Below are 56,035 nucleotides of genomic sequence, written 5' to 3' on the forward strand. Positions count from 1 at the left end.
TTTTTTTTTTAATAATACCCGGGGGGGGGTCCCCGGGGGGGGGGCCGGGGGGGCTGGGGGGGGGGGGGGGGGTAACGGGTTTCGGGGGGGGGGGGGGGGGGGGGGGGGGCCCCCCGCCCCGGGGCGCCCTCCTGTTTCCCCCGTACTCCCCGTACGGTCCTTCCCGGTCCCCGTGGACGGTCGGTCCACGGGCCCCCGTGCCTCGCTTCCGCCGACGGATCGGCGGAAGGAGCGGCAGGCGGGCGGGCGCCGTTCCGCCGCCCCGTGTCGGCGGTGCCGGGCCGCGCCCCTTGCCGTGCCTCCACTCTCCCGCCCGGGCGCCCTCCGGCCCATCCGCGCGGCTACTCATCTCGCCGTCTAGGTACGGATACTCAGCCCTCCGCACGCGAACCCGCCCCCCAGAGCCGCGCGCTGGCTACCATCGCCTCCGTGTCCGTACTCCCCCTGGTCTTCACCAGCGGCTGGGCCAGCGGCGTCAACGCCTACGCGGTGGTGCTGCTCCTCGGCCTGTTCGGCCTGACCGGGGTGAGCGACGACGTCCCGCAGACCCTGCAGCGCCCCGAGGTGCTCATCGCGGCGGGTGTGCTGTTCCTCCTTGAGACGGTCGCCGACAAGATCCCGTACGTGGACTCGGTGTGGGACTCCGCGCACACGGTGATCCGTCCGCTCGCGGGCGCCTGGGTCGGGGCGCTGCTCGCCGGGCACAGCGGTTCGCTCTCCGACGTCGCCGCCGGGCTGGTCGGCGGTTCGACGGCGCTGGCCAGCCATGCCGTGAAGGCCGGGACGCGGATGGCGGTCAACACCTCCCCCGAGCCGGTCAGCAACATCGTGCTGAGCCTGGCCGAGGATCTCGGGGTGGGCGGGATCGTGTCGTTCGCGATGTTCCATCCGGAGGCGGCGGCGATCATCTGCGCGGTGCTGCTGGTCTCCGGGCTTGTCGTGATGGTCTTCCTCGTCTCCCGCATCCGCCGCTTCCTGCGCCGCCGCGCCCAGCGCCGCGAGGAACGCAGGCTCGCCTCGCGGATGGACGGACCGCCCTAGGACCTCTCCGACGGCGTTGTCGGTGGGGGTCGGTAAAGTCGCGGTCATGGCACGGATTGTGGTGATCGGCGCCGGGATGGGCGCGATGGCGTGCGCCGCCCGGCTGGCCGTCGCGGGCCACCGGGTGACGGTGTACGAGCGGGACGAGACGTACGGCGGCGCGGTGCGCCGTTTCGAGCGGGACGGGTTCGCCTTCGACACCGGTCCGGGGCTGCTGCCGCTGCCCGCCGTCTACCGCGATCTGTTCCTGAAGACCGGCAAGGAGCCGCTGGAGGACCTGGTCGAGCTGGTCCAGGTGGACCCCGCCGCCCGGCACGTCTTCGCGGACGGCACCCGTGTCGACCTGCCCAACGCCTCGCGCGCCGGGGTCGTCGCGGCTCTGGACGGGACGCTGGGCGCCGGAGCCGGGCAGCGCTGGGGCGACTTCCTGGTCCGGGCGCGTGAAGCCTGGGACCGCACCCGCCGCCCGCTCCTCGAAGAACCCCTGTGGCCCAACTGGCGGGTGCTGGCGGACCGCGAGCCCTACCCGTCGGTCCCGCACAAGAAGCTGCTGCGCACCCGCCGCGCCTCGACACTCGCCGAGGTCGGCGCCTGGGAGCTGCGCGACGAGCGCCTCCAGGAACTCCTGTCGAGCCACGCCCTCGCCTACGGTCTCGACGCGCGCACCGCCCCCGCGAGCGCGGCCGTGCTGCCGTACATGGAGCACGCCTTCGGCACCTGGTACGTACGCGGCGGGATGCGCGAGCTGGCCCGCGCGGTGTACGAGCGGTGTGTGCGGCGCCGGGTGGAGTTCGTCTTCGGCGCCGAGGTGACCCGGGTGGTGGAGAAGGACGGCCGGGCGGCGGGCGTGGAACTGGCCGACGGTTCGGCGGTCGAGGCGGACACGGTCGTCGCGGGTGTGGACCCGGTGCTGCTCGGCTCCCTGACGGACCGTGCGCTGGACGGCGAGGGCGATGTCGCGTCCGGGCACGCCCCCTCGGACGCCGCCCGGTTCACCGTGCTGCTGGCGCTGCGCGGTGCCCGGGAGGAGGGCGCCCCCCACCGCACGGTGGTGCACTCCCCGGAGGACCAGGCGGAGTTGGACTTCCTGACATCCCCCGGCGGCGACCTGCCGCCGCGCCCCACGGTGACCGTGTTCCGCCCCGGCGACCCCGCGCTGCGCCCCGACGACGCCCACGAGTCGGCCGTGCTCTGCGCGACCGTCCCGGTGGACGGGGGCTGGGAGGACCCGGAGAAGGTCGCCCACGCCACCGAGTTGATGCTCGACGCCGCGAGCGCGGCGATACCCGACCTGCGCGAACGCCTGCTCTGGCACGAGGTGGTGACGCCGGACCGGACCGGTGCCGTGCCCGCGCCCTCGCTCGCCGCGGGCGGCGGTCGGTTCCTGCATCCCGCCAACTCCACGCGGCTGCCCGGGCTTTACCGGGTCGGCGGCTGGTCCCACCCCGGCGGCGGGCTGCCGCACGCGGGCATGTCGGGCGCGCTGGTGGCCGGACTCGTCGTGGAGGGACCGGAGTTCCGCGGCTCGACGTGAGCCGCGGACGCGCTCAGTAGCGGTACTGCTCGTCGTACCCGGCGTTCGGCTGCTGCTGCGCCTGCCCCTGGTAGGGGTACGGCTGCTCCTGCGGGAGTTCGCCGCCGTACTCGTCGGTGCGCTGCTGCGGCACCCAGACTCCGCCGGCCGGGGTCTGGCCGTCGCCGTAGCCGCCGGTGCCGTAGGCGGTGTCCTGCCCGTAGGTCTGCTGTGTCTGCTGGGCGTACTGCTGCTGGCCGTAGCCGGAGGTGTCGTAGCCGCTGTAGTCCTGCGTCTGGGTGGCGGCGTACGGGTCCTGGTAGGTGCCGTAGCCCTGGGCGCCGTTGGTGGCGTCGTAGCCGTAGGACTGCTGCTGGGTCTGGTCGTAGCCCGAGTAGTCGTAGGCGTATGCCTGTTCGCCGGTGGGCTGCTGCTGGGGGGCGCTCTGGGTCTGGTCGCCGTAGACACCGTAGGAGCCGGTGTCGTCGGGCATCGGCTGGGGCTCGTAGACGGTGGTCGCCTCGGCGCCGGGCTCGGGCGTGCGGACCGGGGTGAACACGTCGTCCCGGTCGTAGGCGTCGTCGTCGAAGTCGGCGCCCTCGCGGGCGTAGGCGGGCGGCTCGTAGGCGGCGGGCTCGGTGTCGCCTTCGGTGCCACCGGCGCCGAACACCGGGTCCTGGTGCTCACCCCGGCGGCCACGGCGCTTGGCGGGCGCCGCCTCTTCCCCGTCAACGGGCCGCTTGACCGCCCAGCCCGCCGCGAAGCCCTTGCGGAACGAGAGCGTGACGTAGGTCTGGCCGACCGCGAAGGCGATCGCGCCTATGCCGATGACGATCACGGACGGCAGCAGCACGCCGACCACGACGCCGAGGAAGCCGGTGAACGCGAGCAACCGCCAGCGCAGCCGCGCCTTGTACTGCAGCAGCACTTCGCCGAGCAACCACAGCGCGACGATGCCGAACGCGATGTAGAGGACCGTCCAGCCCATGTACGCCCCTCTCCCAGTGACCGTTACGCAGTGTGTCGTACGCCGGTGCGGCCGGTCTAGGCCCGCGGGGGGTGATGCAGGCCCAGGTTCTCGTAGATTTCCAGTGTCGCCGTGGAGTTGTTGAGCGTGATGAAGTGCAGTCCGGGCACTCCTTCTGCGAGCAGGCGCGCGCAGAACTCCGTGGCGAAGTCGATGCCAAGGGAGCGTACAGCCGCCGGGTCGTCCTTCGCTGTGAGGATCCGCTCTTTCAGCTCGGACGGGAAGACGGCGTTGCTGAGTTGTGGCAGTCGTTCCAGCATCCGCACACTCGTGACCGGCAGGATCTCGGGGATCACCGGGGTCTCGCAGCCCGCCGCGGCGACCCGGTCGCGCAGCCGGAGATACGACTCGGGCTGGAAGAACATCTGGGTGATCGCGTAGTCGGCGCCCGCGCGGCACTTGTCCACGAAGTGGGACACGTCGGTGTCCCAGTCGCTGGAGCGCGGGTGCATCTCGGGGAAGGCGGCGACGCCGACGCAGAAGTCGCCCGACTCCTTGATGAGCTGGACGAGTTCGGCGGCGTAGGTCAGTCCCCGGGGGTGCGCGACCCAGTCGCCCATGGGGTCGCCGGGCGGGTCGCCGCGCACGGCGAGCATGTTGCGGATGCCCGCGTCGGCGTACTGCCCGATGATGTTGCGCAGTTCGGCGACCGAGTGGTCCACGGCGGTGAGATGGGCGACCGGGGTGAGCGTCGTGTCCACGACGATCTGCTGGGTCTCCTTGACCGTGGTGGCGCGGGTCGAGCCGCCCGCGCCGTAGGTGACGGAGACGAAGTCGGGGGCCACCGCCTCGACCCGGCGCAGCGCGTTCCACAGGTTCCGCTCGCCGGTCGGGGTTTTCGGCGCGTAGAACTCGAAGGAGTACGCCGTCTTGCCGGTGGCGAGGATGTCCCGGACGGTCCGGGCGCGATCAGTCCTGGTGGATGCGGTTCCGAGGGCCATACCCGCAGGTTAGCCAGGGGTCGCCGGTCCCCCAACCGGGAACCGGCGATATGGCCGAATTGCCGGACGCTTGTCCATCCCTTGGACAGGAACGGCGCGATCCAGGGGGCTGTCAGACCTCGCGCAGCCGCTTGGCGAACTCCGCCGCCGCCGCGCCCGGGTCGTCCGCCTCGGTGAGCGCGCGGACCACGACCGCCCGGCGGGCGCCCGCCTCCAGCACCTCGTCGAGGTTGCCGAGGTCGATGCCGCCGATGGCGAACCAGGGGCGCTCGGTGCCGAGCCGGGCGGTGTACCGGACGAGGTCCAGTCCGGGGGCGGGGCGTCCGGGCTTGGTCGGGGTGGGCCAGCAGGGACCGGTGCAGAAGTAGTCCACGCCGTCCTGGACGGCGGCAGCGGCGGCTTCCGCCCCGCTGTGGGTGGAGCGGCCGATCAGCACGTCGTCGCCGAGGATCGCGCGCGCTGCCGGGACCGGCAGGTCGCCCTGGCCGAGGTGGAGCACGTCGGCGCGGGCGGCGTGGGCGACGTCGGCGCGGTCGTTGACCGCGAGCAGCTTGCCGTGGCGGGCGCAGGCGTCGGCGAAGACCTCCAGGTGCGCCAGCTCCTCGGCGGCTTCCAGACCCTTGTCGCGCAACTGCACGATGTCGACGCCGCCCGCGAGGACCGCGTCCAGGAACTCGGCGAGGTCGCCCTGCCGGGTGCGGGCGTCCGTGCAGAGGTAGAGCCGGGCGTCGGCGAGGCGGGTGCGGGCGGTGTCGGACATGCGGTGGTCCCCCGGGTGTTCGGTGGTGCGGTGCGGGTCGGACGGCGTGCGGGCGTCGGCCGGTGACCGTCCGGTGCCCCGGCGGACGGGACGAACGCCGCCCGCCGGGGCTCTGGTGCGGTGGGTCAGACGGCCAGCGCCTGGGCCCGGCGCTTCACCTCCGTGCCGCGATTCTCGCTCAGCGCCTGGGCGGGGGTGCCCGGCAGGGAGGGGTCGGGAGTGAACAGCCACTCGATCATTTCTTCGACCGTGAAGCCGTCGTCCCGCAGGAGCGTCAAGGTGCCGACCAGGCCCTTGACGACCTTGTCCCCGTCGATGAAGGCGGCGGGGACGTGCAGCGCCCGGTTCTCACCACGGCGTACGGCGATGAGCTGGCCCTCCTTGACCAACTGCCGCACACGCGTCACCTCGACACCGAACTGTTCGGCGATGTCGGGGAGGGTGAGCCAGGCGGGGACGAGAGCATCGATCTTTGCGTCAATCTCGGTCACACGACCAAGCCTGCCATCCTCTGCCGACGGGAGGAAACCAGGACGGTCCGCCCGGGTCGCCCCAAAGCCCGTCCCGAGCCACCGCGAGCCGCCCCGGACCGTCCCGGCAGCCGCCCGACCGTGGCCGGGACCAGGGCCTGTCCGGCGGATCTTCGTGGAGCAGCCCGCGGCGTCTGGTGCGTGCTCTCGGCGTGCGCCCGGATCCCCCTCGTACTGGACGTACTCGGGTGATTCGGGCGTGCGGCGAGAGTGCGTGCCAGGCGTCGCGGGCCCACGAAGATCCGCCGGACAGGCCCTAGCCCGCCACCGCCTCCTTCAGCGGGCGCGCCGGGTCCGCGAGGACGCCCGCGTCCAGCGTGCGCCCCGACTCGATCAGCCGCCGTCCCTGGGCGAGATCGCGCGGTCGGCCGACGGCCAGCAGGGCGACCAGGCGGTCCTCGCGCAGCCAGCACAGGGTCCAGGCCGCCTCCTCGGGCGCGCCGCGCCAGACCGTGCGGTCGGCGGCAGCGTGGTGACCGGCGTACTGCACGAAGCGCCCGAACTGCTCCGACCAGAAGTACGGCACCGGGTCGTAGGGCGCGGTGCCCGCCTCCAGGATGTCGGCGGCGACCGTGCGGGGACCCTGGAGGGCGTTGTCCCAGTGGTGGACGAGCAGCCGGTCGCCGTAGCGGGCCGAGGGGAAGGAGACGCAGTCGCCGACCGCGTACACGTCCTCGGCGGAGGTGCGCAGCCGGTCGTCGGCCAGGACCTCGCCGTGCTTGCCCAGCTCGATGCCCGAACCGGCGAGCCAGGCGGTGGCGGGGCGGGCGCCGATGCCGACCACGACGGCACCGGCGGGCAGCCGGGTGCCGTCGGAGAGCACGACGGCGCCGGGCTCGACGCGCTCCACGCGGGCGCCGGTGCGCAGCTCGACGCCCGCCGCCTCGTACCAGTCGGCCATCGGCGCGGCGGCCTCCTCGGGCAGCGCCTCGGCCAGCGGCCGGTCGGCTGCCTCGACGACGGTGACCGCGCAGCCCGCCTCGCGGGCGGCGGTGGCGAACTCGGCGCCGATCCAGCCCGCGCCCACCACGACGACGTCGTGCTGTCCGGCGAGGACCGGGCGCAGCCGTTCGGCGTCGTCCAGGGTGCGCAGCAGGTGCACGCCGGGCGCGTCGTCCGTGCCGGGCAGCCGGACGGGTGCGGCGCCGGTGGCCAGGACCAGCGCGTCGTACGGGACGGGACCCGCCTCGGTGTCCAGCTCGTGGTCGGCGGGGCGGACGCCGAGGGCGGCGACACCGAGTCTGAGGTCGATGCCGAGCGAGGCGAAGTCCACGTCGAAGGCGGAGTCCTCGGTCTTGCCGAGGAGGAGTGCCTTGGACAGCGGCGGCCGGTCGTACGGCTGGTGCGGCTCGTCGCCGATCAGGGTGATGGTCCCGGCGAAGCCCTGCTCGCGCAGGGCGACCGCGGTCTGCACCCCGGCCATGCCCGCCCCCGCGACGACCACGCGCCGCCCGCCCGCCCCGCTCTCCCGCGGTGTCTGCTCGCTCACCCGGCCACCATAGACGGCCGCGCGATCACTGACGCCTCCTCAGCCCGCGTCCGGGGGCCGAGATACCGGGGACATGCGCCGAGGACTAGGGTGGCCACCGTAGAAAGCACTCGCGGGAGCCCGGACGCACCGGGCTGAGAGGGAGGCTGGCGGCCTCCGACCGTACGAACCTGATCCGGGTCATGCCGGCGAAGGGAGGGGCTGAACGCCCATGCACGCAGGTATGCCGGAGAACCCCGTGTCCGGGAAACCCGTGTCCGGAAAACCCGCGGCGGGCACGAGCGACGTGCTCGTGATCGGCGGCGGGATCATCGGTCTGGCCACGGCGTGGCGGACCGCGCGGCGCGGACTCGCCGTCACGGTGGTGGACCCCGAGCCCGGCGGCGGCGCCGCGCGGGTCGCGGCGGGGATGCTCGCCGCCGTCACCGAACTGCACTACGGCGAGGAGGCGCTGCTCGCCCTCAACCTGGAGTCCGCCCGCCGCTACCCGGACTTCGCCGCCGAGCTGACCGAGGCGACCGGGCTCGGGCTCGGCTACCGCCGCTGCGGCACCCTCGCGGTCGCGCTCGACGCCGACGACCGCGCCCACCTGCGCGAACTGCACGCGCTCCAGCTCCGCTCCGGTCTGGAGTCGGAGTGGCTGACCGGGCGCGAGTGCCGCCGCCTTGAGCCGATGCTGGCGCCGGGCGTGCGCGGCGGACTCCGGGTGGACGGGGACCACCAGATCGACCCGAGACGGCTCGCCACGGCCCTCGTGCTGGCCTGCGAGCGGGCCGGGGTGGTGTTCCACCGGGCGTGGGCCGCGCGGCTCGACACGGCCGGTGGGCGCGCCGTCGGCGTCACCGGCGAGGACGGCACCGTGCTGCGCGCGCCCCGGGTGGTCCTCGCGGGTGGCAGCACCAGCGGACGGCTCACCGGGGTCCCCGAGGACGTGCTGCCGCCGGTGCGCCCGGTCAAGGGCCAGGTGCTGCGGCTGACCGTGCCGCCCCGGTACGCGCCGTTCCTCAGCCGGACCGTACGGGCCGTGGTGCGCGGCGGGCAGGTCTATCTGGTGCCCCGCGAGAACGGCGAGCTGGTCGTCGGCGCCACCACCGAGGAGCAGGGCTGGGACACCACGGTGACCGCGGGCGGGGTGTACGAGCTGCTGCGCGACGCCCACGAACTGGTGCCCGGGATCACCGAGCTGCCGCTGACCGAGACCGGCGCCGGACTGCGCCCCGGCTCCCCCGACAACGCTCCGCTGCTCGGCGCCTCCGGTCTGGAGGGGCTGCTGCTCGCCACCGGCCATTACCGCAACGGCGTCCTGCTCACGCCCGTCACCGGCGACGTCATGGCGGACCTGCTGACCGGCGCCGAGCCCCCGGAAGCCGCGCGCCCGTTCACCCCGGCCCGGTTCGCCGCCCCCGCGTCCACGCCCGCCCCCGCGCCCGCAGCCGCCGTATCCACCCCCCTGGAGCACTCCGCATGAACATCTCCGTCAACGGGGAGCCCCGCGAGGTGGCTCCCGGCACCGCCCTCGACGCCCTGGTGCGGACCCTGACCCCGGCGCCCTCCGGAGTGGCCGCCGCTCTCAACGAGACCGTCGTCCCGCGCACCCGCTGGGCGGAGACCGGTCTGACCGAGGGCGACCGGGTCGAGGTGCTGACCGCCGTGCAGGGAGGCTGAGCCATGAGCGACGACCCGCTGGTCATCGGCGACCTGACCCTGGACTCCCGGCTGATCATGGGCACCGGCGGCGCCCCCAGCCTCGACGTCCTGGAGCGCGCCCTGACCGCCTCCGGCACCGAGCTGACCACGGTCGCGATGCGCCGCGTCGACCCGGGCACCCACGGCTCGGTCCTCTCGGTCCTGGAGAAGCTGAACGTACGGGTGCTGCCGAACACGGCGGGCTGCTACACCGCGGGCGAGGCGGTGCTCACCGCCCGCCTGGCCCGCGAGGCGCTCGGCACCGACCTGGTGAAGCTGGAGGTCATCGCGGACGAGCGGACCCTGCTGCCGGACCCGGTGGAGACCCTGGAGGCGGCGGAGACGCTGGTGGACGACGGCTTCACCGTGCTGCCGTACACCAACGACGATCCCGTTCTCGCCCGGAAACTGGAGGACGTGGGCTGCGCGGCCGTCATGCCGCTGGGCTCGCCCATCGGCTCGGGGCTCGGCATCCGCAACCCGCACAACTTCCAGTTGATCACCGAGCACGCGCGCGTGCCGGTGATCCTGGACGCGGGCGCGGGCACCGCCTCGGACGTGGCGCTGGCGATGGAGCTGGGGTGCGCAGGCGTGATGCTCGCCTCCGCCGTCACCCGGGCGCAGGAACCGGAGACCATGGCCGCCGCGATGCGGCACGCGGTGCTGGCGGGACGCCTGGCTCGGCTGGCCGGACGCATCCCGCGCAGGCACTTCGCCGAGGCGTCCTCGCCCGTGGAGGGGCGCGCGCACCTGGACCCCGAGCGCCCCGCGTTCGGCTGAGCGCCTCGTCACAGCTCTGCCGCAATCCGTCCCGGCGGCCCCTTCCGGGACGGGAGTGCCGGTCGTCCCTCGTAGACTCCTTCGCGTGGATGCAACGCTTCAGGACCCTCTTGTCGGGCAGGTGCTCGACGGCCGCTATCGCGTCGACGCGCGGATCGCCGTCGGCGGGATGGCCACGGTCTACCGGGCCCTGGACATGCGCCTGGACCGGGTGCTCGCCGTCAAGGTGATGCACCCGGCGCTGGCCGCCGACGGGGCGTTCGTGGAGCGCTTCATCCGGGAGGCGAAGTCGGTCGCCCGGCTCTCCCACCCCAACGTGGTGCAGGTCTTCGACCAGGGCACCGACCGCTCGTACGTCTATCTGGCGATGGAGTACGTCGCCGGGTGCACCCTGCGCGACGTGCTGCGCGAGCGCGGGGCGCTCAGGCCGCGGGCTGCCCTCGACATCCTGGAGCCGGTGCTCGCCGCGCTCGGTGCCGCGCACCGGGCCGGGTTCGTGCACCGGGACATGAAGCCCGAGAACGTGCTGATAGGGGACGACGGCCGGGTCAAGGTCGCCGACTTCGGTCTGGTGCGCTCGGTGGACACCGTGACCAGCACGACCGGCGCCGTCCTCGGCACCGTCTCCTACCTCGCCCCGGAGCAGATCGAGCGGGGCGCCGCCGATCCGCGCGTGGACGTGTACGCGTGCGGTGTCGTGCTCTACGAGATGCTGACCGGCGCCAAGCCGCACTCCGGGGACTCCCCCGCGCAGGTGATCTACCGGCATCTGAACGAGGACGTACCCCCGCCGTCGGCGCTGGTCCCCGGGCTCGCGCCCGCGCTGGACGCGCTGGTGGCCGCCGCGACCGCGCGCACGGCCGCCGAGCGCCCCGCCGACGCGGCGGCGCTGCTCGGCGAGGTGCTGCGGGTGCGTTCCGCGCTCACCGGGGAGCAGCTCGACGCCGAACCGCCGGGCGCGCTCACGGCCGGGCACGACAACGCCGAGGACCGTACGAGCGTGATCCCGCGCTCGCTGACCGTGCCGCGCCCGCTGCCGGTGGGCGAGCCGGACGGCACCCCCGGCGGTGACGTGCAGTACACGGCCCGTCTTGAAGCCGACGCCCTGCCGCCCCGGCGCTCCGCCGCCCGTCCCCGGCGCGGGCTGCTCGCGCTGGTCGCCGCCCTGGTGGTGCTGTTCCTCGGCGTGGGCGTCTGGTATGTCAACGCCGGTCAGTTCACCAAGGTCCCGCCGCTGCTGTCGCGCACCGAGGCGCAGGCGAAGAAGCGGCTGGAGTCGGCCGGTCTGAACGTGGGCAAGGTGCGCCACGCCTACAGCGACGCCGTGGAGCGGGGCCAGGTCATCGGCTCCGACCCGTCGGTGGGCGCCCGGATCCGCGACCACGGTTCGGTGGGGCTGACGGTCTCGCTGGGTCCGCGGACGGTGAAGGTGCCGGACCTGACCGGCCGCACCCTGGCCTCGGCGCGGGAGCGGCTGAAGTCGTCCGGTCTGGAGCCGGGCATGGTGACCCGGGAGTTCAGCGACGACGTCGAGCGCGGCTCGGTGATCTCCACGACCCCCGACGCGGGCACCGAGCGGCACGCGGGCTCCGCGGTCGCGCTGGTCGTCAGCAAGGGGCGTCAGGTGGACGTCCCGGACGTCACCGGCGAGGACGTGGACGACGCCACCCAGGACCTGACCGACGCGGGGCTGAAGGTGAAGATCGCCCCCGAGCGGGTGCACTCCTCCGACGTCGACAAGGACGAGGTGGTCCGCCAGACCCCCGCCGAGGGCACCGCCGCCGAGGGCGACACGGTGACGCTGACCCTGTCCAAGGGACCCGAGATGGTCGTGGTCCCGGACGTGACCGGGCAGGACGTGGACACCGCGACCAAGGTGCTGGAGGCGGCCGGGTTCGACGTCGACAAGGACCGCGGGCTGCTCGGGCTGTTCGGGGACACCGTCCGCGGGCAGTCCGTGGAGGGCGGCGACAAGGCGCCCAAGGGTTCCACGATCACCCTGACCATCCGCTGACCAGCGGTCCCGCCCGCTGACCGGTCGCCTTCCGGTGACCGGTCTCACCGCCCTCGGCGGTCCGGCGGGCGGGCCCGGCGTGACACCCTGAACGGGTGACGAGCCAGGCCACCTCCCCCGCATCCGCACCCCTGTCCGGCGCCCTGCGCAACCCCGTCGGCGGCCATGTGCCGGTGGCCGGCGGACTGCACGCGACCGGTCTCTCCTACGCCCGTGAGCTGAAGGCGGAGACCGTGCAGGTCTTCGTCGCCAACCCGCGCGGCTGGGCCACGCCCGCCGGGAACCCGAAGCAGGACGAGGCGTTCCGCGCGGCGTGCGCCGAGGAGTCGGTCCCGGCGTACGTGCACGCGCCCTACCTGATCAACTTCGGCTCGCACACCGAGGCCACCGTCGAGAAGTCCGTGGAGTCGCTGCGCCACTCGCTGCGGCGCGGGCGGGAGATCGGCGCGCTCGGGGTCGTCGTGCACACCGGCAGCGCGACCGGCGGGCGAGCCCGTGAGGTGGCGCTGAAGCAGGTGCGCGAGCACCTGCTGCCGCTGCTGGACGAGCTGACCCACGACGACGACCCGTTCCTGCTGCTTGAGTCCACCGCCGGGCAGGGCGCCTCGCTGTGCTCGCGCACCTGGGACTTCGGGCCGTACTTCGAGGCGCTCGACGCCCATCCGAAGCTCGGTGTCTGCCTGGACACCTGTCACATCTTCGCCGCCGGGCACGACCTGACCGGACCCGACGGGATGCGGCAGACCCTGGACCTGCTGGTGGACACCGTGGGCGAGGGGCGGCTGAAGCTGATCCACGCCAACGACTCCAAGGACGTGGCGGGCGCGCACAAGGACCGGCACGAGAACATCGGCGCCGGGCACATCGGCGAGGAGCCGTTCCGCGCCCTGCTGAACCACCCGGCGACGGCGGGCGTGCCGCTGGTCATCGAGACCCCCGGCGGCAAGGAGGGGCACGCGGCGGACGTGGCCCGGCTCAAGCGGCTGCGCGACGGCTGAGAGCCGTACCGGGGGCGCGGCTCAGAGTTCGGGACCGTCCCCCGGCTGCTCCTGGTAGGAGTAGCGCTGCTCGCGCCACGGGTCGCCGATGTTGTGATAGCCGCGCTGCTCCCAGAAGCCGCGCCGGTCGGCGGTCATGTACTCCACACCGCGCACCCACTTGGGACCCTTCCAGGCGTAGATGTGCGGGACGACCAGGCGGGCGGGGAAGCCGTGCTCGGCGGTGAGGAGTTCGCCGTCCTTGTGGGTGGCGAAGACCGACCGGTCGGAGGCGAAGTCCTCAAGGCGCAGATTGGCGCTGAAGCCGTACTCCGCCCACACCATCACATGGGTGACCCCGGGCCCGGGCGGCGCCAGGTCGAGGAGCGCGCGGGCGGGCACCCCGCCCCATTCGGCGCCCAGCATGCTGAACTTGGTGACGCAGTGCAGGTCGGCCACGACCGTGGTGTACGGCAGCGCCGTGAACTCCTCGTGGGACCAGGCGTGCTTGGCGCCGTCGGCGGTGGCGCCGAAGACCTGGAAGTCCCAGCGCTCGGGACGGAACTTCGGCACCGGTCCGTAGTGGGTGACGGGCCAGCCGCGCTGGAGCCGCTGCCCCGGCGGAAGTTCTGCCTCTGCGCGTGCTCCGGACGCACGTTCCACCGGATGACCCATGCCTCCATCCTGACAGACCGGAGAGGGTGCATCCGACCGGCATCACGCCAATGCGGACATAGCTCACTAAGTATGCACTTACTGGACGAGTTGGGGCACCGGTGAAATCATGCGGCACCATCAGCCAGGATTGCCCGGAAGGAGTCCATCCCGATGCAAGGCGACCCCGAGGTCATCGAGCTGCTCAACGAACAGCTCACCGCCGAGCTCACCGCGATCAACCAGTACTTCCTGCACGCCAAGCTCCAGGACCACAAGGGGTGGACGAAGCTCGCCCAGTACACCCGGGCGGAGTCCTTCGACGAGATGCGGCACGCGGAGGTCCTGACCGACCGCATCCTGCTGCTCGACGGACTGCCCAACTACCAGCGGCTCTTCCATGTCTCGGTCGGGCAGACCGCGACGGAGATGTTCCAGGCCGACCGGCAGATCGAGGTCGAGGCCATCGAGCGGCTGCGCCGGGGCGTGGAGATCATGCGCGCCAAGGGCGACATCACGTCGGCGAACGTCTTCGAGGCGATCCTGGCCGACGAGGAGCACCACATCGACTATCTGGAGACCCAGCTCGACCTGATCGACAAGCTGGGCGAGGCGCTGTACTTGTCCACCACGATCGAGCAGAGCCAGCCGGACTCGTCGGGTCCGGGCACGGGCGGCTTCTCCACCCACTGAGAACCGAGGGGTCAGGCGGCGGCAGGGCGCTGCGGCAGAGCCTCGGAGGCGGTCGCGGTGACCAGCACCGGGGGCCGCTGGGCGATCTGCTCGCGGCGCGGGCAGGCGCCCCGCCCGAGCAGTGCCTGGATACGGCGGACACAGCCGCCGCAGTCGGTGCCCGCCTTGCAGGCGGAGGCGATCTGACGCGGGGTGCAGGCGCCGTCCCGGGCGTGCTGCTCGACCTGCTGCTCGGTGATGCCGAAGCAACTGCAGACGTACACCCGGTTCACCTCCGACGAGAACGCCGTTGTGCGCCATCCCGTATCTCGGTGAGGCAAACCTAACCTAACCCAGCGGTCGGGGGTCGGGAAAGCCGTGGGGCGCGGATCGTCTGTGATCCGCGCCCCACTTCACGCTTCAGGCCACTTCCGCCTCACTGGTCGCGGTACATCTCCGCGACGAGGAAGGCGAGGTCCAGCGACTGGCTGCGGTTGAGCCGGGGGTCGCAAGCCGTCTCGTAGCGCTGGTGGAGGTCGTCGACGAAGATCTCGTCGCCGCCGCCGACGCACTCGGTGACGTCGTCGCCGGTCAGCTCCACGTGAATGCCGCCGGGGTGGGTGCCCAGACCCTTGTGGACCTCGAAGAAGCCCTTGACCTCGTCCAGCACGTCGTCGAAGCGGCGGGTCTTGTGCCCGGAAGCCGCCTCGAAGGTGTTGCCGTGCATCGGGTCGGTCACCCAGGCGACCGTCGCGCCGGACGCCGTGACCTTCTCGACCAGCTCGGGCAGCTTGTCGCGGATCTTGTCGGCGCCCATGCGGACGATGAACGTCAGCCGGCCCGGCTCCCGGTCGGGGTCGAGGCGGTCGATGTAGCGCAGCGCGTCCTCGGCCGTGGTGGTCGGGCCGAGCTTGATGCCGATCGGGTTGCGGACCTTGGAGGCGAACTCGATGTGCGCGCCGTCCATCTGCCGGGTGCGCTCACCGATCCACACCATGTGCCCGGAGACGTCGTACAGCTTGCCGGTGCGGGAGTCGACCCGGGTCAGGGCCGTCTCGTAGTCCAGCAGGAGCGCCTCGTGCGAGGAGTAGAACTCGACGGTCTTGAACTCCTCCGGCTCGGCGCCGCAGGCGCGCATGAAGTTCAGCGCCTGGTCGATCTCGCGGGCGAGCTGCTCGTAGCGCTGCCCGGAGGGGGAGGACTTCACGAAGTCCTGGTTCCAGGCGTGCACCTGGCGCAGGTCGGCGTAGCCGCCGGTGGTGAAGGCGCGGACCAGGTTCAGCGTGGAGGCGGAGGCGTGGTACATCCGCTTCAGGCGCTCGGGGTCCGGGTAGCGGCTCTTCTCGGTGAAGTCGAAGCCGTTGACGGAGTCACCCCGGTAGACCGGCAGGGTCACGCCGTCGCGGGTCTCGGTGGGCTTGGAGCGCGGCTTGGAGTACTGGCCCGCGATCCGGCCGACCTTGACCACCGGCACGGACGCCGCGTAGGTCAGGACGGCGCCCATCTGCAGGATCGTCTTGACCTTGGCGCGGATGTCCTCCGCGCCGACGGCTTCGAAGGACTCGGCGCAGTCGCCGCCCTGGAGCAGGAACGCCTCGCCCTTGGCGACGGACGCCAGGCGGGCGCGCAGCAGGTCGCACTCGCCCGCGAAGACGAGGGGCGGATAGCTCGACAACTCCGCGATCACTTCGCGCAGAGCCTCGGCATCCGGGTATTCGGGCTGCTGCGCCGCGGGCAGGTCTCGCCAGGTCGCCTCGGCGGCGACGGCTCGGGAATCAGCGTTCACGGTCACCCTGTAAACATTACGGGGTCGCCACCCGTGCTCCCGGTCCGGCTCGAAAGGTGAGACGAAGTGACTGCCCCGTGGACGCCCCGCCGGTACGGTAGGGTCGTTTCCATGTTCGCGCCGACGATCCAGAACTGGTGGTGGACCGCTTCTCCGGCGGCCCGCTGACTGCGCGTACTGAAAGACTTCGCGAAGGCCGCCCGAGGGGCGGCCTTCGGTGTTTTTCCGGAGCCTCTCCTCGACCGGCGTCCGCCGTCCCGCTTCTCGGACCGACGCAAGAGGACTCCATGAACCCGACCGACCCCACCGGCGCCACCGCCCCCGCTCGTACGACCGATCTCTCCCGCCTCGCCGGTGGCCCGCGCCCCTTCGCCCTGCTGCACCGCCGCACCCCCGGTCGCGAGGAGCCCACGGTGGAGGTGCTGCTCGGACCCGTCACCGCCCGCGACCGCCTGGCCGACCTGCCCGACGAGGGGCTGGCGCTGATCCCGTTCCGCCAGATCCGCGAGCGCGGCTTCGACGTCCGCGACGACGGCACCCCGCTGCTGGTGCTGACCCCCGAGGAGTCGTACGAGGTCCCGCTCGCCCGCGCGCTGGAAACCCTGCCGGACCGCGCGGTGCGGGTCGAGGGCGGCGGGTTCGACGTGGCCGACGAGGAGTACGCGGAGATCGTCGGGCGGGTGCTGCGCGAGGAGATCGGGCGCGGCGAGGGCGCGAACTTCGTGATCAGGCGGACCTACCAGGGCGAGATCCCGGGCTTCTCGCGGACGGACGCGCTGGCGCTGTTCCGGCGGCTGCTCGCCGGTGAGCGGGGCGCGTACTGGACGTTCGTGGTGTTCACCGGGGAGCGCACGCTGGTCGGCGCGAGCCCCGAGGTCCATGTGCGGATGTCCGGGGGCACGGTGGTGATGAACCCGATCAGCGGGACGTACCGCTACCCGGCCGGGGGACCGACCCCGGAGCATCTGCTGGACTTCCTCGCCGACGCCAAGGAGACCGAGGAACTCTCCATGGTGGTCGACGAGGAACTGAAGATGATGTGCACCGTCGGCGACCAGGGCGGGGTCGTGATCGGACCCCGGCTGAAGGAGATGGCGCACCTCGCGCACACCGAGTACGAGCTGCGCGGGAAGACCTCGCTGGACGTGCGGGACGTGCTGCGGGAGACCATGTTCGCGGCGACGGTCACCGGCTCCCCGGTGCAGAACGCGTGCCGGGTGATCGAGCGGTACGAGCCGACCGGGCGCGGCTACTACGCGGGCGCCCTCGCCCTGCTGGGCCGGGACGCGGGCGGTGCGCGCACGCTGGACTCCCCCATCCTGATCCGCACCGCCGACATCGCCGCCGACGGACATCTGAGCGTGCCGGTCGGGGCGACCCTGGTGCGCGGCTCGGACCCGGCGGGCGAGGTCGCCGAGACCCACGCGAAGGCGGCGGGCGTGCTGGCGGCGCTCGGGGTACGGCCCGCCCGTCCGCGTACCGAGCGGGCGCTGCCCCGGCTCGCGGAGGACCCCCGGGTGCGGGCGGCGCTGGACGGGCGGCGCTCGGCGCTGGCGCCGTTCTGGCTGCGGATGCGGGAGCCTGCCGCGCCGGTCGGTGTGCACGCGCTGGTGATCGACGGCGAGGACACCTTCACCTCGATGCTGGCGCACGTGCTGCGCTCGGCGGGGCTTGAGGTGAGCGTGCGCCGCTTCGACGAGCCGGGACTGCGGGCGACCGCGCTCGCGCACGAGGGTCCGCTGGTGCTGGGTCCGGGTCCGGGCGACCCCGGCGATCCGGCGGACCCGAAGATGCGGGTGCTGCGGGAGCTGACGGCGGCGGCGCTGGGCGACCACCGGCACGGGGTGTTCGGGGTGTGCCTGGGACATGAGCTGATCGCGGCGGAGCTGGGGCTGGAGATCGTCCGCAAGAAGGTGCCGTACCAGGGCGCGCAGACCACGGTCGACCTGTTCGGGCGCCCGGAGACGGTCGGCTTCTACAACAGCTTCGTGGCGCGCTGCGACGACGAGACCGCTGCCGAGCTGGCCGCGCACGGCGTGGAGGTGAGCCGGACGGACGACGGCGAGGTGCACGCGCTGCGCGCGGACCGGTTCGTCTCGGTGCAGTTCCATCCCGAGTCGGTGCTGACCCTGAACGGGGCGGCGCTGGTCCGGGACCTGGTGCTGCGGTCCCGGACGGCGACCGCGTAGCCGCACCGGGAGCCGTCAGCCGTCATCCGTCATCCGAAGAACACCCCCGCCTCCTCGTACAGCTCCGGCTTGACCGTCTTCAGCGTGGCGGTGGCCTCCGCGATCGGGACGCGCACGATGTCGGTGCCCTGGAGGGCGACCATCACCCCGAAGTCGCCCTCGTGGACGCAGTCGACGGCGTGCAGCCCGAAGCGGGTGGCCAGCCAGCGGTCGAAGGCGCTCGGGGTGCCCCCGCGCTGGATGTGCCCGAGCACGGTGGTGCGTGCCTCCTTGCCGGTGCGCTTCTCGATCTGCTTGGCCAGCCACTCCCCGACCCCGGAGAGCCGCACGTGCCCGAAGGAGTCCAGCGACTCGTCCTTGAGCACCACCTCGCCGTCCTGGGGCATGGCGCCCTCGGCGATGACGACGATGGGGGCGTACGACGCCTCGAAGCGGGAGGTGATCCAGCCGCACACCTGGTCCACGTCGAAGCGCCGCTCGGGGATGAGGATGACGTTGGCGCCCCCGGCGAGCCCGGAGTGCAGGGCGATCCAGCCCGCGTGCCGTCCCATGACCTCGCAGACGAGGACCCGCATGTGGGACTCGGCGGTGGTGTGCAGCCGGTCGATGGCCTCGGTGGCGATGTTGACCGCTGTGTCGAAGCCGAAGGTGTAGTCGGTGCCGGAGAGGTCGTTGTCGATGGTCTTGGGCACCCCGACGCAGGGCACCCCGTGCTTCTCGTACAGCTCGGCGGCGACCCCGAGGGTGTCCTCGCCGCCGATCGCGATCAGGGCGTCCACGCCCTCCTCGCGCAGGTGCTCCTTGACCCGGCGCACCCCGTCCTCCTCCTTGAGCGGGTTGGTCCGCGAGGAGCCGAGGATGGTGCCGCCCCGGGGCAGGATGCCGCGCACGGCGGGGATGTCGAGCGGCACGGTGCGGCCCTCCAGCGGGCCGCGCCAGCCGTCCTTGAAGCCGGTGAAGTCGTACCCGTACACCTGCACGCCCTTGCGGACGATGCCTCGGATGACGGCGTTGAGACCCGGGCAGTCGCCGCCACCGGTCAGTACTCCGACGCGCATGGAATGTCCCTTCGCCGAGGTGTCCCGACCCAGCCACGTTAATCGTGATACAGCTCACGCACCGAGGTGGGAAGGGCGATTCCGGTGAATCACCGGTCGGCGCGGGGACTCACTCGTCGTCGAGACCGCGTTCGATGGCGTAACGGACCAGTTCGACGCGGTTGTGCAACTGGAGCTTGCCGAGGGTGTTCTGCACGTGGTTCTGGACCGTGCGGTGCGAGATGACCAGGCGTTCGGCGATCTGCTTGTAGCTCAGCCCCTTGGCGACCAGGCGCAGCACCTCGGTCTCCCGGTCGGTGAGCCGGGGCGCGCCGGGGGCGTCGGTGTCGGGCGCGGGGGCGGGCTCGGCGGCCAGGCGGCGGTACTCGCCGAGGACCAGTCCGGCCAGACCGGGGGTGAACACCGGGTCCCCGGCGGCGGTGCGGCGCACGGCGTCGGTCAGTTCCTCGGTGGAGGCGGACTTCAGCAGATAGCCGGTGGCGCCGGACTTCACCGCCTCAAGCACGTCGGCGTGCTCGCCGCTCGCGGACAGTACGAGGACGCGCAGGGCAGGGTCGTGGGCGACGAGTTCCTTGCACACCTGGACGCCGGGCTTGGCGGGCAGGTTCAGGTCGAGCACGAGCACGTCGGGGGCGGCTGCCTTGGCGCGGCGTACCGCCTGGTCGCCGTCGCCCGCCGTGGCGACCACGGCGAAGCCGGACTCGGCCAGGTCGCGGGCGACCGCGTCGCGCCACATGGGGTGGTCGTCCACCACCATGACCTTGATCGGGTCCTGCTCCGTCATCGCTTCTCCGCCTTCCCGCGCGCCCCTTCGGCGCTCTTCGGTACCGTCAGCTCGACCTCCGTGCCCTGGCCCGGCACCGAGATCAGCTCGGCGCTGCCGCCGAGGTCGCGCAGCCGTCCCCGGATCGACTGGGCCACACCGAGCCTGCCCTCGCCCTCCGCCTCGGCGAGCCGGCCCTCGGGGATGCCGGGACCGTCGTCGCGGACGGTGACCACGATCGCCGCGGGCTCGTCCTCGACGAGGATCCAGGCGCGGGCGTTCTCGCCCGCGTGTGCGCGCACGTTGTCCAGGGCTGCCCCGACGGCGGCGGCCAGCTCGCGCGCGGCGGCCGGGGGCAGCGGCACCGGGGCACCCGGCTCGGCCAGGCTCACCCTCGCCCCGGCGTAGGGGGCGAGCAGGGTGCGCAGGTCGAGCGGACCGTGGTCGTCCGGCACCGACTCCTCGCGCGGCTCCCCGTCCAGTGGCGTACGGGAGACCGGCAGCAGCCCGCCGGAGACCAGCGTGCGCAGGGCGATCTCCTGCTCGCCCGCGAGCCGCCCCAGCTCGGCAGCCTCGCCGCCGATGACCGCGCCGCGCCGCTGCACCATCGCGAGCACCTGGAGCACGCTGTCGTGGATGTCGCGGGCCAGCCGCTCGCGTTCCCGGGTGGCCGCCTCGATCTCCAGGGCGCGGGCGAGGGTGCGCTCGGAGGCGCGGGCGACCTCGACGACGTAGCCGATGGCGATGGAGGCGAGCCAGACCAGGATGACGTTGTGCACGGTGTCGCGGGTCGGGGCGCCGCGTTCGATCAGGTTGGCGGCGGCGACGGCGGTGGAGGCGATCGCCGCCCAGCGCCAGCCGCCCTTGAGGGCGAAGGCGAGCACCGCTCCTGCCGTCCATATCGACGGCAGCGTGGGTCCGCCGCCCGCGATGCGCGCGGGGTCGTCGGTGAACGGGGTGAGCAGGATGCCCGTCACGGCGACGGTCAGGTCGGCGGCGAGGAAGCGCCGGGTGCAGCGCTCGGCGCCGGTGACCCGGGGCAGGGTGACGGCCGTCCAGACGACCAGGACCGCGTAGTACGCGACGGCTGCCCAGGGGCGTACGAAGTGGTCGAAGGCGGTGACGCCCAGACCGACGGCGTACAGCGCCGTCAGCACGCGGTACCCGGCGAGCGCGCGCCACAGCGGCAGCTCGACCGACATCCGCAGAACCCGTCCCCGCCCGGCCACGACCGCCCCCGTCTCCCCCGGTACCGCTTCCCCCGCCGCTCCCCCGAGCCGACCGTCCCCGGCTGGTCCCGGGCTACTCCCCGGTGGTGGCCCCGGCCCCCGCCGCGGCCTCCTTGGCGGCCTTCGCCGCCTCCGCGAGCTGCCGCTTGGCGGCGGTCGCGTACATGTCCACGTACTCCTGGCCCGAGAGCTTCATGATCTCGTACATGACCTCGTCGGTCAGCGCGCGCAGCACGAACCGGTCGTGGTCCATGCCCTGGTAGCGGCTGAAGTCGAGCGGCTTGCCTATCCGGATGCCGGGCCGCATCAGCTTCGGCATCACCTTGCCGGGCGGCTGGATCTTCTCGGTGTCGATCATCGCGACCGGGATGACCGGCGCGCCGGTGGCCAGCGCCACGCGTCCCAGACCGCCGGGCTTGCCCCGGTAGAGCCGGCCGTCGGGTGAGCGGGTGCCCTCGGGGTAGATGCCGAACAGCTCGCCGCGCCTGAGCACGTCTATGCCGCTCTTGATCGCCGCCTCGCCCGCGCCGCGCGCGCCGGAGCGGTCCACGGGGAGCTGTCCGACGCCCTTGAAGAAGGCGGCGGTCAGCCTGCCCTTGACGCCCGGGGTGGTGAAGTACTCCGCCTTGGCGATGAAGGTGACCTTGCGGTTCAGCATCGTGGGGAGGAAGAACGAGTCCGAGAAGGACAGGTGATTGCTCGCCAGGATCGCGGGACCCTCGTCCGGGATGTTCTCCAGACCCTCCACCCAGGGCCGGAAGGCGACCTTGAGCGGCCCTCCGATGGCGAGCTTCATCGTGCCGTACAACACCCGTGTTCCTCCTGAGTTCCGTCGAACAGACCTTAACCCGGTCCGCGCCCGATGGACCCGACGACCCTGGTCGGTGTCGGTACGGTCGCGTACGGTGAAGCACATCCGCCGGTTCCGCACGCCGCTTTCCCCGAACCGTCCCGCACGCACCGGAAAAGTCCCCTTCGCCCTTCTTCGAACAGGAGCCCCCAGGTGCCGGTCCTTCCCGGAGCAGAGCCGTACCGCCACGAAGGCGGGGAAGTGGGTGTCCTCCTCTGTCACGGCTTCACCGGCTCGCCCCAGTCGCTGCGCCCCTGGGCGGAGCACCACGCCGCGCACGGCCTGACCGTCTCGCTGCCCCTGCTGCCCGGACACGGCACCCGCTGGCAGGACATGGCGGCCACCACCTGGGCCGACTGGTACGCGACGCTCGACCGCGAGCTGCGGCAGCTCTCCGAGCGCTGCTCCCAGGTGTTCGTGGCCGGTCTGTCCATGGGCGGCGCGCTGTCCCTCGCGCTGGCCGCGCGGCACGGCGACCGGATCGCCGGGGTGGTCGTCGTCAACCCGGCGAACCGGGTGCACGGTCTGTCCGCGTACGCCCTTCCGGTGGCCCGGCATCTGGTGCCCTCCACGAAGGGCATCGCCAGCGACATCGCCAAGGAAGGCGCCGAGGAGCTGGGCTACGACCGGGTGCCGCTGCACGCCGCGCACTCGCTGCGGGAGTCCCTGCGCCGTCTGGACGGCGAGCTGCCCCGGGTCACCCAGCCGTTGCTGCTGCTGCGCAGCGCGCGGGACCATGTGGTTCCGGCGGCCGATTCCGCCCGGGTGCTGAGCCGGGTGTCCTCGACGGACGTAACGGAGATCGTGCTGGAACAGAGTTACCACGTGGCGACGTTGGACCACGACGCGGACCGGATCTTCGAGGAGAGCCTCGCATTTGTCGGCCGGCTCGCACCCCGTGCCGACGAGGAAGGGACGGCCCCAGTTGGCTGAGCACGACTCCGATCGCGAGGACCGCGAGGAGCGCGAGCCGGACGAGCCGGGTACGACGGACGTGCCCTTCGACGAGGACGCCGCCTGGAAGGCGATCGTCGCCGGGTACGGCGCGGAGCCGCCGGACCCGCCGGGTTCGCGCCCGTTCAGACCCGTCGAGGACCTGGCGCTGCCGGAGATGGACCCGGAGCAGCCCGGCGTCACCCCCGGCGCGTCCCCCGGCGTGGACAAGGACGCCAAGAAGGAGACGAAGAAGGACGCGAAGAAGGACACGGACAAGGGCGCGGACAACGGCGGTGACGGGGAGGAGCCGGGCACGCCCCGGACCGCCCGCCCGCTGGGCAGCTCGATCTCGTTCGCGCCCGGCGTCGGACCGCGCCCCGGACCGCGCGACCACCGCGCGCCCGAGCCCTCCGACGACGACTTCGACGGGGACGACGAGGGCCACTTCGTGCCGCCCGAGCCGCCGCCGCTGCCGGTGGCGGACACCACCGCGAAGTTCGCCTGGCTCGGCGTGATCGGCGGTCCGGTGCTGCTCCTGCTTGCGGTGCTGCTCGGCTGGGAGATGACCTGGTGGCTGGCGACCTGCGGGATCGGCGGCTTCGTGGGCGGCTTCATCACGCTGGTGACGCGGATGCGCACGGACGACGAGGACGGCGGCGGCGACGACCCCGGGCGCGGGGCCGTCGTCTGAGCCTCTTCAGGACGCCCGAGCTTCTTCAGGACGCCCGAGCTACTTCAGGACGCCGGGATTCTGAGGGCGGCCAGGACCGGGAGGTGGTCCGAGGCTGCCCTTAGGTGCGCCTCGGTCACTCCGGGCAGGTCCGTCGGCACTCCGCAGGCGAGCACCTCGATGCCCTTGGTGGCGAAGATCGCGTCGATACGGCGCTGGGGCGCGGCGGCCGGGAAGGTGTCCTCCGCGCCCTGCGGGGCGGTGGTCCGGCAGTCCTGGAGTCCGGCGGCGAGGGCGCGGAAGGTGTGGCCGTCGGGGTCCTCGTTGAGGTCGCCGCCCGCGATCGCGTGCTCGGCGCCCATCCCGGCGAGGCGGTCGAGGAGCGCGGCGCCCTGGTCCCGGCGCTCGTCCCGCTGGAGGCTGAGATGGCAGCTCAGGACGCCGAGGCGGGCCCGTCCGAAGCGGACTTCGGCGGTGGCGAAGCCGCGCCGGTGCAGTCCGGGGGTGAGAGGCAGCAGGACGTCCTCGGTGCGGTCGACCGTGGCCCGCAGCGAGCAGAGGATCGCGGGACCTGCGGCGGGGGCTCCGCCGGTGAGGTAGGTCAGACCGGTGGCGTTCGCGAGGCGGGTGAGCTTCTTGCGCCAGCGGAAGAAGCGGGGGGCTTCCTGGAGGAGGACGAGGTCCGGGGCGCAGGCGTTGATGACTCCGGCCAGGGCTTCGGTGTCGTCCTTCAGGGAGCGGACGTTGTAGGTCAGGACCCGGATGACCGCTGAACCGTCTGACTCCGTCTGGGAGTTGGGGAACGGGGTTGCCATGGGGTCAACCTACGCGGTTCTGGTGTCCGAGCGCCCAACGGCCTGGGGCGCGGGGATCGTTTGCGACTGCCGGTACATCGTGGCTTGTCGCGCAGTTCCCCGCGCCCCTGAAAAGCCTCACATCACCGGGTCGGGCTCCCGGGCCAGGTCCGCCGCGCCCACCATGCCCGCCTTGTTGCCGAGCTGGGCGGCGATGACGTCGGCGACCGGGCGCCAGTTGCCGCCCACCAGCCAGCGCTTGTAGGACTTGCGGATCGGGTCGAGGACGAGTTCGCCCTCGTCGGAGAGACCGCCGCCCACGATGAACGCGGACGGGTCGAACAGCGAGGCCAGGTCGGCGAGACCGGCACCCGCCCAGCGGGCCAGCTCGCGGTAGGAGTCGACGGCCACCGGGTCGCCCTGGCGGGCGGCCATGGAGATGTGCTTGCCCTCGATGCCGTCGGGGGTGCCGTCACCGAGACCGAGCAGGACCTCGGCGTTCTCGGGGGTGGCGTTGGCGCGCTGCTTGGCGTACCGCACCAGGGCGCGCCCGGAGGCGTACTGCTCCCAGCAGCCCTGCGAGCCGCAGCCGCACAGCAGACCGTCCGGGACCATCCGGATGTGGCCGAACTCGGCGGCCACGCCGAAGTGACCCCGGCGCAGCTTGTTGCCGATGATGATGCCGCCGCCGAGACCGGTGCCCAGCGTGATGCAGATGACGTTGCGGTGGCCCTTGCCCGCGCCGAACTTGTACTCGCCCCAGGCGGCCGCGTTGGCGTCGTTCTCCACGACCACGGGGAGGCCCACGCGGGCCTCGACCTCGTCCTTGAGCGGCTCCTGGCGCCAGTCGATGTTGGGCGCGAAGTACACGGTGGAGCGCTGGCGGTTCACGTAACCCGCCGCGCCGATGCCCACGCCGACGATGTCGTGTCCGGCACGCGCGCCCTCCACGGCCGAGGCGATGGCGTCCACGATCGCCCCGGGCGTGCTGGGGGTCGGCACCTTGAAGGTCGAGAGGATGTTGCCTTCCTCGTCGACCACGCCGGCCGCGATCTTGGTGCCGCCGATGTCGACGCCGATGGTGAGTCCCATGAATCCCTCAGTTCCGGTCGAGCCCCGCTAGGGCCAACGGTACCCGAGCCCCTGTGGAGGGAGAGCTGTGGGAGCGCTTCAGTCCAGGTCGATGCGCTCTCCGGGACCGGTGCCCGCGGGACCGGGACCGTCGTCGCCGCCGTCGCCGGGGGCGGTCTCGGGACCGGCCGTCCAGCGGCGCTCCTGGGAGGTGACGGCGGAGCGGTAGGCGGCGAGCAGTTCGGCACCGGCGGCGGCGAGATGGTCGAAGACGTCCGGATTGCGCTCGACCACCGGTTCGACGGCGGCCTTGGCCTGCTGGACGACCTGGCGCACCACCTGCTGGGCGGCGGGTCCCGCGACGGCGCCGAGCAGCGGGGACTGGAGACCGGACAGCTTGTCGGCCACGGTGTCCACGAGCCTGCGCAGCTCCTCGGCGGCGGAGCCGGGGGGCGGCGCCTGCTGGGCGCGGCGGCGGGCCTTCTCGGCGGCGAGGTCCTCGGCGGTGGCCGTGGCCCAGGCGTCGGCGTCGGCCGTCCGCTCCCCGGCGGGCGCCCCCTTGGGCTCCGGCTCCGGCGCGTGGGGGTCGGGGGCGGGGTGCTCTTCGCTCATGGCGGACTCCTGACTACGGTTCGCGTTGTCGACGTTACCCGAACGGGGGACCCCGTTCATCGTCCCGTCTCATCGTCCGCTCTCATCGTCCGGTCGTCGGCCACAGGGCGGGGTCGGGGGCGAACCGTACGTCCAGGACGCCCTCGCGCAGCGCGGCACCGGCGACGGTGCAGCGGCGCAGGGCGGACGGCAGCGGGACGATCCGGTGGAACTGCCCGGCGCTGACGACGAGTTCGTCCCCGCGCCGGATGAGGTCCAGGCTCTCGCGCACGGCGCCGGGCAGCGGGAGGCGCCACACCAGGACGCCGTCCTCGGCGAGGCGGTCCGTCACGGACCACTCGACCGGGGCGGGCGCGGGGGTGACGGCGGGTACGGCGAGCGCGGCGAGGTCGTCGGCGCCCTGGGGGTCGCGGCCGAGGTGGCGGACGGGGCGTACGGCGTACTCCCCCTCCCACTCCTCCAGCGCCTTGCGCTGCTGGGCGAGGGGTCCGGCGAGCCAGGAGTCGGCGGGGGCGTCGGGCAGGACGCGGTTGGCGATCAGCGTCTCGGGGCGCAGTCCGCGCAGGGCGAGCCCGAGGGTGGCGTCCCGTACGGCTTCGGCACCGGCGGGTCCGGGCTCGGCGACCAGTCGTACGGAGGTGCCGGGGTCCGCGAGGACGGCTTCCACGGCGGCCAGCTCCAGGTCCCAGCGCCCCGCGGTCTCGTACAGCCAGTCGGAGGGCATCGGCACCCCGGCGAGCCGTCCCAGCACCGGGCGCAGGGCGCGGGCCGCCTGCCGCTCGGCGGGCAGCAGCCTGCGCAGATACCGGCGCAGCTCCTCGGGCAGCGCGAGCAGGGCGAGCGCCTGGGGCAGCGGGGGGAGATCGACGACGAGCAGGTCGTACCGCTCGGACAGCGCGGCGTCGCGCAGCGCCCGCAGCAGCGACAACTCCTCCGCGCCGGGCAGCGGGGTCACCTCCTCGGCGTCAAGGCGCGCGGCTCCGAGCAGGTCGAGCACGTTCGCCGCCCGGCTCTGGAACGCGGTCAGGTCCTCCCGGAACCGTCCTGCCGCGTCCGGCCGCCACGCGGTGAGGTTCTCCGCCACCTCACTCGGCGCGGCCCCCGTCACACCCCCCAGCGCGATCCCGAGGGTGTCCGCCCGATCGGCGCTGAGCACAAGCGTGCGGGTGCCCTCGCGGGCGGCATCGATCGCGGTGGCAGCGGCAACACTGGTACGCCCGCTGCCGCCCGGGCCGGTGATCAGGATGGTGCGCATAGAGGTGAACGCTAACGGACGCCTCCGGCGGGGTGCGGCGCGGCAGTTGACACCGGACGCCGTGCCAGCGGGCAACCGGTCCCGGGGGCCCGCCCACACGCCGTGGACACTGGACCCGACACCGGGACTCACCAAGCTCGACCGCCGGACGCCCGACGCCGCCGTCCCATCGGGGAGCACCCTGCGAGCAGGCACCGGGCACGCGCCGTGGGGCACAGGCGCGGCTCACCAGGCGGGCGCAGCTCACCAGATGGGCGCGAGCCATCAGGCAGGCGCCGGGCCACCGGCATGGACGCGAGCCACCAGGCGGGCGCCGGGCCACCGGCATGGACGCGGAGCACCGAGGCGGGGGCCGGTCCGCCAGGGGACTGCGTGGCCATCAGGTCTGAGCGCCGACCCACAGACGTGGGCGCGAGCCACGAGGCGGGCGCCGAGCCACCGGCATGAACACGAGCCACCGGGGCGGGGGCCGGTCCGCCAGGCGACTGCGTGGCCATCAGGTCTGAGCGCCGACCCACAGACGTGGGCGCGGGCCACCGGACAGCGGTGGACCACTGGGCGGGGCGCAGGGCGGCTCGGGATGGGCGCAGCCCACCCGAAGGGCGACGACCACCACGCGCGAGCGCGGCCCGACGGGCACCGGCGGATCCCACCCGGCTCGATGCAGGTGTGGGCGCAGCCCACCGGGCTCGGAGCGGGCGTGGGTGCAGCCCACCGGGCGGGCTCAGCCGCCAAGCGGACCGCGCGGCCGTCAGGTCCGAGGGGTGGCCCGACAGGCGCGGGTGCGAGGGCGCAGCCCACTCGGCGCGGGCGGGGCTGCCGGGCGGACGTGGTCTGCCCGAAGGGAGACGACCACCGCGCGTGAGCGCACCGGGCACCGGGCACCGGGCACCGGGCACCGGGCACCGGGCACCGGGCGAGCCCACCAAACTCCGTGCGGGCGTGGTCGCAGCCGTCGGGCTCGGTCCGGGCGCCGGGTCCAGCCGGGCGGGGAAAGGATCGCGGGCGGGGTCAGGACCCCGTCTCGACCCGCTTCTTCAGGCCCGCGAGGGCGCGGTCGATGATGACCTTTTCCGCCTTGCGCTTGATCATGCCGAGCATGGGGATCTTGACGTCGACCGTGAGGCGGTAGGTGACCTCGGTGGCCGCTCCGGCGGGGGCCAGGACGTAGGTGCCGTCCAGGGAGCGGAGCATCTGGGACTTGACCAGGGTCCAGGAGACCTCGTGCTCGCCGGTCCAGGTGTAGGCGAGGGTCTGGTCGTCCTTGATGGCGCCGGCGTCCATGACGAGGCGGACCTGCTCGGCGCGCCCGCGCGGGTCGGCCGCGAGCACCTCCGCCTCCTTGACCTCGCCGGTCCAGTCGGGGTAGCGCGCGAAGTCGGCGATCACCGCCATGACGTCGGCGGGAGCCGCCTCGATCGTGATGCTCGAACTGGTGTGTTCCGCCATCGCCGTGGCTCCTCCAGATACGGACCGAGATGAGGTTCTCGCGCGCGGGCTGCGCACGTATGTGCAGCCCGAAGGCTACCGCGCCGCCACCCCGCCGCCTTCATCCCACCCGCCCGAACGCGAGATCCCCCGCCCCGCGCCCCTCACCACTCCAGCGCCCACGGCCGCCCGCTCCCCGCGAAGTGCCCCACGTTCACGCACTCCGTGGAGCCGATCCGCATCCGGCGGGACAGCGGCTGGTGGACGTGCCCGAAGAGGGAGTAGCGGGGGCGGGTGCGGCGGATGGCGTCCAGCAGGGCCCGGCTGCCGCGTTCGAAGCGGCGCGCCACCGTGTCGTAGACCAGGTCGGGGACCTCGGGCGGGATGTGGGTGCACAGGACGTCCGCCCCGGCCACCGCCTCGATCTTCGCCGCGTACTCCTCGTCGTCGATCTCGTACGGCGTCCGCATGGGCGTACGCAGTCCGCCGCCGACGAAGCCGAAGGTGCGCCCGGCGATCTCGACCACCTCGCCGTCGAGGACGGTCGTGCCCGCGCGGGCGTACTCCGGCCACAGCGGCGGCATGTCGACGTTGCCGTAGGTGGCGTACGTAGGCGTGGGGAAGGCGGCGAACAGCTCGGCGTACTGGCGGCGCACCGCGGACTCGACCGCCGTACGCCGGTCCGTGCCGAGCCCCGCCCACAGCTCCGCCCCGAAGGCGCGCGCCTCCTCGAAGCGGCGGGCGGTGCGCAGCTCGACGATGCGGTCGGCGTTGGTCTCGCCGAAGAGGTCGGGGAAGATGCCGCGCGAGTGGTCGGCGTAGTCGAGGAAGAGGACGAGGTCGCCGAGGCAGATCAGCGCGTCCGCGCCCTCTCCGGCGCGGGCCAGGTCCCGGGCGTTGCCGTGGACGTCGCTGACGACGTGGACGCGCGTCCGTCCCGTGCGGGCAGCCCTGCGGGCAGGTGGAGAAGCCATGGCGATCAAGGGTAGGCGTGTGCGGTGTGCGTGAACAGTGCCGCCGCCGCCTGCGGTTACTCGCCCGTCGGCGGCCGTGTCGACTAGTCTGCGCGGAGCAACGCCATCCTGTGTGACGCAGCGAACATCTCGCCCGGCCCCCCTGTCGTAGACGCCATACCGGCGGGTAACGTCCGGGCAGTCCAAGTCGTGCTCCGGATTCCCGCCAGGAGGGACCCGAGCACCGCCCGAGCCGTGGACCGCACCGTCGCATCACACAGTGTCGTGGCGCCGGCGCCCTATGAGGAGCAGCAGTCTTGCGCGAGTTCAGCCTTCCGGCCATGTACGAGGTCCCTTCGGACGGCAACCTGACGGACATCGTCCGGAGAAACGCCGCGCAGCACCCGGACGTCGCCGTGATCGCCCGCAAGTCCGCCGGTGTCTGGCAGGACGTGAGCGCCCGTCAGTTCCTCGCCGAGGTCCACACCGCCGCCAAGGGTCTGATCGCCGCCGGGGTGCAGCCGGGCGACCGCGTGGGTCTGATGTCCCGCACCCGCTACGAGTGGACGCTGCTGGACTTCGCGATCTGGAGCGCGGGCGCGGTCACCGTGCCGGTCTACGAGACCAGCTCCCCGGAGCAGGTGCGCTGGATCCTCTCCGACTCGGGCGCGACCGCCGTCGTCGTCGAGCTGGACTCGCACGCCGCCGCCGTCGAGTCGGTGCGCGAGGGGCTGCCCGCGCTCAAGCACGTGTGGCAGATCGAGGCGGACGGCGTCGCGGAGCTGGGGCGGCTCGGCGCGGACGTCTCGGACGAGACCGTGCAGGAGCGCAGCTCGCTCGCCAAGGCGGACGACCCGGCCACCATCGTCTACACCAGCGGCACCACCGGGCGCCCGAAGGGCTGTGTGCTCACCCACCGCAGCTTCTTCGCCGAGTGCGGCAACATCGTGGAGCGGCTGCGCCCGCTGTTCCGCACCGGCGAGTGCTCGGTGCTGCTGTTCCTCCCGCTCGCGCACGTCTTCGGGCGTCTGGTGCAGGTCGCGCCGATGATGGCGCCGATCAAGCTGGGCTGCGTCCCGGACATCAAGAACCTCACCGACGAGCTGTCCGCGTTCCGCCCGACGCTGATCCTGGGCGTCCCGCGCGTCTTCGAGAAGGTCTACAACTCCGCGCGCGCCAAGGCGCAGGCGGACGGCAAGGGCGCGATCTTCGACAAGGCGGCGGACACCGCGATCGCCTACAGCAAGGCGCTGGACACCCCGGCGGGTCCCTCGCTGAAGCTGAAGCTCAAGCACAAGGTCTTCGACAAGCTGGTCTACGGCAAGCTGCGCGCGGTGCTCGGCGGCCGGGGCGAGTACGCGATCTCGGGCGGCGCCCCGCTGGGCGAGCGGCTCGGCCACTTCTTCCGCGGCATCGGCTTCACGGTCCTGGAGGGCTACGGTCTGACCGAGTCCTGCGCGGCGACGGCGTTCAACCCGTGGGACCGGCAGAAGATCGGCACGGTCGGGCAGCCGCTGCCCGGCTCGGTCGTGCGGATAGCGGACGACGGCGAGGTGCTGCTGCACGGCGAGCACCTGTTCAAGGAGTACTGGAACAACCCGGCGGCGACCGAGGAGGCGCTGGCCGACGGCTGGTTCCACACCGGTGACATCGGCACCCTCGACGAGGACGGCTACCTGAGGATCACCGGCCGCAAGAAGGAGATCATCGTCACGGCGGGCGGCAAGAACGTCGCCCCGGCGGTGATAGAGGACCGCATCCGGGCGCACGCGCTGGTCGCGGAGTGCATGGTGGTGGGCGACGGACGCCCGTTCGTGGGCGCGCTGATCACCATCGACGAGGAGTTCCTCGGCCGCTGGGCCGCCGAGCACGGCAAGCCCGCGGGTTCCACCGCCGCCTCCCTGCGCGACGACGCCGACCTGATCGCGGCGGTCCAGACGGCGGTGGACGACGGCAACGCGGCGGTGTCCAAGGCGGAGTCGGTCCGCAAGTTCCGCATCCTGCCGACCCAGTTCACCGAGGAGTCCGGCCACCTCACCCCGTCGCTGAAGCTGAAGCGGAACGTGGCGGCCAAGGACTTCGCGGACGAGATCGAGGCGATCTACGCCAAGTAGACCGCCTCGAAGGCACGGTCTACAGCAGCTCCCGCAGCTTCTGCGCCAGCAGGTCCCACCGCCACTTCTCCTCGACCCAGGCGCGTCCGCGCTCGCCCATCCGGCGGCGCAGCGCCTCGTCGGCGAGAAGGGCGGTGATCCGCTCGGCGGTCTCCGCCGGTTCCCCGCCCCGCACGACCCACCCGGTCTCGCCGTCGAGTACGGCGTCGGGCGCGCCGCCCGAGTCCCCGGCGACGACCGGCAGACCGGTGGCGGACGCCTCCAGGTAGACGATGCCGAGCCCCTCGACGTCAAGTCCCCCGCGCCGGGTGCGGCACGGCATGGCGAACACGTCTCCGGCGCCGTAGTGCGCGGGCAGCTCGGACCAGGGCACGGCGCCGGTGAAGCGCACGGCGTTCGAGACGCCCAGCTCCCGGGTCAGTCGGCGCAGTTCGCGCTCGTAGGGGCCACCCCCGACGATCAGCAGCACCGCGTCCGGCTCGGCGGCGAGGATGCGGGGCATCGCGCGGATCAGGGTGTCCTGCCCCTTCCGCGGCACCAGCCGGGAGACGCACACCACGACCGGCCGGTCGGTGAGACCGAGCCGCGCCCGCACCTCGGCGCCGCCGGAACCGGGGTGGAAGACCTTCTCGTCGACCCCCGGCGGCAACTGGACCATCCGCGCCGCCGCCTCGGGGCTGAGCGCCTCCGCGATCCGCGAGCGGGTGTACTCGCCGAGGTAGGTGACCGTGTCCGTGGCGTCCCCGATCCGGCGCAGCAACTGCCGGGCGGCGGGCAACTGGGCCCACCCCGCCTCGTGACCGTGGGTGGTCGCGACCAGCCGCTCGGCGCCCGCCTGGCGCAGCGCGGGTGCCATCAGCCCGAGCGGCGCCGCCGCCCCGAACCACACCGAGGTGCAACCGTGCTCGCGCAGCAGCCCCACCGCCCGCCGGGTCGCCCCCGGGGTGGGCAGCAGCATGGTCGTACGGTCGCGTACGACGGTGAAGGGCTGCTCGGCGTCGAAGGCGGCGGTCGCCTCGGCACCCTCCCGCCCGCGCTTCCAGGTGGAGGCGTAGACGACAATGCGGTCGGGGTCCAGGCGCAGCGCCATGTTGTGCAGGAACGCCTGGATGCCGCCGGGGCGGGGCGGGAAGTCGTTGGTCACGATCAGGGTCTTGTGCATCGCCGCCGACATTACCGGGCCGCCCGGACCCGTTCGCCCGGCCGGGTTCCGTCCGCGGCGGAGTCGGTGGCAGGGGCACAGCCGTAAAGGACATCATGAGTCTTCCGACGCGCCTCGGGCGCGCCATGCGTACGGCCCGCAACCGACCGGCAGGGGATCACGTGGACACCAACGGCGCCCGGCGCTTCCCGGCGGCACCGGCGCTCCTGTGGGCGGCGACCCGCGCCGTGCTGCTGCTGTGCGTGTTCAAGGTGTACGTCTTCCCGGGTCCCGACGTCACCTCGGACGTGTCCGTGATCTACCGGGGCTGGTACGAGGTCCTGCGTCAAGGAACGTTTCCCCTGGACGACGTGACCTGGCAGTACCCGCCCGCCGCCGCGCTCGCGATCCTCTCCCCCGCGCTGCTGCCATTCCTGGACTACCCGGCCGCCTTCTACGTCCTCGCCTGCGCCGCCGACCTCGCCGTGCTCGCCCTGCTGTGGCGCACGGGCGGGCGATCCGGGCGCTCCCGGCGCGGTCTGTGGACCTGGACCGCCGGCGTCCCGCTGCTCGGTCCCACGGTGTACGCCCGCTACGACCTGATGGTGACCGCCGTCGCCGTCGCCGCGCTGCTCGCCGCCGCCCGGCATCCCCGGGTCATGGGCGTGCTGACGGCGCTCGGCGCGATGGTGAAGGTGTGGCCCGCGCTGCTCCTCGTGGGCTCCTTCCGGCGCCGTACCTGGGGCGCGGCGGCGGTGACCGCGGCGGGGCTCGCGGCGCTGTTCGCGGTGTCGATGCCGGGCGCGTTCGCGTTCCTGACCTTCCAGCGGGACCGGGGCACCGAGGTGGAGTCGCTGGGCGCGCTGGTCTTCCATGTGGCCCGGCACTTCGGCTGGGAGGGCCAGGTGCTGCTGAACTACGGCTCGATCGAGTTCCTCGGTCCGTACGTGAACGTGGTGAGCACCGCCGCGCTGGTGCTGACCGGTGCCGCGTTCGGCTGGCTGGTGATCTGGCGGCTGCGGGTGACCCGCAGGAGTCCGGCGACGCTCGCGGAGGCGGCGTTCACGGCGGTGCTGCTGTTCACCGTCACCAGCCGGGTGATCAGCCCGCAGTACCTGGTGTGGCTGATCGGACTGGCAGCCGTCTGTCTGACGTACCGTTCCTCCCGCATGGGACCCCCTGCCGTGCTGGTGCTCGCGGCTTCCCTGGTGACGGTCCTGGAGTTCCCGCTCGGCTTCATCCATGTGGTGACCAGCGACTGGTACGGCGTCACGCTGATGTTCGTGCGCAACGGGCTGCTGGTCGCCGCCACCTTCTCGGCGGGGCGTCGGCTGTGGCGCTCCACGGTGCCTCCGGCGCCCGCGGCTCAGGTCACACAGCGGTCCGCACCGGTCGACGAGGCGCCGGTCGGCTCCTGACGAGGTCCTCGGGCGGGCTCAGGTGAGCTGGTCGCGGGTGTAGCGGCGCCACTGGGCGGTGAACGCGTCCGGGGTGGTGCCGAGCACGATCTTGAGCGCCTCCTCGACCGCGCCCGCGCGCCGTCCGTGGGCGCCGACGGCGCGGTAGAAGGCGCGCAGCCGGGGCTCGCCCCAGCGGTCGGCGATCATCCGGCAGGCCAGCCAGCCCGCCTCGTAGGACTGCGCGAGCCGGGTGGGGTCGCTGGTGAAGCCGAAGGACCGGTCGGCGGGGAGCGCGTGCGGGGCGTGCCCCTGGCGCACGGCGCGGGCGAGTTCGGGGGCGATCTCGGCGGGGGTGCGACCGGTGCCGAGGTAGCCGGTCCAGTCGGCGCAGCCCTCGGAGAGCCACAGCGGGGTGGCGGTCGTGGTGGCGGCGCGGGTGGCGACATGGGTGGTCTCGTGGGTGAGCACGACCTGCTTGCCGAGGTCGCCGAGCGCGCCGTACGCGTCCGGGTTGACGATCACCCGGTCCGCCGGGGTGTCCTTGGCGTTGCCGGTCTCGGCGGTGGTGACGGCGGCGATCCCCCGGTACTCGGCGGCGGGCGAGCCGAGCAGCGCCGCCATGCCGTCGAGCGTGGGCGGTACGACCACCACGACCCGGCGCGCCCAACCGGTGCCCCACGCCCTGGTGACGGCGGGTACGGCGCGGTCGGCGAGCCGGGCGTACCCGCGCAGCTCGGCGGCGGACCTGCCGGTGCCGAGCACCAGGCTGTGGGTGCCCTTGACGGCGGTGACGGTGCCCTCGTCCCAGAGCTGGCGTCCGGCGGAGCGGGCGGGGGCGTCGGCGGTGACGTACCAGCCGCCGGAGGCGGTGCGACCGAGGGTGAGGGTGCGGCGGGCGACGGCGGGGGCGGTGTCGTAGCCCGCGACGCGGTAGCGCAGTTCGGCGTCGGCGGCGGCTGTCGTGCCGGTGCGGTGGACGGCGGTGACCCGGTAGGTCCAGGAGGCGAGCGGGAGGGCGCGCAGCCGGGGGTAGGCGGCGGGGGTGCCGGTCGCGGCGTAGGCGTGCTCGTCGTGCCCGAGCAGGGCGGTGGCGCGGCGGTCCAGGAGGCGCTGCACCTGCGCCTTGGCGGTGTCGCCGGGGGCGGGCGCGCCGCACCCGGCGAGCGGCAGACAGAGCGCCGCCGCCATGACGCTCCACACCCGTGCCCGGCCGGCCATCGTCCGATCGTAGAGGGTGGGGAGCACCGGGGGCTCAGGGCCTGGTGACCCAGGAGACGGGCATCATGCCGACCGGGTCGAAGCGCACGGCGGCGCCGGGGTGCGGGGCGTGGACGACCTGTCCGTGGCCGACGTACATCGCGACATGGCTGGCGTCGGCGCGGTAGAAGACCAGGTCACCGGGGCGCGCCTCGGCGAGGGAGACGCGGCGGCCCGCGAAGCGCTGTTCCTGGGAGGTGCGCGGGAGCTGGATGCCCGCGTGGGCGTACGCCCACTGCATCAGTCCCGAGCAGTCGAAGGAGGAGGGACCGCTGGCGCCCCAGACGTACGGGCGCCCGAGGGCGGAGCGGGCGGCGGCGAGCGCGGCGGCGGCGCGGGCATCGGGGGCGCCCTGCCCGAGGAGGGCGTCAAGACCGGGGCGACCGGAGCGGCCCGCGCGGTCGTAGGCGGCGCGCTCGGCGGCGGGCAGGGAGTCGAACAGGCGCCGGGCGGCGGCGAGTTTGGCGCGCACGTGCCGCTTGTGCCGGGCGACGGCCGCGCGTCCGCGCTCCAGGTCGGCGAGTTTCCCCGCTGCCTCGGCGCGCTCCTGGGCGACCTCGCGCAGGCTGGTGCGCAGCTCGCGGAGCTGTCCCGCCTGCCGGGTGCCGAGGCGGTCGAGGACGGACGCCTGGTCGAGGTAGTGCTCGGGGCGGGCGGAGAAGAACAGCGCGACGGACGGGTCGAGACCGCCGGAGCGGTACTCGGCCCCGGCGAGCGAACCGAGCTGCTCCCGCAGGTCGTTGACCTTCTGCTGGCCGCGCGCGAGGCGGTCCTGGGCGTGGTGGACCTCGCGGCGCAGGGCGTCGGCGCGCTCGTCCGCCCGGTCGTAGTCCTCGGTGGCCCGCTCGGCCTCGGCGTAGAGCCGGTCCAGTTCGGCCCGGGAGCTGGGATGCGGGGTCGCGTGGGCCGGTACGGCGCCGAGCGCGGCGGCCGCGGCAGACAGCACGCACAGGGCGGCGGTGCCCCGGTCGCATCCGGTGGTGGCGAGGCGGCGATGGGCCCCCACGGCAGTCCTTCCGCTGGCGGACATGACCGTTTCCCCGGCACCGGGGACGGGGAGACCCGCGCCGCCGGGGAAACGCGCCAGACCATAACCGCAAGGCGGGGCGGCGGCCAAAGACCCCGGTGGACACGTACGGTGACGCCCCGCCACCGACGCAGGTCAGGGGCGGGGCGTGCGGTGAGCGGGCGGCGGTGTGATTCGCCCGTTCGGAGGGCTCGTCAGACGCGGACGCCGAACATGAACGGGCCGCCGATGGTGCTCATCGACTCGTAGCGGACGACCGTGCCGGTGCGCGGGGCGTGCAGGATCTGGCCGTTGCCCGCGTAGAGACCGACGTGGTGGATGTCGTTGAAGAAGAACACCAGGTCGCCGACCTGGAGGTCGTTCACCGAGGTGATGCGGGTGCCGATGTTCGCCTGCTGCTCGGAGGTGCGCGGGATGGTGATGCCCGCCTGGGCGTACGCCCACGAGGTCAGACCCGAGCAGTCGAAGGAGGAGGGACCGGTGGCGCCGTAGACGTACGGCTTGCCTATCTGGCTCTGGGCGGCGGAGAACGCGGCGCCCGCGAGACCGGAGCCCTTGGCGTTGCCGCCCAGCTCGACGCGCGCGGTGGAGGAGCGGTCGGCGCGTGCCTGCTGGTCGGCCAGCTCCTGCTTCTCCTTGGCGGTCAGGGTGTTGAGCAGCTTCTGCGCCTCGGCGAGCTTGCCCTGCACTTCCTGCTTCTTCTTGCCCAGCTCGGTGCGGGTGGAGGCGAGGTCCTTGAGCTTCTCGGTGGCCTCGGCGCGCTCCTGGGCGAGTTCGCGCTGCTTGTCCTGGATCTTCTTCAGACCCTCGACCTGCTGGGCGCTCAACTGGTCCATCGTGGACGCCTTGTCGAGGTAGTCGTCCGGGTCGGAGGACAGGAAGAGCTGCACGGAGGGGTCCAGGCCGCCCGAGCGGTACTGGGCGGTGGCCATCGAACCCAGGCCGTCGCGCAGCTTGTTGAGGTCCTGCTGACCGCGCGCGACGTTGTCCTGGATGGTGGAGATCTCCTTCTGGAGCTTCTCCTGCTTCTCCTTGGCACCGTTGTACTTCTCGGTGGCCTGCTCGGCCTGCTCGTAGAGCTTGTCGACCTTCGCCTTGACCTCGCTCTTGCCGAGCTTCTCGGTCGGGGCCGCGTTGGCGGCGTTCGCGCTCAGCGCGACAGCGGCGGCTGCCGCTGCGGTCAGCACGGTCACGCGCGTGCGGTTCGGCTGCTTGGGTCGACGGTGGGACGCCACGGAGTTGGAACTCCTTCTTGTGAGTGATCACCCGCTAGGAGGTTCGAGCCCTGACCCTAGTGACCCAGTTGTGATCAGTTCAAATCCTCACAGCAAAAAATCCAAACCCACCATGCATTTTTTGCACTCAACTCACAAGATGTGACGCAGGATTGACCCAACGTCGTTCAACAATGCGCTCAATTCGGGCAATGTGTGGGTCCATTGCCTTTAAGGCGCCCTTCAGGACAGCCGCTTGAGAAGTACCGCAGAGGCGACGGGGCGGGCACCGGAACGCGCGACTCCGTCGGCGACCTCGCGGTCGGTGGAGGCGACGATCACCGGGCGCCCCGGCGGTTCGGCCCGCACGAGCTGACGGATCAGCTCGTCGGCGGTGACGCCCGGCTTGGAGAACAGCACCCGGACCCCGCGCGGCGGCGCGAGCAGCACCGGCGCGGCCAGTTCGGCGCCGTCGAACACACAGGTGACCTCGGCGCCGGTCTGCGCGGCGAGCGCGGAGAGCTGGCCGAGGAGTCTGAGCCGCTGCTTCTCCAGGGGCATCTGGGGATAGCCGGTCTTGGTGACGTTGTAGCCGTCGACCACCAGATGCGCCTGCGGCAGCGCGAGCAACTGGTCGAGGATCGCGGGGTCGTGCTCGGAGAGGGCGCGGGCGGCGATGTCCTTCGGGGTCATCCGCCCCGGCTCCACCGCGTCCACGGTCTCGGCCGGGCGCACGGACACCGGCGGCAGCGCCAGCTCCCGGCGCAGCCCCTGGGCCGACTCCAGCAGGGTGTCGAGCAGCAGCCGCACCCGCATGTCCTCGACGCTGCGACCCTCGCGGGCGGCCCGGCGGGTCGCCTCCAGAGCCGCCTCCGCCTCACCGAGGCGGGCCTTCAGACGCCGGGACTCGCTCTCGGCGGCGGACACCTGGGTCTGCGCCTCGGCGCGCGCGGCGTCCGTCTCGGCGCGCGCCTTGCGCAGCGCCGCCTCCCCGCGCTTGACATCACTGAGCGCCGAACGCAGCTTGCGGTGCAGCGACTCGCTCTCCTTGCGGACCGAGTCCAGCTCGGTGCGCAGCCGTTCGGTCTCGGCGCGGGTGTGTTCCCGGGCGTGCGCCAACTCCTCGCGCAGCCGCTCCAGTTCGGCCCGGCTCTCCTCGTCGGCCCGCTCCGCGTCCGCGCGCTGCGCCTCCTCGCCCGCCGCCGTGACCAGCTTGACCCAGCCCGTGGGGCGCAGTACATAGGCCGCGGCCGCCACGTCGAGCGGGTCCGCGGCCGGGGGCGGCGAGCCGGAGTCCAGGGCGCCGGACAGCTCCGGCTGCGTCTCTCTGTACCGCTCCCCGATCCGCTGCCGGAACATCCGGTCCGTCTCCAGGGCGGCGGCCATCGCGTTCCCGGCGAACTTGGCGCGGCGGTTGGGGGCGAAGCGGGCGTACTGCCGCAGTTGGGCGGGCAGTTCGGCCATGGTCAGCGAGCCGAAGGCGTCCGAGACGATCTGGACGACCCGTCGGCGCACGCCGTCGGGCAGCGGACGGTCAAGCACCTCGGCGGTGCCGTCGTCCGGCCCCCCGCCCCCGGTCTCCACCATCCGTCACACCCCAATGCCTCTGCTGTCTTCGCGGCCCGCTCCGCTCAGGAGCCGGCGCCCGGCCTGTCCACGAGTTCCACCTGATCCACCGCGTTGCACCAGCGGCAGCGGACCGACTCGATGGTCTCACTGACCACCTCGCGCTCCTCGACGGTGGGTTCCCCGGCCAGGTCGAGGTGGACGTACTCGACGACCTTGGAGGAGCGGGTCACGTCGAAGCGGGTGAGGTTGCCGCAGAGAGTGCAGCGCCATCGCGTCGTGGCGGTCGGCAGGGGAACCGTCATCGTGGCTGTTCGCTTCCTTCTCGGATCGGTGCGCGCCGTTCACCGACGCGTGTGGCTCGTAACCCTACGGCCTGCGGGGCATCCGTCGCCCGTCCGTCCATGGCGGCGAGGCGGTGTGTACCAGTGCGTCCGGTTACGTCATGCTCTGTATTCATGATCAGAGAGTGGAGTGCGGGTGCGGGGCGGTCCTTCCGAGCGGTCCGGAGCGCCCCGGCGCCGATGACGTACGGCCTCATCGCCCTGTGCTGTCTGCTCTTCGTGCTGGGTCCGGCGTCGGGTCTGACCCGGGCGTACGGCACCGGGGACGCGCCGCTGGTGGCACAGCGGGCGTACTTCCGGCACTGGGGCGTGATCCCGGCCGAGCTGTTCGCCGCGCCGGTGCGGGAGGCGCTGACCCCGGCGACGGCGCTGTTCGTGCACGGGAGCTGGGTGCATCTGCTCGGCAACATGCTCTTCCTCCTCGTCTTCGGGGTGATGACCGAGGAGCGGATGGGCCGGGTCGAGTTCACGCTGTTCTACCTCGGCTGCGGCTATCTCGCCCTGCTGGGCTACGCGCTCGCCAACGCGACCTCCGAGCAGTCCCTGGTGGGAGCCTCCGGGGCGATCTCGGCGGTGCTCGGCGCCTTCCTGCACCTCTTCCCGCGTGCCCGTGTCACCAGTCTGCTCCCCTTTCTCTTCTTCCTCCCGCTGCGCTTCCCCGCCTGGGTGGTGCTCCCCTTCTGGGCCGGACTCCAGTGGTTCGCCGCCTCCCGCGCCCCCGAAGGACCCGGGGTCGCCTACCTCGCCCACGTGGTCGGCTTCTGCCTGGGCTTCGGCTACGCGTGGGTGCGGTACGGGCGGAGAGCTAGAGTGAAGGTCGTTCCGGCCCCGGCGTCCGAGGGAGAAAACCAGCCGTGATCACCGCGATCGTCCTGATCAAGACCAGCGTGGACCGGATTCCGGAGATCGCCGAGCAGATCGCCGCCCTGGACAGCGTCAGCGAGGTCTTCTCCGTCACCGGTACCTACGACCTCATCGCCATGGTCCGCGTTGCCCGCCACGAAGACCTCGCCGAGGTCATCCCCGGCCGCATCAGCAAGATCCCCGGCGTCGAGGGCACCGACACCCACGTCGCCTTCCGCACCTACTCCCAGCACGACCTGGAAGCGGCGTTCGCGATCGGTCTCGACAACTGAGGCAGCCCCTCGGCTAGGACCGCTCCTCCGGGACGCAGTGCCCGTTCTCCGTGCGGTACCGCCACTTCGCACCGTGGGCGACCAGTTCCCGTACGGCTGTCACGAACCGGTCGACGTGTTCCGCCGGGGTGCCCGCGCCGAAGCTGACGCGTACCGCGTTCAGGGGGGCGTCCGGGGTGCCGCAGTCGGTGTCGGTGTCGGGAGTGCCGTCCAGGAGGGTGCGGACCAGGGGGTGGGCGCAGAAGAGGCCGTCGCGGACGCCGATGCCGTACTCGGCGGAGAGGGCGGCGGCGAGGTGGGAGCTGTTCCAGCCGGCCACCACGAAGGAGAGCACGCCGACGCGCGGGGCGTCGTCCCCGAAGAGGGACAGCACGCGCACGCCGGGCACCTCGGCAAGACCCTCGCGCACCCGGCGGACCAGCAGCGCCTCCCGCTCGGCCAGGCGGTCCAGGCCCGCCTCGGTCAGCGCCGTGCACGCGGAGGCGATCGCGTAGGCGCCGATGACGTTCGGGGAGCCCGCCTCGTGCCGGGCGGCGCCCTCGTGCCACTCCACCTCGACGCGACCGTCCCCGCGCCGTACGACCCGGCGGCTCGCCCCGCCGCCCGCGAGGTACGGCTCCGCCGCCGTCAGCCAGTCGGAGCGCCCGGCCAGCACCCCCGAGCCGAACGGCGCGTACAGCTTGTGCCCGGAGAAGGCGACCCAGTCCACGTCCAGCTCGCGCACGCTCACCGGGTGGTGCGGAGCCAACTGGGCCGCGTCCAGGACGATCCGCGCGCCGTGGGCGTGGGCGGTCGCCGCCAGTTCGCGCACCGGCCACAGCTCCCCGGTGACGTTCGAGGCACCGGTGACGCAGACCAGTGCCGGGGCGGTGGTGTCCCGCGCGGCGAGCGCCCGTTCCAGCGCGGTCACCGCCGCCTCGGGACCGCGGGGCGCGGCGAGGACGGTGACCCGGTCCTGCGGCCAGGGCAGCAGCGCCGCGTGGTGCTCGGTCTCGAAGACGAACACCTCGCACCCGGCGGGCAGCGCCCGCGCCAGCAGGTTCAGCGAGTCGGTGGTCGAGCGGGTGAACACCACCTGGTCGTCGCCACGGCAGTCCAGGAACCGGGCCACTGTGCGGCGCGCGTTCTCGAACAGCTCGGTGGAGAGCCGGGACAGATGCCCGGCGCCCCGGTGGACACTGCCGTAGTACGGCGCGTAGGCGGCCACGTCGTCCCAGACGCGCCGGAGAGCGGGGGCACTGGCCGCGTAGTCGAGCGCGGCGTACTCCACCTCGCCGCCGGTGACGAGCGGCACGGTGACCCCGCACCCGAGCACGGGCAGCGGAGCGGACACGGCGGGGGCAGCGGTGAGCACGGACATGAGGGGTCAACTCCCGTGAGAAAGCCCGGAGTCGGCACGCGGGTACGACAGGTCCCGGCACGCGACGAACTCGGGAAGAGAAGAAAGGGCGTGCGGAGGCGGGGCTCTGCGGCCCTAGATCATTCGCTTGCTCAAGGAAGGCTCCCTCGACCGCGCTTGCCGTAGACCTCGCTGCCTACGGCCTGGTCCTCACCCGGGGCACCCCGCCACGGACGGAGGGTTGCCGGACAGCCGGCCGGGGCCTGTTGGCTGTCACTCATGACCTGATCAGGAAGCTAGCGGGGCGGACCTGCTTCGCGCAACCGCTGTCCGGATCGCGGAACGCCGGTCGGGGCGGGGGAAGCCCCCGCCCCGACCGGTTCCGTGCAGCTCAGCGGTTCGTCGCCGCCACCCACCGCTCCAGCGTCCGCCCCGCCGCCCCGGAGTCGATGGACTCCGCCGCCCGGGCCATGCCGTCGCGCAACTGGTCCGCGAGCGGCGCCCCGGTCGGGTCCAGGGCGACCAGCGCCGCCGCGGAGTTCAGCAGCACCGCGTCCCGTACGGGACCCGTCTCGCCGTCCAGGAGCCTGCGGGCGACCTCCGCGTTGTACGCCGGGTCGCCGCCGCGCAGGGCGTCCACCGGGACCAGCTCGATGCCGACGTCGCGCGGGTCGAAGACCTCCTCGGTGACCTTGCCGTCGCGCACGATCCACACCCGCGAGGGCGAGGTCGTCGTCAGCTCGTCCAGCCCGTCCTCGCCCCGGAAGACCAGGGAGGAGTTGCCCCGCTCGGCGAAGACGCCCGCCACGATGGGCGCCATGGCGAGGTTGGCGACGCCGACCGCCTGCGCCCGCACCCGGGCGGGGTTGGTCAGCGGACCGATGACGTTGAAGACCGTACGGATGCCGAGCTGACCGCGCGCGGCGCCCACGTGCCGCAGCGCCGGGTGGAACTTGATCGCGAAGCAGAAGGTGATCCCCGCCTCCTCCGCGACCTCGGCCACCCGCCCCGGGCTCAGCTCCAGGTTGACCCCGAGCTTCTCCAGCACGTCGGAGGAGCCGGAGGCGGAGGACGCGGCGCGGTTGCCGTGCTTGATGACCTTCGCACCGGTGCCCGCGACCACGATCGAGGACATCGTGGAGATGTTCACGGTCTTCGCGCCGTCACCGCCGGTGCCGACGATGTCGACGGTCCGCCCCGGCACCTCGATGGTGTTCGCGTGGTCGTACATCGCCCGGACGATGCCGGTGATCTCCTGGACCGTCTCGCCCTTGGCGCGCAGCGCGACCAGGAACCCGGCGATCTGGGCGTCGGTCGCCTCGCCGCGCAGCAGCCGGTCCATCGCCCAGGCGGTCGCGTCGGCGCTCTGGTCCTCGCCCTCCAGCAGGGAGTTCAGTACGGCGGGCCAGGAACGGCCCGCCGCGGTGTCGCCTCCAGCGGGGGTCACAGCGCTCATCAGCCGCTCCTGTGTGAAAAGTCCTCGTACGGGGGGCACGCGGGTGCCCACCCCCACCCTATCCAGCCCGAACACGGCGAAGGGCCCCGCCCGGATTCCGGACGGGGCCCTGCACCGCGTGTGGCGACGCGGGGATCAGTGGTGGCCGTGGCCGCTCGTGATCTCCTTGTACTCCTCGACGGTCGGCTTCGGGATCTGGTTGTCCTCGCCGTAGTAGGCGTTGGACAGCTTGACGCGCAGCCGCTGCGACGCCGTCACCTTGCGCTCGACGCCGTTCTCGTCCACCGTCGCGCCGATCTCGGCCGGCTCGTACTGGTGGTGCGCCGTCAGGGTGTGGAGCTGCTCCTGGCTGAGCGGCTCGTGCACCTCGATGAACTCACCGTGCGGCAGGCGCTTGATGATGCCGGTCTCGCGGCCGTGCAGCACCTTCTCCTTGTCGCGGCGCTGGAGGCCGAGGCAGATCCGCTTGGTGATGATGAACGCGATCACCGGACCCGCGAAGAAGCCGATACGGACGAACCAGGTCACGGCGTTGATCGACAGGTGGAAGTGGGTGGCCCACAGGTCGTTGCCACCGCCGACCAGACCGATCATGTAGACCGTGATCCAGGCGACACCGAACGCGGTACGGGTCGGGGCGTTGCGCGGGCGGTCCAGGATGTGGTGCTCGCTCTTGTCGCCGGTGACCCAGGACTCGATGAACGGGTAGACCGCGATGGCCATCAGCACGACACCGAACAGCACCAGCGGGATGAACACACCCAGGACCAGCGTGTGGCCCCAGAAGTTGATCTCCCAGCCCGGCATGTAGCGGACCAGACCCTCGGCGAAGCCCATGTACCAGTCGGGCTGGGCGCCCGTGGAGACCTGGTCGGGGCGGTAGGGACCCATCGCCCAGATCGGGTTGATCTGCGCGATCGCCGCGATGACCGCGATGACACCGAAGACCAGGAAGAAGAAGCCTCCGGCCTTCGCCATGTACACCGGCAGCAGCGGCATGCCGACGACGTTGGTCTCCTTCTTCCCCGGACCCGCGAACTGCGTGTGCTTGTGGTAGAAGACCAGGATCAGGTGAGCCACCATCAGCCCGAGCATGATGCCCGGCAGCAGCAGGATGTGGATCGAGTAGAACCGCGCCACGAAGTCGTGGCCCGGGAACTCGCCGCCGAAGAGGAAGAACGAGATGTACGTGCCGACGATCGGCATGGACAGGATCGCGCCCTCGGTGAAGCGCACACCGGTGCCGGAGAGCAGGTCGTCCGGGAGCGAGTAACCGGTGAAACCGGTGAACATGCCGAGGACGAACAGCAGGAAGCCGAACAGCCAGTTGACCTCACGCGGCTTGCGGAACGCGCCGGTGAAGAACACGCGCATCATGTGCACGAACATGCCCGCGAGGAAGATCAGCGCGGCCCAGTGGTGGATCTGCCGGATGAGCAGACCACCGCGCACGTCGAAGGAGATGTGCAGCGTGGAGCTGAACGCCTCCGACATGAGCTGTCCCTGGAGCGGGACGTAACTGCCGTGGTACTCCACCTCGTTCATCGACGGGTGGAAGAACAGCGTCAGATACACACCCGTGAGGATGATGATCAGGAAGCTGTACATGCACACTTCGCCGAGCATGAACGACCAGTGGTCGGGGAAGATCTTGCGCATGTTGGCCTTGGCCAGGGAGTAGATCCCCAGCCGGCCGTCGGCCCAGTCGGCGATGCGCTCGCCGGCCGGAGCCTTCCCGCCCGAGCGGGAAGCGTCGTTGTTCGCAGTACTCATCCGCGCTCCCAGAATGCAGGACCGACGGGCTCCGCGAAGTCGCCGAGCGCTTCGAGGTAACCCTCGTCGTTCACGCCGATGTGAAGCTGCGGCAGGGCGTGACCGGCGGGACCGAAGATCACCCGGGCGCCGTCGGAGAGGTCGAAGGTGGACTGGTGGCACGGGCACAGCACGTGGTGCGTCTGCTGCTCGTACAGGGAGATCGGGCAGCCGACGTGGGTGCAGATCTTGGAGAAGGCGACGATGCCCTCGTGCGACCACGCCAGTTCCTGCTTGTCCTTGATGTTCTCCGGCTGGAGCCGGATGATCATCAGGGCCGCCTTGGCGATCTGGTTCTGGAAGTCCTCGTCGGTCTCCTCCAGGCCCTCGGGCTTGGCGAAGGTCAGCGAGCCGACGGCCACGTCCTCGGGACGCAGCGGCTCGTTGGTGTTCACGTTGACGAGGAGCTTGCCCTTCGCCCACAGCGTGTGGCGGAGCGACTTGTGCGGCAGCGGACCGAGGTCGCGCAGCAGCATCACGCCGGAGAGCGGCACCAGGGCCAGCGCGCCGAACATGGTGTTGCGGATCAGCTTGCGGCGGCCGAGAGCCGACTCCTTGGCACCCTCGCGGAAATCCTCGAAGACCTTCGCGCGGACCTCGGGAGCCGCCTCGATCGGGTGACGCTCGGCGGCGACCTCGACGTCCGACATCAGGGTGCGCGCCCAGTGGACGGCGCCCGCGCCGATGCAGAACAGCGCCGTACCGAGGGTCAGACCCAGCGCGAAGTTCAGCGCGCTGATGTGCCCGATCGGGAAGACGAAGATCGCCTTGTCACGCGGGACGGTGACGTAGGAGGCGATGAAGCCGAGGGTGGCCAGCATCGAGATCGTGAACAGCAGGGCGACCGCACGCTCGGACCGGTCGGCGGCCCGCTCGTCGATGTCCTGGATCCGGTGCTCGTGGGGCGGCAGCCCCGGGTCGGCGAACGGGTTCTTCTCGTCCGCGACGCTTACCGCGCCGTGCGCGTGGTCCTGCTCAGCGGGCAGGTTCTCTTCAGAATTGTCTTGGCTACTCATGACTTCTTGGCCTTTGCGGTCCGAGCGGCGACCCAGACGGCTACCGCGATCAGCGCGCCGAGGCCGAAGATCCAGGCGAACAGACCCTCACTGACCGGCCCGAGGCCGCCCAGCTCCAGACCGCCCGGGTTCTCGGTCTCGCTGCCGTTGACCGCGTGCAGGTACGCGATGATGTCCTTCTTGTTCTTCTCCGTCATCGTGGTGTCGGGGAAGGACGGCATGTTCTGCGGGCCGGTCTGCATGGCCTCGTAGATGTGCTTGGGGTCGACACCCTCAAGGCTGGGCGCGTACTTGCCCTTGGTGAGGGCACCGCCCTTGCCGGTGAAGTTGTGGCACTGCGCGCAGTTGGTGCGGAACAGCTCGCCACCCTGGCCGATGTCCGCGCCTTCCGGGCCGTACTGCTCCTTCGTGGGCACGCTCGGGCCGGCGCCCAGCGACGCGACGTACGCGGCGAGCTGGTCGATCTGCGCCTGGGTGTAGATGGTCTTCTTGCGCGGGATCTGGGCCATCTGGGAGGTCGAGGCCGGCATACGGCCGGTGCCGACCTGGAAGTCGACCGCCGCGGCGCCGACGCCGACCAGGCTGGGCCCGTCGGAGGAACCCTGGCCACCGGTGCCATGGCAGCTTGCGCAGCCGACCTCGTAGAGCTTCTTGCCCTCCTTGATGGTCAGGGACTGGGAGGTTTCATCGGCCTGGGCCTTGCTCGCGGGTGCGAACGCGGCGTACAGCCCCCCAGTTGCCGCCAGCGCGAGGAGTAGGACGACGACCGCCGCCAGCGGATGGCGTCGTCGTGAGGAGAGCTTTTTCACGGATTACCCCGGTGTCAGGATCTTCTGCGTCGGTGCTTCTGGATGTGCGGGAACGGTCCCCGCTACTTGATCAAGTAGATCGTGGCGAAGAGGCCGATCCAGACCACGTCGACGAAGTGCCAGTAGTAGGACACGACGATGGCGGCGGTCGCCTGCTCATGGGTGAACCGCTTCGCCGCGTAGGTGCGGCCCAGTACCAGCAGGAAGGCGATGAGACCGCCCGTCACGTGCAGGCCGTGGAAGCCGGTGGTCAGGTAGAACACCGAGCCGTACGGGTCGGAGGACAGGGAGATCCCGTCCTTCTTCACCAGTTCGGTGTACTCGTAGATCTGCCCGCCGATGAAGATCGCACCCATGATGAAGGTAGCGATGAACCACGCGCGGAGCTTCTTCACGTCACCGCGCTCGGCGGCGAAGACGCCGAGCTGACAGGTGAGCGAGGAGAGCACCAGGATCGTGGTGTTCGTCGCGGAGAAGGGCACGTTGAGCGCGTGCGCCATCTCCTTCCAGTGCGCCGCTCCGGTCACGGACCGGAGGGTGAAGTACATCGCGAAGAGGGCCGCGAAGAACATCAGCTCGGAACTCAGCCAGATGATGGTTCCGACGCTGGTGAGGTTCGGCCGATTGACCGACGGGTGCGCGTGCCCGGTTTCTACTGTCGTTGCTGTCGCCACGACCGACATTATGTCGGTCGCTTATCTCGCCCTCACTCCGGGGGTGCCGTTCGGAGTGTCCGTGCTTGTCGTACCGGTGTTGACGTGGTGTTCGGCGGAGTAACATCCGGCCCGGAAAGGCCCGTCCGTACGACGCCGACGTCTCGGAGGAACCATGCAGCCGACCGCCACCGTGCTGGTGTACAGCGACGACTCCACCACCCGGGAACAGGTACGGCTGGCCACCGGCCGCCGCCCGGCTCCGGACGTGCCCCGCGTCGAGTTCGTGGAGTGCGCGACGCCCGAGGCCGCGGTGCGCGCGGTGGACGCGGGCGGCATCGACGTGTGCGTGCTGGACGGCGAGGCGGTGCCGATGGGCGGCATGGGGCTGTGCCGTCAGCTCAAGGACGAGGTCTTCGACTGCCCGCCCGTGCTGCTGCTGATGGGCCGTCCCCAGGACGCCTGGCTGGCCACCTGGAGCCGGGCCGACGCGGCGGTGACGCTGCCGGTCGACCCGATGGAGTTCGCCGAGTCCCTGGCGTCCCTGCTGCGCCGCAGGCGCCTGCAGAGCGCCTGAGACGCCCCGGGGGCGCGGGAGCCGGTCGGGCGGGCCGTACGGCTCCCGCGTCGCCACTCAGGCCGCCGCGGGGCGCAGCCGCACCGAGTCCTGCGGGTTCGCCGGGGCACCGCCGCCGCCGTTCAGGGCGCTGCCCGCGCTCCATTTCTTCCAGTCCAGGTTCCAGTCGCCGAAGCCGTTGCCGAAGTCCTCCATGGCGTGGCCGTTGGAGTTGACGACCTTGACGACGTCGCCGGGGCGTACGTGGTCGAAGAACCACTCGGCGTTCGAGGTGCTCATGCCGGTGCAGCCGTGGCTGACGTTGGCGTACCCCTGGGAGCCGACGGACCAGGGCGCGGCGTGGACGTATTCGCCGGACCAGGTCACCCGGGTGGCGTAATACACGGGCAGGTCGTAGGAGTCGGAGCTGCCCTCGGCGATGCCGACCGTGGTGCCGCGCATCCGTACGAAGTACTGCTTCTCCAGGACCACCTTGACGCCGTTGCGGGTCTCGAAGCCGGGTTTTCCGGTGGTGACCGGGATCTGGTTGATGACCTGGCCGTTCTTGTAGAACGTCAACTGGTGGGTGGCGGCGTCGGTGATGGCCTCGACCCGGTCGCCCGTGGTGATCTTCAGGTCCTTGGTCTTGCCGCCCGACAGTTTGTCGTTGATCTTGATGCCGTCCAGGTTGCTGTGCACCTGGATGGTGGCGTGGGCGGGCCAGTACTCCTTGGGCCGGTAGTGCAGCTCCTTGTCGCCGACCCAGTACCAGGAGCCCTGCACGGCGGGCACCGAGTCGACCCTGAGTCCCCGCTCCACGACGGCCCGCTGCGCCTTGTCCTTGATCTCCTGGTCCAACTGGACGGTGATCGGCTGTCCGACGCCGTACTCGCCCGCCTCGGGACCGAAGGTGACGCCCAGGGTCTTCTTGCCGGTGGTCTTGGTGGTGTCGAAGGTGAGGACCTTGCGGCCGGGCGCGCCGTCGTCGTCCTCGGTGCTGACCTGGACCGTGTAATGGGCGTTGGCGGCCAGCGGGGAGGTGCTGTGCCACCGGCCACCGTCGGCGGCGAGTTCGCCCGTCACATAGCGCCCTGTGGCGTCCCGGGCGGTGACGTCCGTGATCCGCCCCTCGTCGCTCTTCAGGGTGACTTCCAGGGGCTTGTCCGGGTCCACCCGCTTGCCCGCCTCGGTGGGGCCGGTGAAGGAGATCTGGCCCGCCGCGTCGTACGGCTTGGTCGCCAGGGCCGCGTTGCCGCCCGAGCCACAGCCCGTGACGCCCGCGCCGAGGGCGGCCACCAGCAGGGTGCAACTGACGACAGTGCGGGTCCGCGCAGAGTGATTCATACGATTACGTTATGAGGCGAAAAGTCCGGGGGCGCGGCGCGTACCTCGGACGAGGGACGGACACTGCGGCAAACGGAGGAGCCCGGACCCTCCTGACGGAGTGTCCGGGCTCCCGGTGCGCTCGGCGCTGTGTTACGGGGTGTCCTACTGGGTGCGGTTCTCACCGCGGTAGTACTCGAAGACCCAGCCGAACAGACCGACCAGGATGATCGGCGCGGCGAAGTAGACGAGCCACCAGCCGACGGCGATGCCGAGGAAGGCCAGGGCGCCGCCGACCGCCAGGGAGAGCGGCTGCCAGCTGTGCGGGCTGAAGAAGCCCAGCTCGCCCGCGCCGTCCGAGACGTCGGCCTCCTTGTCGTCCTGCGCGCCCGCGTCGACCCGCCGGGCGGTGAAGCCCAGGTAGAAGCCGATCATGATGCACAGGCCGAAGGCCAGGAAGAGCGCCGTGGTGCCGGCCGGCTCCTTCGACCACACGCCGTACACGACGGCCATGATCAGGACGAAGAAGCTCAGCCAGATGAACATCCGGCCCTGGATCTTCACTTGCCGGCCTCCTTGCTGCCCGCGATGGCGGCGCCGTGACCGGCGTGCTCAAGCTGCTCCAGCGCGGCGATCTCGGGGTGGTGCAGGTCGAACGCCGGGGATTCGCTGCGAATCCGCGGCAGGGTGAGGAAGTTGTGCCGCGGGGGCGGGCAGGAGGTCGCCCACTCCAGCGAACGGCCGTAGCCCCACGGGTCGTCCACGCCGACCGGCTTGCCGTACTTGGCCGTCTTCCACACGTTGTAGAGGAACGGCAGGATCGACAGACCGAGCAGGAACGACGCGATGGTCGAGACCGTGTTCAGGGCGGTGAAGCCGTCGGCCGCCAGGTAGTCGGCGTAACGACGCGGCATGCCCTCGGCGCCCAGCCAGTGCTGGACCAGGAAGGTGCCGTGGAAGCCGATGAACAGCGTCCAGAAGGTGATCTTGCCCAGGCGCTCGTCCAGCATCTTGCCGGTGAACTTCGGCCACCAGAAGTGGAAGCCGGCGAACATCGCGAAGACGACCGTGCCGAAGACCACGTAGTGGAAGTGCGCCACCACGAAGTACGAGTCGGAGACGTGGAAGTCCATCGGGGGCGAGGCCAGGATGACACCGGTCAGACCACCGAACACGAAGGTGATCAGGAAGCCGGTGGTCCAGAGCATCGGTGTCTCGAAGGACAGCGAGCCCTTCCACATCGTGCCGATCCAGTTGAAGAACTTCACACCGGTCGGGACCGCGATGAGGAACGTCATGAAGGAGAAGAACGGCAGCAGCACACCGCCGGTGACGTACATGTGGTGCGCCCACACGGTCACGGACAGACCGGCGATGCCGATCGTGGCGGCGATCAGACCCATGTAGCCGAACATCGGCTTGCGCGAGAACACCGGGATGATCTCGGAAATGATGCCGAAGAACGGTAGCGCGATGATGTACACCTCTGGATGGCCGAAGAACCAGAAGAGGTGTTGCCATAGCAATGCCCCGCCGTTGGCGGCGTCGAAGACATGGGCACCGAACTTGCGGTCCGCCTCCAGGGCGAACAGCGCGGCCGCGAGGACCGGGAAGGCGAGCAGGACCAGCACACCGGTCAGCAGCACGTTCCACACGAAGATCGGCATGCGGAACATCGTCATGCCCGGAGCGCGCATGCAGATGATCGTGGTGATGAAGTTGACCGAGCCGAGGATCGTGCCGAAGCCGGAGAAGGCCAGACCCATGATCCACATGTCGGCGCCGACACCCGGCGAACGGACCGCGTCCGACAGCGGGGAGTAGGCGAACCAGCCGAAGTCGGCCGCACCCTGCGGGGTGAGGAAGCCGCCCACCGCGATGAGCGAGCCGAACAGGTAGAGCCAGTAGGCGAACATGTTCAGCCGCGGGAACGCCACGTCGGGCGCGCCGATCTGCAGCGGCATGATCCAGTTCGCGAAACCGGCGAACAGCGGCGTCGCGAACATCAGCAGCATCACGGTGCCGTGCATCGTGAACGCCTGGTTGAACTGCTCATTGGAGACGATCTGCAGACCCGGACGGGCCAGCTCGGCGCGCATGAGCAGCGCCAGCACACCACCGATGAGGAAGAACGCGAACGACGTCGCGAGGTAGAGCGTGCCGATCGTCTTGTGGTCGGTGGTCGTCAGCCACTTCACCACGACATTGCCGGGCTCCTTGCGCCTGACCAGCAGCTCGCTATCGGACGCGTCGGCTGCGGCGGCACCCTGGGGTTCGTTGAGGATGCTCACAGGTTGTTCGTCTCCCGGTTCTTCTCGTGGCTCGTCTGCGCGATGCCGGCGGGAATGTAACCGGTCTGCCCCTTCTTGGCGAGGTCCTTGAGGTGCTGCTCGTACCGCTCGGGGGAGACGACCTTCACGTTGAACAGCATCCGGGAGTGGTCGACGCCGCACAGCTCGGCACACTTGCCGAGGAAGGTGCCCTCGTGGTTGGGAGTCACCTGGAAGGCGTTGGTGTGACCCGGGATGACGTCCTGCTTCATCAGGAACGGCACCACCCAGAAGGAGTGGATGACGTCACGCGAGGTGAGGATGAAGCGAACGGTCTTGCCCTTGGGCAGCCAGAGCGTCGGACCGGGGTTGTTGGTCTGCGGGTTCCGCGTACCCGGGGTGCCGACGTCGTAGACACCGCCGGCGTTCGCCGGGAATGCCTTCGTGAACCGGTCCGGGATGGCGGCCAGGTTCGGGTCGGTCTTGGGGTTCCCGGTGGAGCCCGGGACGTTCTCGATGTAGTTGAAGCCCCAGCTCCACTGGAAGCCGACCACGTTGACCGTGACGTCGGGCTTCTTCTCCAGGCTGAGGAGCTTCGACTCGTCGCGTGCCGTGAAGTAGAACAGCACGGAGACGATGATGATCGGGACCACCGTGTACAGCGCCTCGATGGGCATGTTGTACCGCGTCTGCGGCGGAACCTCGACCTTGGTGCGGCTGCGCCGGTGGAACATGACGCTCCACAGGATCAGGCCCCACACCAGCACGCCGGTAGCGAGCGCGGCGGCCCAGGAGCCCTGCCACAGGGAGAGGATGCGGGGAGCCTCTTCCGTGGTCGGGGTGGGCATACCAAGGCGGGGGAAGTCCTTGTATGTGCAACCGGTGGCGGTCGCCAGGACCAGGCCCGCGGTCAGTGCCTGCAGCAGCTTCCGCCGCATCGGGCGCCGCGGCGAGCGGTCGGAGCCGTTGGGACTCACGTAGCGCCTTCCCGAGAGTCTCGCCCGCGCGGTCGGCTGCGGCCTTCTCGCTGGTCGGTCGCCGCCCTGCGTCGGGCAGGGGTTTGGATGTTTATGCGGACCAAACCCTAGCCGACGGCCTCCGGCGGTTCGCGGGGAGGGGGGCATACGCGTCGCCGGGTCGTCATCAAGGGGGTTTGGGGGCGCCTAATCGCCGGAGATGGTTGCCATTTGAGGGCGTGTGCGGCTATTTGGGGGGCTGGTCGCGCCCACGCGGCGGAGCCGCACATTGGCACAGCCCCGCGCCCCTTCGATACACACACCTCGTTTTAACGTTGCTGTGTGAGCTACTTCGACGCTGCTTCTGTTGCTCCTCTTCATCCCGTTGCCCGGCAGGCGCTGGTGGGCTCTTTGGAGGAGGGGTGGGCTGATCCTGGGCGGGTTTACCGGGAGGGGCGCAGGGCCCGGGTGTTGGTGGACGCGGCTCGGGAGGCGGCTGCGGAGGTGGTGGGGTGCCGGGCCGACGAGGTGGTGTTCACCGCCTCCGGGACCGAGGCGGTGCGGCAGGGGATCGCGGGGGCGTTGGCGGGGCGGCGGCGGACGGGGCGTCACCTCATCGTGTCAGGAGTCGAACATTCCTCTGTACTCCATTCGGCGGAAGAGTGGGAGGCGGACGGGGGGTCGGTGAGTCGGGTCCCCGTCGATCGCGGGGGTGCCGTCTCGGTGGGTGGGTACGGGGACGCGCTGCGGTCGGACACCGCGCTGGCGTGTCTGCAGTCCGCCAATCACGAGGTGGGGACCGTGCAGCCGGTGGCGGAGGTGGCCGAGGTGTGCCGGGCGGCGGGGGTGCCGTTGCTGGTGGACGCCGCGCAGTCGCTGGGGTGGGGCGCGGTCGGGGGCGACTGGTCGCTGCTGACCGCCAGTGCGCGCAAGTGGGGCGGGCCCGCCGGGGTGGGGCTGCTCGTGGTGCGCAAGGGGGTGCGGTTCCAGCCCCAAGGGCCGCGCGAGGAGGGGCGGTCGGGGCGTACGGCCGACTTCGGGAACATCCCGGCGATCGTCGCGGCGGTGGCCGCGCTCAGGGCCGTACGGGCCGAGGCGGACGCGGAGGCGGTACGGCTGCGGGAGCTGACGGAGCGGGTGCGGGCGCGAGTGCCGCACTTGGTGCCGGACGTGGAGGTGGTGGGCGATCCGGTACGGCGGCTGCCGGGGATCGTCACCTTCTCCTGCCTCTACGTGGACGGCGAGGCGCTGCTGCACGAGCTGGACCGGGAGGGCTTCGCCGTCTCCTCGGGGTCCTCGTGCACGAGCGGCACGCTGGAGCCGAGCCATGTGCTGAAGGCGATGGGGGTGCTGAGCGAGGGCAACGTCCGCGTGTCGCTGCCGCCGGGCGTGGCGGAGGAGGACGTGGAGCGGTTCCTCGACGTGCTGCCCGGCGTGGTGGCGCGGGTCCGGGAGCAACTGGGGGCGCCGGTGCCGGAGACGTCGGTGCGCGCGGCGGAGCTGGTGGTGGACTCGCTGGGCAAGCGGTGCCCGATCCCGGTCATCGAACTGGCCAAGGTCATCGGGGACGTGCCGGTGGGCGGCACGGTACGCGTCCTCTCGGACGACGAGGCGGCCCGGCTCGACATCCCGGCGTGGTGCGAGATGCGGGGGCAGGAGTACGTGGGCGAGGAGGAGGCGCCGCGGGGTACGGCGTATCTGGTGCGGCGCGTTTCCTGACGTACGTCCGTCGCGTCGTACACGGATGCCCCGCTCCCTCCCGGGCGCGGGGCATCCGTGTCGGTGCGTCAGGCCAGGTGCGCCTGGACCTCCGCCGCCGCGTCGTCCCCGTACGCCTTGGTGAAACGGTCCATGAAGTGAGCACGGCGCAACTGGTACTCCTGCGTACCCACCGTCTCGATGACCAGCGTCGCCAGCATGCAGCCCACCTGCGCCGCGCGCTCCAGGGAGACGCCCCAGGCGAGACCGGAGAGGAACCCGGCGCGGAAGGCGTCGCCGACACCGGTCGGGTCGGACTTGCGCTCCTCGTCGGGGCAGCCGACCTCGATCGGGTCCTCGCCGACCCGCTCGATGCGGACGCCGCGCGAGCCGAGGGTGGTGACGCGGTGGCCGACCTTGGCGAGGATCTGCTCGTCGGTCCAGCCGGTCTTGGCCTCGATGAGACCCTTCTCGTACTCGTTGGAGAAGAGGTACGTGGCGCCGTCCAGCAGTATCCGGATCTCCTCGCCCTCCATGCGGGCGATCTGCTGGGAGAAGTCGGCGGCGAAGGGGATGGCGCGGGAGCGGCACTCCTCCGTGTGGCGGAGCATCGCCTCCGGGTCGTCGGCGCCGATCAGGACGAGGTCCAGACCGCCGACGCGGTCCGCGACCGTCTTCAGCTCGATGAGGCGCGCCTCGCTCATGGCGCCGGTGTAGAAGGAGCCGATCTGGTTGTGGTCGGCGTCCGTGGTGCACACGAAGCGGGCGGTGTGCAGTGTCTCGGAGATGCGGACGGACTCGGTGTCCACGCCGTGGCGCTCCAGCCAGGCGCGGTACTCGTCGAAGTCGAAGCCCGCGGCGCCGACCAGGACCGGTCGGGTGCCGAGCTGGCCCATGCCGAAGGCGATGTTGGCGCCGACGCCGCCCCGGCGGACGTCCAGGTTGTCGACCAGGAAGGAGAGCGAGACCGTGTGCAGTTGGTCCGCGACGAACTGGTCGGCGAAGCGGCCGGGGAAGGTCATGAGGTGGTCGGTGGCGATGGAGCCGGTGACTGCGATACGCACGACGGGCGTTCTCCTGGCGGAAGGGGAGGTGACAGTTCACGCTACCCGGTTCCGGGCGGGCACTGAAGCGGGGAAAACTACCCGATAGTAGATCTTTCTTCACCGCCGCCCGCGTGCCTACGGTGCGGGCATGACGAACCTCAGGGGCAACTCCCCCACCCCGGCGGACCTCGACGGCGACCTCGCCGCCCTGCGCGGCGACTGCG

The 56,035-nt window shown here is 71.8% G+C and carries 54 protein-coding genes and 2 riboswitches (1 of these 56 cut by a window edge); of the genes, 19 read left to right on the plus strand and 35 right to left on the minus strand.

Going from position 1 to position 56,035, the window contains the following annotated elements; all coding sequences use genetic code 11:
- Window positions 1-429: 429 nt before the first annotated feature.
- A complete protein-coding gene (locus IF655_RS08110; RefSeq protein WP_199583361.1) occupies window positions 430-1,041 on the plus strand; it encodes a DUF4126 domain-containing protein in 612 nt (203 codons plus the stop codon).
- A gap of 46 nt (window positions 1,042-1,087) precedes the next feature.
- Entirely contained in the window at window positions 1,088-2,575 is a 1,488-nt protein-coding gene (locus IF655_RS08115) for an NAD(P)/FAD-dependent oxidoreductase (RefSeq protein WP_199583362.1), read from the plus strand.
- Between the two features lie 13 nt (window positions 2,576-2,588).
- On the opposite strand, the gene IF655_RS08120 is transcribed toward IF655_RS08115, so the two are convergent.
- From IF655_RS08120 to IF655_RS08140, 5 genes are all read right to left on the minus strand, one after another.
- The gene (locus IF655_RS08120; RefSeq protein ID WP_199583363.1) at window positions 2,589-3,542 is read right to left on the minus strand and encodes a hypothetical protein; all 954 of its coding nucleotides are present in this window, start codon (window positions 3,540-3,542) and stop codon (window positions 2,589-2,591) included.
- Between the two features lie 56 nt (window positions 3,543-3,598).
- Window positions 3,599-4,522 (minus strand): methylenetetrahydrofolate reductase [NAD(P)H], encoded by a 924-nt coding sequence (gene metF / locus IF655_RS08125; RefSeq protein WP_199583364.1) that lies wholly within the window; start codon window positions 4,520-4,522, stop codon window positions 3,599-3,601.
- A 112-nt stretch (window positions 4,523-4,634) separates the two neighbouring features.
- Window positions 4,635-5,282: a thiamine phosphate synthase gene (thiE, locus tag IF655_RS08130; protein ID WP_199583365.1), complete on the minus strand. Its 648-nt coding sequence runs from the start codon at window positions 5,280-5,282 to the stop codon at window positions 4,635-4,637.
- A 125-nt stretch (window positions 5,283-5,407) separates the two neighbouring features.
- Window positions 5,408-5,773, minus strand: a complete 366-nt coding sequence (locus tag IF655_RS08135; protein ID WP_199583366.1) for an Rv2175c family DNA-binding protein — start codon at window positions 5,771-5,773, stop codon at window positions 5,408-5,410.
- Window positions 5,774-6,068: 295 nt separating this feature from the next.
- The gene (locus tag IF655_RS08140; protein WP_199583367.1) at window positions 6,069-7,301 is read right to left on the minus strand and encodes an NAD(P)/FAD-dependent oxidoreductase; all 1,233 of its coding nucleotides are present in this window, start codon (window positions 7,299-7,301) and stop codon (window positions 6,069-6,071) included.
- A 102-nt stretch (window positions 7,302-7,403) separates the two neighbouring features.
- Window positions 7,404-7,515: riboswitch (TPP riboswitch) on the plus strand.
- Window positions 7,516-7,524: 9 nt separating this feature from the next.
- Between IF655_RS08140 and thiO the strand changes: the two genes are divergently transcribed.
- From thiO to IF655_RS08165, 5 genes are all read left to right on the plus strand, one after another.
- Complete coding sequence (gene thiO / locus IF655_RS08145) at window positions 7,525-8,769, plus strand: glycine oxidase ThiO (RefSeq protein ID WP_199583777.1); 1,245 nt, start codon at window positions 7,525-7,527, stop codon at window positions 8,767-8,769.
- Entirely contained in the window at window positions 8,766-8,966 is a 201-nt protein-coding gene (thiS, locus tag IF655_RS08150) for a sulfur carrier protein ThiS (protein ID WP_018545575.1), read from the plus strand. The genes thiO and thiS overlap by 4 nt, the downstream gene beginning before the upstream one ends.
- 3 nt (window positions 8,967-8,969) lie before the next feature.
- Window positions 8,970-9,767 carry a thiazole synthase gene (locus IF655_RS08155; RefSeq protein ID WP_199583368.1) on the plus strand — a complete coding sequence of 266 codons (798 nt, stop codon included), beginning with the start codon at window positions 8,970-8,972 and terminating at the stop codon, window positions 9,765-9,767.
- An 85-nt stretch (window positions 9,768-9,852) separates the two neighbouring features.
- Window positions 9,853-11,781, plus strand: a complete 1,929-nt coding sequence (gene pknB / locus IF655_RS08160) for a Stk1 family PASTA domain-containing Ser/Thr kinase (RefSeq protein WP_199583369.1) — start codon at window positions 9,853-9,855, stop codon at window positions 11,779-11,781.
- 95 nt (window positions 11,782-11,876) lie between these two features.
- Window positions 11,877-12,779, plus strand: a complete 903-nt coding sequence (locus IF655_RS08165) for a deoxyribonuclease IV (protein WP_307814887.1) — start codon at window positions 11,877-11,879, stop codon at window positions 12,777-12,779.
- 21 nt (window positions 12,780-12,800) lie between these two features.
- Here the strand turns inward: IF655_RS08165 and IF655_RS08170 are convergent, their stop codons facing one another.
- Window positions 12,801-13,433: a sulfite oxidase-like oxidoreductase gene (locus IF655_RS08170; protein ID WP_199583370.1), complete on the minus strand. Its 633-nt coding sequence runs from the start codon at window positions 13,431-13,433 to the stop codon at window positions 12,801-12,803.
- A gap of 153 nt (window positions 13,434-13,586) precedes the next feature.
- On the opposite strand from IF655_RS08170, the gene bfr reads away from it, so the two are divergent.
- Entirely contained in the window at window positions 13,587-14,105 is a 519-nt protein-coding gene (gene bfr, locus IF655_RS08175) for a bacterioferritin (RefSeq protein WP_199583371.1), read from the plus strand.
- An 11-nt stretch (window positions 14,106-14,116) separates the two neighbouring features.
- Here bfr and IF655_RS08180 read toward each other — a convergent pair whose 3' ends face one another.
- Together IF655_RS08180 and IF655_RS08185 are read right to left on the minus strand one after the other, a co-directional pair.
- Window positions 14,117-14,368, minus strand: coding sequence for a bacterioferritin-associated ferredoxin (locus IF655_RS08180; protein WP_199583372.1), 252 nt, complete (start codon window positions 14,366-14,368; stop codon window positions 14,117-14,119).
- Window positions 14,369-14,520: 152 nt separating this feature from the next.
- Window positions 14,521-15,876 (minus strand): class II 3-deoxy-7-phosphoheptulonate synthase, encoded by a 1,356-nt coding sequence (locus IF655_RS08185; protein WP_374100186.1) that lies wholly within the window; start codon window positions 15,874-15,876, stop codon window positions 14,521-14,523.
- A 105-nt stretch (window positions 15,877-15,981) separates the two neighbouring features.
- On the opposite strand from IF655_RS08185, the gene IF655_RS31750 reads away from it, so the two are divergent.
- Both IF655_RS31750 and IF655_RS08195 read left to right on the plus strand, forming a co-directional pair.
- Complete coding sequence (locus IF655_RS31750) at window positions 15,982-16,038, plus strand: trp operon leader peptide (RefSeq protein WP_356098408.1); 57 nt, start codon at window positions 15,982-15,984, stop codon at window positions 16,036-16,038.
- Window positions 16,039-16,157: 119 nt separating this feature from the next.
- Window positions 16,158-18,059, plus strand: a complete 1,902-nt coding sequence (locus tag IF655_RS08195) for an anthranilate synthase family protein (protein ID WP_199583375.1) — start codon at window positions 16,158-16,160, stop codon at window positions 18,057-18,059.
- Between the two features lie 29 nt (window positions 18,060-18,088).
- Here the strand turns inward: IF655_RS08195 and IF655_RS08200 are convergent, their stop codons facing one another.
- The 4 genes from IF655_RS08200 to IF655_RS08215 form a co-directional block, all read right to left on the minus strand.
- Window positions 18,089-19,117: a 6-phosphofructokinase gene (locus IF655_RS08200; RefSeq protein WP_199583376.1), complete on the minus strand. Its 1,029-nt coding sequence runs from the start codon at window positions 19,115-19,117 to the stop codon at window positions 18,089-18,091.
- Window positions 19,118-19,226: 109 nt separating this feature from the next.
- Entirely contained in the window at window positions 19,227-19,901 is a 675-nt protein-coding gene (locus IF655_RS08205) for a response regulator transcription factor (RefSeq protein WP_018545565.1), read from the minus strand.
- Entirely contained in the window at window positions 19,898-21,109 is a 1,212-nt protein-coding gene (macS, locus tag IF655_RS08210; RefSeq protein ID WP_199583377.1) for a MacS family sensor histidine kinase, read from the minus strand. The genes IF655_RS08205 and macS overlap by 4 nt, the downstream gene beginning before the upstream one ends.
- Window positions 21,110-21,182: 73 nt before the next feature.
- On the minus strand, window positions 21,183-21,920 hold the full coding sequence (locus IF655_RS08215; protein ID WP_199583378.1) for a 1-acyl-sn-glycerol-3-phosphate acyltransferase: 738 nt from the start codon (window positions 21,918-21,920) through the stop codon (window positions 21,183-21,185).
- Window positions 21,921-22,112: 192 nt separating this feature from the next.
- Here IF655_RS08215 and IF655_RS08220 point away from each other — a divergent pair, with 192 nt between their 5' ends.
- Complete coding sequence (locus IF655_RS08220) at window positions 22,113-22,892, plus strand: carboxylesterase (protein WP_199583379.1); 780 nt, start codon at window positions 22,113-22,115, stop codon at window positions 22,890-22,892.
- Complete coding sequence (locus tag IF655_RS08225) at window positions 22,885-23,586, plus strand: hypothetical protein (RefSeq protein WP_199583380.1); 702 nt, start codon at window positions 22,885-22,887, stop codon at window positions 23,584-23,586. Before IF655_RS08220 ends, IF655_RS08225 begins: the two co-directional genes overlap by 8 nt.
- 44 nt (window positions 23,587-23,630) lie before the next feature.
- Here IF655_RS08225 and IF655_RS08230 read toward each other — a convergent pair whose 3' ends face one another.
- The 6 genes from IF655_RS08230 to IF655_RS08255 all read right to left on the minus strand — a co-directional run bounded on the left by IF655_RS08230 (window position 23,631) and on the right by IF655_RS08255 (window position 29,699).
- Window positions 23,631-24,380 (minus strand): endonuclease/exonuclease/phosphatase family protein, encoded by a 750-nt coding sequence (locus tag IF655_RS08230; RefSeq protein WP_199583381.1) that lies wholly within the window; start codon window positions 24,378-24,380, stop codon window positions 23,631-23,633.
- Between the two features lie 117 nt (window positions 24,381-24,497).
- Window positions 24,498-25,451: an ROK family glucokinase gene (locus IF655_RS08235; protein WP_199583382.1), complete on the minus strand. Its 954-nt coding sequence runs from the start codon at window positions 25,449-25,451 to the stop codon at window positions 24,498-24,500.
- A 78-nt stretch (window positions 25,452-25,529) separates the two neighbouring features.
- Window positions 25,530-26,042: a DUF5304 family protein gene (locus IF655_RS08240; RefSeq protein ID WP_199583383.1), complete on the minus strand. Its 513-nt coding sequence runs from the start codon at window positions 26,040-26,042 to the stop codon at window positions 25,530-25,532.
- Window positions 26,043-26,124: 82 nt separating this feature from the next.
- Window positions 26,125-27,297 carry an ArsA family ATPase gene (locus IF655_RS08245; RefSeq protein WP_199583384.1) on the minus strand — a complete coding sequence of 391 codons (1,173 nt, stop codon included), beginning with the start codon at window positions 27,295-27,297 and terminating at the stop codon, window positions 26,125-26,127.
- A 1,011-nt stretch (window positions 27,298-28,308) separates the two neighbouring features.
- On the minus strand, window positions 28,309-28,746 hold the full coding sequence (locus IF655_RS08250) for an SRPBCC family protein (protein ID WP_018545556.1): 438 nt from the start codon (window positions 28,744-28,746) through the stop codon (window positions 28,309-28,311).
- 143 nt (window positions 28,747-28,889) lie between these two features.
- Complete coding sequence (locus tag IF655_RS08255; RefSeq protein ID WP_199583385.1) at window positions 28,890-29,699, minus strand: metallophosphoesterase; 810 nt, start codon at window positions 29,697-29,699, stop codon at window positions 28,890-28,892.
- 296 nt (window positions 29,700-29,995) lie between these two features.
- Between IF655_RS08255 and IF655_RS08260 the strand changes: the two genes are divergently transcribed.
- Entirely contained in the window at window positions 29,996-31,792 is a 1,797-nt protein-coding gene (locus IF655_RS08260; protein WP_199583386.1) for a long-chain fatty acid--CoA ligase, read from the plus strand.
- Between the two features lie 19 nt (window positions 31,793-31,811).
- Here IF655_RS08260 and IF655_RS08265 read toward each other — a convergent pair whose 3' ends face one another.
- The gene (locus IF655_RS08265) at window positions 31,812-32,954 is read right to left on the minus strand and encodes a glycosyltransferase family 4 protein (RefSeq protein WP_199583387.1); all 1,143 of its coding nucleotides are present in this window, start codon (window positions 32,952-32,954) and stop codon (window positions 31,812-31,814) included.
- A 161-nt stretch (window positions 32,955-33,115) separates the two neighbouring features.
- Between IF655_RS08265 and IF655_RS08270 the strand changes: the two genes are divergently transcribed.
- The gene (locus IF655_RS08270; RefSeq protein ID WP_199583779.1) at window positions 33,116-34,351 is read left to right on the plus strand and encodes a glycosyltransferase family 87 protein; all 1,236 of its coding nucleotides are present in this window, start codon (window positions 33,116-33,118) and stop codon (window positions 34,349-34,351) included.
- Between the two features lie 18 nt (window positions 34,352-34,369).
- On the opposite strand, the gene IF655_RS08275 is transcribed toward IF655_RS08270, so the two are convergent.
- The 5 genes from IF655_RS08275 to IF655_RS08295 form a co-directional block, all read right to left on the minus strand.
- Window positions 34,370-35,551: a hypothetical protein gene (locus IF655_RS08275; RefSeq protein ID WP_242488624.1), complete on the minus strand. Its 1,182-nt coding sequence runs from the start codon at window positions 35,549-35,551 to the stop codon at window positions 34,370-34,372.
- 34 nt (window positions 35,552-35,585) lie between these two features.
- On the minus strand, window positions 35,586-36,596 hold the full coding sequence (locus IF655_RS08280; RefSeq protein ID WP_199583388.1) for an NlpC/P60 family protein: 1,011 nt from the start codon (window positions 36,594-36,596) through the stop codon (window positions 35,586-35,588).
- Window positions 36,597-36,811: 215 nt separating this feature from the next.
- Complete coding sequence (locus tag IF655_RS08285; RefSeq protein ID WP_199583389.1) at window positions 36,812-37,852, minus strand: C40 family peptidase; 1,041 nt, start codon at window positions 37,850-37,852, stop codon at window positions 36,812-36,814.
- 222 nt (window positions 37,853-38,074) lie between these two features.
- On the minus strand, window positions 38,075-39,418 hold the full coding sequence (locus tag IF655_RS08290; RefSeq protein ID WP_199583390.1) for an NYN domain-containing protein: 1,344 nt from the start codon (window positions 39,416-39,418) through the stop codon (window positions 38,075-38,077).
- 44 nt (window positions 39,419-39,462) lie between these two features.
- Window positions 39,463-39,702 carry a hypothetical protein gene (locus tag IF655_RS08295; RefSeq protein WP_014672226.1) on the minus strand — a complete coding sequence of 80 codons (240 nt, stop codon included), beginning with the start codon at window positions 39,700-39,702 and terminating at the stop codon, window positions 39,463-39,465.
- A 153-nt stretch (window positions 39,703-39,855) separates the two neighbouring features.
- Between IF655_RS08295 and IF655_RS08300 the strand changes: the two genes are divergently transcribed.
- Both IF655_RS08300 and IF655_RS08305 read left to right on the plus strand, forming a co-directional pair.
- Entirely contained in the window at window positions 39,856-40,599 is a 744-nt protein-coding gene (locus IF655_RS08300) for a rhomboid family intramembrane serine protease (protein ID WP_199583391.1), read from the plus strand.
- On the plus strand, window positions 40,596-40,877 hold the full coding sequence (locus IF655_RS08305) for an Lrp/AsnC family transcriptional regulator (protein ID WP_199583392.1): 282 nt from the start codon (window positions 40,596-40,598) through the stop codon (window positions 40,875-40,877). Before IF655_RS08300 ends, IF655_RS08305 begins: the two co-directional genes overlap by 4 nt.
- 13 nt (window positions 40,878-40,890) lie before the next feature.
- Here IF655_RS08305 and IF655_RS08310 read toward each other — a convergent pair whose 3' ends face one another.
- The 6 genes from IF655_RS08310 to IF655_RS08335 all read right to left on the minus strand — a co-directional run bounded on the left by IF655_RS08310 (window position 40,891) and on the right by IF655_RS08335 (window position 47,992).
- The gene (locus tag IF655_RS08310; RefSeq protein ID WP_199583393.1) at window positions 40,891-42,237 is read right to left on the minus strand and encodes an aminotransferase class V-fold PLP-dependent enzyme; all 1,347 of its coding nucleotides are present in this window, start codon (window positions 42,235-42,237) and stop codon (window positions 40,891-40,893) included.
- A 147-nt stretch (window positions 42,238-42,384) separates the two neighbouring features.
- A riboswitch (SAM riboswitch) is annotated at window positions 42,385-42,501 on the minus strand.
- Window positions 42,502-42,607: 106 nt separating this feature from the next.
- Complete coding sequence (trpD, locus tag IF655_RS08315; protein ID WP_199583394.1) at window positions 42,608-43,672, minus strand: anthranilate phosphoribosyltransferase; 1,065 nt, start codon at window positions 43,670-43,672, stop codon at window positions 42,608-42,610.
- A gap of 135 nt (window positions 43,673-43,807) precedes the next feature.
- Entirely contained in the window at window positions 43,808-45,445 is a 1,638-nt protein-coding gene (locus IF655_RS08320) for a cytochrome bc complex cytochrome b subunit (RefSeq protein WP_199583395.1), read from the minus strand.
- Window positions 45,442-46,500 carry a ubiquinol-cytochrome c reductase iron-sulfur subunit gene (locus tag IF655_RS08325; protein WP_199583401.1) on the minus strand — a complete coding sequence of 353 codons (1,059 nt, stop codon included), beginning with the start codon at window positions 46,498-46,500 and terminating at the stop codon, window positions 45,442-45,444. Before IF655_RS08325 ends, IF655_RS08320 begins: the two co-directional genes overlap by 4 nt.
- Window positions 46,497-47,309 (minus strand): c-type cytochrome, encoded by an 813-nt coding sequence (locus tag IF655_RS08330; RefSeq protein ID WP_199583403.1) that lies wholly within the window; start codon window positions 47,307-47,309, stop codon window positions 46,497-46,499. Before IF655_RS08330 ends, IF655_RS08325 begins: the two co-directional genes overlap by 4 nt.
- Window positions 47,310-47,371: 62 nt before the next feature.
- Window positions 47,372-47,992: a heme-copper oxidase subunit III gene (locus IF655_RS08335; protein ID WP_199583405.1), complete on the minus strand. Its 621-nt coding sequence runs from the start codon at window positions 47,990-47,992 to the stop codon at window positions 47,372-47,374.
- A 145-nt stretch (window positions 47,993-48,137) separates the two neighbouring features.
- Here IF655_RS08335 and IF655_RS08340 point away from each other — a divergent pair, with 145 nt between their 5' ends.
- Window positions 48,138-48,539 (plus strand): response regulator transcription factor, encoded by a 402-nt coding sequence (locus IF655_RS08340; protein WP_199583407.1) that lies wholly within the window; start codon window positions 48,138-48,140, stop codon window positions 48,537-48,539.
- Window positions 48,540-48,596: 57 nt separating this feature from the next.
- Here the strand turns inward: IF655_RS08340 and IF655_RS08345 are convergent, their stop codons facing one another.
- From IF655_RS08345 to coxB, 4 genes are all read right to left on the minus strand, one after another.
- Entirely contained in the window at window positions 48,597-49,862 is a 1,266-nt protein-coding gene (locus IF655_RS08345; protein ID WP_199583409.1) for an Ig-like domain-containing protein, read from the minus strand.
- 144 nt (window positions 49,863-50,006) lie between these two features.
- The gene (locus tag IF655_RS08350) at window positions 50,007-50,405 is read right to left on the minus strand and encodes a cytochrome c oxidase subunit 4 (protein WP_018545535.1); all 399 of its coding nucleotides are present in this window, start codon (window positions 50,403-50,405) and stop codon (window positions 50,007-50,009) included.
- The gene (ctaD, locus tag IF655_RS08355; RefSeq protein WP_018545534.1) at window positions 50,402-52,132 is read right to left on the minus strand and encodes a cytochrome c oxidase subunit I; all 1,731 of its coding nucleotides are present in this window, start codon (window positions 52,130-52,132) and stop codon (window positions 50,402-50,404) included. The genes IF655_RS08350 and ctaD overlap by 4 nt, the downstream gene beginning before the upstream one ends.
- Window positions 52,129-53,088: a cytochrome c oxidase subunit II gene (coxB, locus tag IF655_RS08360; protein ID WP_199583411.1), complete on the minus strand. Its 960-nt coding sequence runs from the start codon at window positions 53,086-53,088 to the stop codon at window positions 52,129-52,131. Before coxB ends, ctaD begins: the two co-directional genes overlap by 4 nt.
- A gap of 321 nt (window positions 53,089-53,409) precedes the next feature.
- On the opposite strand from coxB, the gene IF655_RS08365 reads away from it, so the two are divergent.
- Complete coding sequence (locus IF655_RS08365) at window positions 53,410-54,786, plus strand: cysteine desulfurase/sulfurtransferase TusA family protein (RefSeq protein ID WP_199583413.1); 1,377 nt, start codon at window positions 53,410-53,412, stop codon at window positions 54,784-54,786.
- Between the two features lie 68 nt (window positions 54,787-54,854).
- Here the strand turns inward: IF655_RS08365 and IF655_RS08370 are convergent, their stop codons facing one another.
- Complete coding sequence (locus IF655_RS08370) at window positions 54,855-55,829, minus strand: carbohydrate kinase family protein (protein ID WP_199583415.1); 975 nt, start codon at window positions 55,827-55,829, stop codon at window positions 54,855-54,857.
- Window positions 55,830-55,959: 130 nt separating this feature from the next.
- Between IF655_RS08370 and IF655_RS08375 the strand changes: the two genes are divergently transcribed.
- Window positions 55,960-56,035: the 5' portion of a hypothetical protein gene (locus tag IF655_RS08375; protein ID WP_199583417.1), read on the plus strand. 134 nt of this gene lie beyond the right edge of the window; the window shows 76 of its 210 coding nt (coding positions 1-76); its start codon is at window positions 55,960-55,962; the stop codon falls past the right edge of the window.

This window comes from Streptomyces sp. DSM 110735, from assembly GCF_016482685.1.
GTDB lineage: Bacteria > Actinomycetota > Actinomycetes > Streptomycetales > Streptomycetaceae > Streptomyces.

Coding starts and splice junctions, on each gene's coding strand:
- IF655_RS08115 (WP_199583362.1), top strand. CDS start 1,088: ATGGCACGGATTGTGGTGATCGGCGCCGGGATGGGCGCGATGGCGTGC.
- IF655_RS08120 (WP_199583363.1), bottom strand. CDS start 3,542: ATGGGCTGGACGGTCCTCTACATCGCGTTCGGCATCGTCGCGCTGTGG.
- IF655_RS08230 (WP_199583381.1), bottom strand. CDS start 24,380: ATGGCAACCCCGTTCCCCAACTCCCAGACGGAGTCAGACGGTTCAGCG.
- IF655_RS08265 (WP_199583387.1), bottom strand. CDS start 32,954: ATGCACAAGACCCTGATCGTGACCAACGACTTCCCGCCCCGCCCCGGC.
- IF655_RS08325 (WP_199583401.1), bottom strand. CDS start 46,500: ATGAGTAGCCAAGACAATTCTGAAGAGAACCTGCCCGCTGAGCAGGAC.
- metF (WP_199583364.1), bottom strand. CDS start 4,522: ATGGCCCTCGGAACCGCATCCACCAGGACTGATCGCGCCCGGACCGTC.
- IF655_RS08255 (WP_199583385.1), bottom strand. CDS start 29,699: ATGGCTTCTCCACCTGCCCGCAGGGCTGCCCGCACGGGACGGACGCGC.
- IF655_RS08295 (WP_014672226.1), bottom strand. CDS start 39,702: ATGACGGTTCCCCTGCCGACCGCCACGACGCGATGGCGCTGCACTCTC.
- IF655_RS08195 (WP_199583375.1), top strand. CDS start 16,158: ATGAACCCGACCGACCCCACCGGCGCCACCGCCCCCGCTCGTACGACC.
- IF655_RS08310 (WP_199583393.1), bottom strand. CDS start 42,237: ATGTCCGTGCTCACCGCTGCCCCCGCCGTGTCCGCTCCGCTGCCCGTG.
- IF655_RS08340 (WP_199583407.1), top strand. CDS start 48,138: ATGCAGCCGACCGCCACCGTGCTGGTGTACAGCGACGACTCCACCACC.
- IF655_RS08200 (WP_199583376.1), bottom strand. CDS start 19,117: ATGCGCGTCGGAGTACTGACCGGTGGCGGCGACTGCCCGGGTCTCAAC.
- IF655_RS08235 (WP_199583382.1), bottom strand. CDS start 25,451: ATGGGACTCACCATCGGCGTCGACATCGGCGGCACCAAGATCGCGGCC.
- trpD (WP_199583394.1), bottom strand. CDS start 43,672: ATGAGCGCTGTGACCCCCGCTGGAGGCGACACCGCGGCGGGCCGTTCC.
- IF655_RS08275 (WP_242488624.1), bottom strand. CDS start 35,551: ATGGCCGGCCGGGCACGGGTGTGGAGCGTCATGGCGGCGGCGCTCTGT.
- IF655_RS08250 (WP_018545556.1), bottom strand. CDS start 28,746: ATGGCGGAACACACCAGTTCGAGCATCACGATCGAGGCGGCTCCCGCC.
- thiE (WP_199583365.1), bottom strand. CDS start 5,282: ATGTCCGACACCGCCCGCACCCGCCTCGCCGACGCCCGGCTCTACCTC.
- thiO (WP_199583777.1), top strand. CDS start 7,525: ATGCCGGAGAACCCCGTGTCCGGGAAACCCGTGTCCGGAAAACCCGCG.
- thiS (WP_018545575.1), top strand. CDS start 8,766: ATGAACATCTCCGTCAACGGGGAGCCCCGCGAGGTGGCTCCCGGCACC.
- IF655_RS08335 (WP_199583405.1), bottom strand. CDS start 47,992: ATGTCGGTCGTGGCGACAGCAACGACAGTAGAAACCGGGCACGCGCAC.
- IF655_RS08155 (WP_199583368.1), top strand. CDS start 8,970: ATGAGCGACGACCCGCTGGTCATCGGCGACCTGACCCTGGACTCCCGG.
- IF655_RS08245 (WP_199583384.1), bottom strand. CDS start 27,297: ATGCGCACCATCCTGATCACCGGCCCGGGCGGCAGCGGGCGTACCAGT.
- bfr (WP_199583371.1), top strand. CDS start 13,587: ATGCAAGGCGACCCCGAGGTCATCGAGCTGCTCAACGAACAGCTCACC.
- IF655_RS08345 (WP_199583409.1), bottom strand. CDS start 49,862: ATGAATCACTCTGCGCGGACCCGCACTGTCGTCAGTTGCACCCTGCTG.
- IF655_RS08320 (WP_199583395.1), bottom strand. CDS start 45,445: ATGAGTACTGCGAACAACGACGCTTCCCGCTCGGGCGGGAAGGCTCCG.
- IF655_RS08170 (WP_199583370.1), bottom strand. CDS start 13,433: ATGGGTCATCCGGTGGAACGTGCGTCCGGAGCACGCGCAGAGGCAGAA.
- IF655_RS08290 (WP_199583390.1), bottom strand. CDS start 39,418: ATGGTGGAGACCGGGGGCGGGGGGCCGGACGACGGCACCGCCGAGGTG.
- IF655_RS08205 (WP_018545565.1), bottom strand. CDS start 19,901: ATGACGGAGCAGGACCCGATCAAGGTCATGGTGGTGGACGACCACCCC.
- IF655_RS08300 (WP_199583391.1), top strand. CDS start 39,856: ATGATCAGAGAGTGGAGTGCGGGTGCGGGGCGGTCCTTCCGAGCGGTC.
- IF655_RS08240 (WP_199583383.1), bottom strand. CDS start 26,042: ATGAGCGAAGAGCACCCCGCCCCCGACCCCCACGCGCCGGAGCCGGAG.